Annotated in this window: 55 protein-coding genes, 1 tRNA gene, 1 other RNA gene and 1 riboswitch (1 of these 58 only partly in view); of the genes, 34 read left to right on the forward strand and 23 right to left on the reverse strand. The window is 68.6% G+C overall.

From position 1 onward, the window contains the following. The 5 genes from KBY65_RS04315 to KBY65_RS04335 form a co-directional block, all read left to right on the forward strand. Window positions 1-284: sigma factor-like helix-turn-helix DNA-binding protein (locus KBY65_RS04315; RefSeq protein WP_315860034.1), on the forward strand; the 284-nt coding region annotated here is incomplete at its 5' end. Between the two features lie 86 nt (window positions 285-370). After that, window positions 371-736 (forward strand): nucleotidyltransferase domain-containing protein, encoded by a 366-nt coding sequence (locus KBY65_RS04320; protein WP_143592819.1) that lies wholly within the window; start codon window positions 371-373, stop codon window positions 734-736. Further along, window positions 729-1112, forward strand: coding sequence for a HEPN domain-containing protein (locus KBY65_RS04325; protein WP_158217013.1), 384 nt, complete (start codon window positions 729-731; stop codon window positions 1110-1112). Before KBY65_RS04320 ends, KBY65_RS04325 begins: the two co-directional genes overlap by 8 nt. Then, window positions 1093-2199, forward strand: coding sequence for an A/G-specific adenine glycosylase (gene mutY, locus KBY65_RS04330; RefSeq protein WP_255000643.1), 1107 nt, complete (start codon window positions 1093-1095; stop codon window positions 2197-2199). The genes KBY65_RS04325 and mutY overlap by 20 nt, the downstream gene beginning before the upstream one ends. 101 nt (window positions 2200-2300) lie before the next feature. Continuing rightward, window positions 2301-3296: a carbohydrate kinase family protein gene (locus KBY65_RS04335; protein ID WP_255000644.1), complete on the forward strand. Its 996-nt coding sequence runs from the start codon at window positions 2301-2303 to the stop codon at window positions 3294-3296. A 12-nt stretch (window positions 3297-3308) separates the two neighbouring features. Here KBY65_RS04335 and tsaE read toward each other — a convergent pair whose 3' ends face one another. After that, window positions 3309-3791: a tRNA (adenosine(37)-N6)-threonylcarbamoyltransferase complex ATPase subunit type 1 TsaE gene (gene tsaE, locus KBY65_RS04340; RefSeq protein ID WP_094559034.1), complete on the reverse strand. Its 483-nt coding sequence runs from the start codon at window positions 3789-3791 to the stop codon at window positions 3309-3311. Between the two features lie 139 nt (window positions 3792-3930). On the opposite strand from tsaE, the gene ahcY reads away from it, so the two are divergent. Further along, complete coding sequence (gene ahcY, locus KBY65_RS04345) at window positions 3931-5358, forward strand: adenosylhomocysteinase (RefSeq protein WP_255000645.1); 1428 nt, start codon at window positions 3931-3933, stop codon at window positions 5356-5358. 199 nt (window positions 5359-5557) lie between these two features. Here ahcY and KBY65_RS04350 read toward each other — a convergent pair whose 3' ends face one another. Next, on the reverse strand, window positions 5558-5956 hold the full coding sequence (locus tag KBY65_RS04350) for a single-stranded DNA-binding protein (RefSeq protein WP_255000646.1): 399 nt from the start codon (window positions 5954-5956) through the stop codon (window positions 5558-5560). Between the two features lie 128 nt (window positions 5957-6084). Between KBY65_RS04350 and KBY65_RS04355 the strand changes: the two genes are divergently transcribed. The 7 genes from KBY65_RS04355 to KBY65_RS04385 all read left to right on the forward strand — a co-directional run bounded on the left by KBY65_RS04355 (window position 6085) and on the right by KBY65_RS04385 (window position 12667). Beyond that, window positions 6085-7131, forward strand: coding sequence for a rod shape-determining protein (locus KBY65_RS04355; RefSeq protein ID WP_094559037.1), 1047 nt, complete (start codon window positions 6085-6087; stop codon window positions 7129-7131). Between the two features lie 5 nt (window positions 7132-7136). Then, window positions 7137-7877: a rod shape-determining protein MreC gene (gene mreC, locus KBY65_RS04360; protein WP_255000647.1), complete on the forward strand. Its 741-nt coding sequence runs from the start codon at window positions 7137-7139 to the stop codon at window positions 7875-7877. Continuing rightward, window positions 7874-8386, forward strand: coding sequence for a rod shape-determining protein MreD (locus KBY65_RS04365; RefSeq protein ID WP_255000648.1), 513 nt, complete (start codon window positions 7874-7876; stop codon window positions 8384-8386). The genes mreC and KBY65_RS04365 overlap by 4 nt, the downstream gene beginning before the upstream one ends. Window positions 8387-8390: 4 nt before the next feature. Then, entirely contained in the window at window positions 8391-9755 is a 1365-nt protein-coding gene (locus KBY65_RS04370) for an ABC transporter substrate-binding protein (RefSeq protein ID WP_255000649.1), read from the forward strand. Between the two features lie 238 nt (window positions 9756-9993). After that, complete coding sequence (gene rpaB / locus KBY65_RS04375) at window positions 9994-10761, forward strand: response regulator transcription factor RpaB (protein ID WP_255000753.1); 768 nt, start codon at window positions 9994-9996, stop codon at window positions 10759-10761. A 90-nt stretch (window positions 10762-10851) separates the two neighbouring features. Then, window positions 10852-12360: a lysine--tRNA ligase gene (gene lysS, locus KBY65_RS04380; RefSeq protein WP_255000754.1), complete on the forward strand. Its 1509-nt coding sequence runs from the start codon at window positions 10852-10854 to the stop codon at window positions 12358-12360. Between the two features lie 43 nt (window positions 12361-12403). Next, window positions 12404-12667: a hypothetical protein gene (locus KBY65_RS04385; protein ID WP_255000651.1), complete on the forward strand. Its 264-nt coding sequence runs from the start codon at window positions 12404-12406 to the stop codon at window positions 12665-12667. Here the strand turns inward: KBY65_RS04385 and KBY65_RS04390 are convergent. The 5 genes from KBY65_RS04390 to egtB all read right to left on the reverse strand — a co-directional run bounded on the left by KBY65_RS04390 (window position 12636) and on the right by egtB (window position 16537). Further along, window positions 12636-13484: a YdcF family protein gene (locus KBY65_RS04390; RefSeq protein ID WP_255000652.1), complete on the reverse strand. Its 849-nt coding sequence runs from the start codon at window positions 13482-13484 to the stop codon at window positions 12636-12638. The two genes, KBY65_RS04385 and KBY65_RS04390, sit on opposite strands and share 32 nt — an antisense overlap. Window positions 13485-13600: 116 nt before the next feature. Further along, on the reverse strand, window positions 13601-14074 hold the full coding sequence (locus KBY65_RS04395) for a hercynine metabolism protein (protein WP_255000654.1): 474 nt from the start codon (window positions 14072-14074) through the stop codon (window positions 13601-13603). After that, window positions 14071-14331, reverse strand: a complete 261-nt coding sequence (locus KBY65_RS04400; protein ID WP_255000655.1) for a hercynine metabolism small protein — start codon at window positions 14329-14331, stop codon at window positions 14071-14073. The genes KBY65_RS04395 and KBY65_RS04400 overlap by 4 nt, the downstream gene beginning before the upstream one ends. Window positions 14332-14348: 17 nt before the next feature. Next, a complete protein-coding gene (gene egtD / locus KBY65_RS04405; protein WP_255000656.1) occupies window positions 14349-15320 on the reverse strand; it encodes an L-histidine N(alpha)-methyltransferase in 972 nt (323 codons plus the stop codon). Then, a complete protein-coding gene (gene egtB, locus KBY65_RS04410) occupies window positions 15317-16537 on the reverse strand; it encodes an ergothioneine biosynthesis protein EgtB (protein WP_255000657.1) in 1221 nt (406 codons plus the stop codon). Before egtB ends, egtD begins: the two co-directional genes overlap by 4 nt. An 81-nt stretch (window positions 16538-16618) precedes the next feature. On the opposite strand from egtB, the gene KBY65_RS04415 reads away from it, so the two are divergent. Continuing rightward, complete coding sequence (locus KBY65_RS04415) at window positions 16619-17623, forward strand: cysteine synthase A (RefSeq protein WP_255000658.1); 1005 nt, start codon at window positions 16619-16621, stop codon at window positions 17621-17623. Next, entirely contained in the window at window positions 17623-19626 is a 2004-nt protein-coding gene (locus KBY65_RS04420; protein ID WP_255000660.1) for a serine/threonine protein kinase, read from the forward strand. Before KBY65_RS04415 ends, KBY65_RS04420 begins: the two co-directional genes overlap by 1 nt. 121 nt (window positions 19627-19747) lie before the next feature. Here the strand turns inward: KBY65_RS04420 and smpB are convergent, their stop codons facing one another. Further along, complete coding sequence (smpB, locus tag KBY65_RS04425) at window positions 19748-20245, reverse strand: SsrA-binding protein SmpB (protein WP_254987852.1); 498 nt, start codon at window positions 20243-20245, stop codon at window positions 19748-19750. 62 nt (window positions 20246-20307) lie between these two features. Here smpB and ruvB point away from each other — a divergent pair, with 62 nt between their 5' ends. From ruvB to thiC, 6 genes are all read left to right on the forward strand, one after another. After that, on the forward strand, window positions 20308-21387 hold the full coding sequence (gene ruvB, locus KBY65_RS04430) for a Holliday junction branch migration DNA helicase RuvB (RefSeq protein ID WP_254987853.1): 1080 nt from the start codon (window positions 20308-20310) through the stop codon (window positions 21385-21387). Between the two features lie 30 nt (window positions 21388-21417). After that, window positions 21418-22173 carry a tetratricopeptide repeat protein gene (locus KBY65_RS04435; RefSeq protein WP_094559049.1) on the forward strand — a complete coding sequence of 252 codons (756 nt, stop codon included), beginning with the start codon at window positions 21418-21420 and terminating at the stop codon, window positions 22171-22173. A 45-nt stretch (window positions 22174-22218) separates the two neighbouring features. Further along, window positions 22219-23451, forward strand: coding sequence for an amidohydrolase (locus tag KBY65_RS04440; protein ID WP_255000661.1), 1233 nt, complete (start codon window positions 22219-22221; stop codon window positions 23449-23451). Continuing rightward, entirely contained in the window at window positions 23448-23666 is a 219-nt protein-coding gene (locus tag KBY65_RS04445; protein ID WP_094559222.1) for a DUF3188 domain-containing protein, read from the forward strand. Before KBY65_RS04440 ends, KBY65_RS04445 begins: the two co-directional genes overlap by 4 nt. Further along, a complete protein-coding gene (locus KBY65_RS04450; RefSeq protein ID WP_094559051.1) occupies window positions 23663-24253 on the forward strand; it encodes a HEAT repeat domain-containing protein in 591 nt (196 codons plus the stop codon). Before KBY65_RS04445 ends, KBY65_RS04450 begins: the two co-directional genes overlap by 4 nt. A gap of 91 nt (window positions 24254-24344) precedes the next feature. Continuing rightward, window positions 24345-24499: riboswitch (TPP riboswitch) on the forward strand. A gap of 62 nt (window positions 24500-24561) precedes the next feature. Beyond that, complete coding sequence (gene thiC, locus KBY65_RS04455; RefSeq protein ID WP_255000662.1) at window positions 24562-25962, forward strand: phosphomethylpyrimidine synthase ThiC; 1401 nt, start codon at window positions 24562-24564, stop codon at window positions 25960-25962. 30 nt (window positions 25963-25992) lie between these two features. Here thiC and KBY65_RS04460 read toward each other — a convergent pair whose 3' ends face one another. From KBY65_RS04460 to acpP, 4 genes are all read right to left on the reverse strand, one after another. Then, entirely contained in the window at window positions 25993-26373 is a 381-nt protein-coding gene (locus KBY65_RS04460; RefSeq protein WP_254987859.1) for a clan AA aspartic protease, read from the reverse strand. A gap of 120 nt (window positions 26374-26493) precedes the next feature. Further along, window positions 26494-28500 (reverse strand): transketolase, encoded by a 2007-nt coding sequence (gene tkt / locus KBY65_RS04465; protein WP_255000663.1) that lies wholly within the window; start codon window positions 28498-28500, stop codon window positions 26494-26496. A 29-nt stretch (window positions 28501-28529) separates the two neighbouring features. Then, entirely contained in the window at window positions 28530-29777 is a 1248-nt protein-coding gene (gene fabF / locus KBY65_RS04470; protein ID WP_255000664.1) for a beta-ketoacyl-ACP synthase II, read from the reverse strand. An 8-nt stretch (window positions 29778-29785) separates the two neighbouring features. Further along, the gene (gene acpP / locus KBY65_RS04475; protein WP_094559056.1) at window positions 29786-30028 is read right to left on the reverse strand and encodes an acyl carrier protein; all 243 of its coding nucleotides are present in this window, start codon (window positions 30026-30028) and stop codon (window positions 29786-29788) included. A 162-nt stretch (window positions 30029-30190) separates the two neighbouring features. Here acpP and psaC point away from each other — a divergent pair, with 162 nt between their 5' ends. Then, window positions 30191-30436 (forward strand): photosystem I iron-sulfur center protein PsaC, encoded by a 246-nt coding sequence (psaC, locus tag KBY65_RS04480; protein ID WP_006042515.1) that lies wholly within the window; start codon window positions 30191-30193, stop codon window positions 30434-30436. Window positions 30437-30534: 98 nt separating this feature from the next. Next, window positions 30535-32487 (forward strand): glutamine--fructose-6-phosphate transaminase (isomerizing), encoded by a 1953-nt coding sequence (glmS, locus tag KBY65_RS04485; protein WP_255000665.1) that lies wholly within the window; start codon window positions 30535-30537, stop codon window positions 32485-32487. Here glmS and KBY65_RS04490 read toward each other — a convergent pair. Both KBY65_RS04490 and rimM read right to left on the reverse strand, forming a co-directional pair. Continuing rightward, window positions 32474-33928, reverse strand: coding sequence for a mannose-1-phosphate guanylyltransferase/mannose-6-phosphate isomerase (locus KBY65_RS04490; protein ID WP_255000666.1), 1455 nt, complete (start codon window positions 33926-33928; stop codon window positions 32474-32476). The two genes, glmS and KBY65_RS04490, sit on opposite strands and share 14 nt — an antisense overlap. Window positions 33929-34060: 132 nt before the next feature. Then, window positions 34061-34669 (reverse strand): ribosome maturation factor RimM, encoded by a 609-nt coding sequence (rimM, locus tag KBY65_RS04495; protein WP_094559059.1) that lies wholly within the window; start codon window positions 34667-34669, stop codon window positions 34061-34063. 62 nt (window positions 34670-34731) lie between these two features. Between rimM and KBY65_RS04500 the strand changes: the two genes are divergently transcribed. After that, the gene (locus KBY65_RS04500) at window positions 34732-34914 is read left to right on the forward strand and encodes an NAD(P)H dehydrogenase subunit NdhS (RefSeq protein WP_094559060.1); all 183 of its coding nucleotides are present in this window, start codon (window positions 34732-34734) and stop codon (window positions 34912-34914) included. On the opposite strand, the gene KBY65_RS04505 is transcribed toward KBY65_RS04500, so the two are convergent. Then, window positions 34892-35626 (reverse strand): ribonuclease III family protein, encoded by a 735-nt coding sequence (locus KBY65_RS04505; RefSeq protein WP_255000668.1) that lies wholly within the window; start codon window positions 35624-35626, stop codon window positions 34892-34894. The two genes, KBY65_RS04500 and KBY65_RS04505, sit on opposite strands and share 23 nt — an antisense overlap. Before the next feature lie 29 nt (window positions 35627-35655). Continuing rightward, window positions 35656-36075: RNase P RNA component class A (rnpB, locus tag KBY65_RS04510), an RNA gene on the reverse strand. Between the two features lie 44 nt (window positions 36076-36119). On the opposite strand from rnpB, the gene KBY65_RS04515 reads away from it, so the two are divergent. From KBY65_RS04515 to KBY65_RS04525, 3 genes are all read left to right on the forward strand, one after another. Then, window positions 36120-36193 (forward strand) — tRNA-Arg (locus KBY65_RS04515). A gap of 110 nt (window positions 36194-36303) precedes the next feature. Beyond that, complete coding sequence (locus KBY65_RS04520; RefSeq protein WP_094559062.1) at window positions 36304-36636, forward strand: hypothetical protein; 333 nt, start codon at window positions 36304-36306, stop codon at window positions 36634-36636. 36 nt (window positions 36637-36672) lie between these two features. Beyond that, window positions 36673-37149 carry a hypothetical protein gene (locus KBY65_RS04525; RefSeq protein ID WP_094559063.1) on the forward strand — a complete coding sequence of 159 codons (477 nt, stop codon included), beginning with the start codon at window positions 36673-36675 and terminating at the stop codon, window positions 37147-37149. Here the strand turns inward: KBY65_RS04525 and KBY65_RS04530 are convergent. Both KBY65_RS04530 and KBY65_RS04535 read right to left on the reverse strand, forming a co-directional pair. Then, on the reverse strand, window positions 37138-39681 hold the full coding sequence (locus tag KBY65_RS04530; RefSeq protein WP_255000669.1) for a glycogen/starch/alpha-glucan phosphorylase: 2544 nt from the start codon (window positions 39679-39681) through the stop codon (window positions 37138-37140). The genes KBY65_RS04525 and KBY65_RS04530 overlap by 12 nt on opposite strands. Next, a complete protein-coding gene (locus KBY65_RS04535; protein WP_255000670.1) occupies window positions 39678-42116 on the reverse strand; it encodes a phosphoketolase in 2439 nt (812 codons plus the stop codon). Before KBY65_RS04535 ends, KBY65_RS04530 begins: the two co-directional genes overlap by 4 nt. A 148-nt stretch (window positions 42117-42264) precedes the next feature. On the opposite strand from KBY65_RS04535, the gene KBY65_RS04540 reads away from it, so the two are divergent. Then, window positions 42265-43620, forward strand: coding sequence for a cation:proton antiporter (locus tag KBY65_RS04540; protein WP_255000671.1), 1356 nt, complete (start codon window positions 42265-42267; stop codon window positions 43618-43620). Window positions 43621-43627: 7 nt separating this feature from the next. Continuing rightward, on the forward strand, window positions 43628-44167 hold the full coding sequence (locus KBY65_RS04545) for a methyltransferase family protein (RefSeq protein WP_255000672.1): 540 nt from the start codon (window positions 43628-43630) through the stop codon (window positions 44165-44167). Here KBY65_RS04545 and KBY65_RS04550 read toward each other — a convergent pair. Next, window positions 44127-44474: a hypothetical protein gene (locus KBY65_RS04550; protein WP_409996622.1), complete on the reverse strand. Its 348-nt coding sequence runs from the start codon at window positions 44472-44474 to the stop codon at window positions 44127-44129. The genes KBY65_RS04545 and KBY65_RS04550 overlap by 41 nt on opposite strands. Before the next feature lie 13 nt (window positions 44475-44487). Here KBY65_RS04550 and KBY65_RS04555 point away from each other — a divergent pair, with 13 nt between their 5' ends. Then, the gene (locus tag KBY65_RS04555; RefSeq protein ID WP_255000673.1) at window positions 44488-45435 is read left to right on the forward strand and encodes an alpha/beta fold hydrolase; all 948 of its coding nucleotides are present in this window, start codon (window positions 44488-44490) and stop codon (window positions 45433-45435) included. On the opposite strand, the gene KBY65_RS04560 is transcribed toward KBY65_RS04555, so the two are convergent. Continuing rightward, window positions 45362-46540: an FAD-binding oxidoreductase gene (locus KBY65_RS04560; protein ID WP_255000674.1), complete on the reverse strand. Its 1179-nt coding sequence runs from the start codon at window positions 46538-46540 to the stop codon at window positions 45362-45364. The two genes, KBY65_RS04555 and KBY65_RS04560, sit on opposite strands and share 74 nt — an antisense overlap. Before the next feature lie 14 nt (window positions 46541-46554). Between KBY65_RS04560 and KBY65_RS04565 the strand changes: the two genes are divergently transcribed. After that, window positions 46555-47934, forward strand: coding sequence for a four-carbon acid sugar kinase family protein (locus tag KBY65_RS04565; protein WP_255000676.1), 1380 nt, complete (start codon window positions 46555-46557; stop codon window positions 47932-47934). Here the strand turns inward: KBY65_RS04565 and KBY65_RS04570 are convergent. From KBY65_RS04570 to KBY65_RS04580, 3 genes are read right to left on the reverse strand one after another with little or no spacing between them, the layout of a single operon-like run. Then, on the reverse strand, window positions 47905-49269 hold the full coding sequence (locus tag KBY65_RS04570) for an APC family permease (RefSeq protein ID WP_255000678.1): 1365 nt from the start codon (window positions 49267-49269) through the stop codon (window positions 47905-47907). The two genes, KBY65_RS04565 and KBY65_RS04570, sit on opposite strands and share 30 nt — an antisense overlap. A 10-nt stretch (window positions 49270-49279) precedes the next feature. Beyond that, complete coding sequence (locus KBY65_RS04575; protein WP_255000679.1) at window positions 49280-50572, reverse strand: (Fe-S)-binding protein; 1293 nt, start codon at window positions 50570-50572, stop codon at window positions 49280-49282. Further along, complete coding sequence (locus KBY65_RS04580; RefSeq protein WP_255000680.1) at window positions 50569-52014, reverse strand: NADP-dependent isocitrate dehydrogenase; 1446 nt, start codon at window positions 52012-52014, stop codon at window positions 50569-50571. The genes KBY65_RS04575 and KBY65_RS04580 overlap by 4 nt, the downstream gene beginning before the upstream one ends. 84 nt (window positions 52015-52098) lie before the next feature. Between KBY65_RS04580 and KBY65_RS04585 the strand changes: the two genes are divergently transcribed. From KBY65_RS04585 to KBY65_RS04595, 3 genes are all read left to right on the forward strand, one after another. Continuing rightward, window positions 52099-52587, forward strand: coding sequence for a hypothetical protein (locus KBY65_RS04585; RefSeq protein WP_254987874.1), 489 nt, complete (start codon window positions 52099-52101; stop codon window positions 52585-52587). A gap of 216 nt (window positions 52588-52803) precedes the next feature. Further along, the gene (locus KBY65_RS04590; protein WP_255000681.1) at window positions 52804-53517 is read left to right on the forward strand and encodes a heme oxygenase (biliverdin-producing); all 714 of its coding nucleotides are present in this window, start codon (window positions 52804-52806) and stop codon (window positions 53515-53517) included. Window positions 53518-53524: 7 nt separating this feature from the next. Next, window positions 53525-54072, forward strand: partial view of a glycosyltransferase family 1 protein gene (locus tag KBY65_RS04595; protein ID WP_255000682.1) — the 5' portion only. It continues 523 nt past the right edge of the window; only the first 548 of its 1071 coding nucleotides appear in the window; the start codon lies at window positions 53525-53527; its stop codon lies beyond the right edge, outside the window.

A 54072-nucleotide genomic window follows, 5' to 3' on the forward strand; every position in this document is an offset into this window, starting at 1 on the left:
TGGCGGGTGACGCGGAACTGCCGGAGGACCGGGTGGATGGAGAGTGCCTGAAGGGCGACCTGCGGGCGTTGTTGGAGCAGCTGCCGGAGCTGCAGGGTCGGGTGCTGAAGATGCGCTACGGCATCCCCTGCGCCGACAACCCCGAGGGGGGCGAGCCGATGAGCCTCACCGGCATCGGCCGCATCCTGGGCATCAGCCGCGACCGGGTGCGCAACCTCGAGCGCGACGGCCTGGCCGGCCTGCGCCGCATCAGCGATGCCGTGGAGGCTTACGTCGCCGGTTGATCTAGGCGCGGCGGTTGATCCGTCAGGCTTCACCAGGCTTGTGCGTTCACGGCCATCCGGGCGATGCTGAGGGCAGAGGTGCCCCGATGACTCCAGCCACCACGGCCGCGACCGCTCGCGATCCCGCCGCCATCGGGGAGGAGCAGCTGCGCGACATGGCCGCTGAGATTCGTGCCGAGATTCCTGGAGCGGAGGTGCGTCTGTTTGGCTCCCGGGCCCGTGGCGAGGCGAGGCCCGACTCCGATATTGATCTGTTGATCACTGTGCCGGATGCCTGGCTGGCTGAACACGATCGCTGGGCCGTGCTGAATCGCCTGCGTTGGCGACTCAGCAGTGCTGATTGGCCAGTGGATCTGTTGCTGTTTTCCCAGAGTCAGGCGAGGCAACGCCTCCCTCTCACCAGCAGCGTGGTGCGCCAAGCCTATGAAGAGGGCTTGTGCCTGGATGGCTGAGGCCGATGCGCGATCGATGCTCACGCTTGCGCGGCGCGACCTGAAGGCCGCTCAGGCGCTGCAGGATGCCTCCATCAGCGAGGCCAGCTGGGGATTTCAAGTTCAACAAGTGGTGGAAAAGGCGCTCAAGGCCTGGCTCTATCAGCTGGGTGATGCCCCTCCGTTCACTCACGATTTGGTGGTTCTGTTCAAACGGCTGCTGCGAGCTGACGCGGAGGTGGAGACCCATCGGGATCTCGCTCAGTTCACGGATTTCGCGGTGCAGTTTCGCTATGACGCGGACCTCGAGCCCATGGATCTCGATCGCTCCCACTGGCTTCAGCGGGCTGAGGCCTTGGTGGAGCACGTTGAAGGGCTTGTCGGTCGCAGTGCCTGAGGTTGCCGCACTGCGCAAACGGTTGCTGAGCTGGTGGGAGGCGCACGGCCGCCACACCATCCCCTGGAAGCTGCGCGCCGATGGCCATCCGCCGGTGCCGGGCGAGGCGCTGGATCCCTACGGCGTGTGGGTGGCGGAGGTGATGCTGCAGCAAACCCAGCTGCAGGTGGCGCTGCCCTACTGGCGGCGCTGGATGGAGCGCTTCCCCAGCCTGGAGGCCCTGGCGGCCGCTGAGGAGCACGACGTGCTGCTGCTCTGGCAGAGCCTGGGCTACTACGTGCGGGCCCGGCGGCTGCAGCAGGGGGCGCGCTTGTTGCAGGGCCACCCCTGGCCCCGCACGCTCGAGGGCTGGCTGGCCCTGCCGGGCATCGGCCGCAGCACCGCCGGCAGCATCCTCTCCTCGGCGTTTGATCTGCCCTTTGCGATCCTCGACGGCAACGTCAAGCGGGTGCTGGCGCGCTTGATCGCGAGCCCCCGGCCACCGGCGCGGGAGCTCAACGGGCTGTGGCAACTGAGTGAGCTGCTGCTCGACCCGCAGCGGCCCCGAGCGTTCAACCAGGCTCTGATGGACCTGGGCGCCACCGTTTGCACGCCCCGCAACCCCAGCTGCGGCGTGTGTCCATGGCAGGCGCATTGCGCTGCCTACGCTGCCGGCGACCCTGCCGCCTACCCGGTGAAAGAAGCGCCCCGCGAGCTGCCGTTTCAGGTGATCGGCGTGGGGGTGGTGCGCAATGCGGCTGGTGAGGTGCTGATCGACCAGCGGCTCAACGAGGGCCTGCTGGGCGGGCTGTGGGAGTTTCCGGGCGGCAAGCAGGAGCCGGGCGAGGCGATCGCGGCCACCATCGCCCGCGAACTGCGCGAGGAGTTGGCGATCGAGGTGGCAGTGGGCGAGGAGCTGATCACGGTCGAGCACGCCTACAGCCACAAGAAGCTGCGCTTCGTGGTGCACCTGTGCACCTGGCGGAGCGGCGAGCCCCAGCCGCTGGCGTCCCAGCAGGTGCGCTGGGTGCGGCCCGAGCAGCTGGGCGACTTTCCCTTCCCCGCCGCCAACGCCCGCATCATTGCGGCGCTACTGGAGCGCCTCTAATCGGGAGCGCATCCAAAAAAGAACCACACTTGTGGTCTCTTTTTTAAGCCTGTTTGTCCCGCTTGTTGTCACCCTCGTTGTCCCGATCGGAGTCCCGGCCCATGCCTTTGCCCCAGCCCCCCGCCGCGCCGCTGGTGCTCTGTCTGGGCGAGGCCCTGGTGGACCGGCTGGCGCCCCCCGATGGCGACCGCCTCGGCGGCGCCCCCGCCAATGTGGCCTGCGCCCTGGCCCGACTCGGCACCCCCAGCGCCTTTCTGGGGCGGCTGGGGCGCGATGCCATCGGCGAGGCGTTTCGCGAGCTGTTTGCCGCGCGCGGCGTGAACACCTCGGCCCTGCAATGGGATGCCCAGCGCCCCAGCCGCGTCGTGCTGGTGCTGCGCGATGCCGGTGGTGATCGGCAGTTTGGCGGTTTTGCCGGCGCTGTGGGTGGGGCTGGCGAAGGCGGTGGCGAAGGCGCGGCGGGCTTTGCGGATCAGGCGCTCGATGCCGCCGAGTTGTCTGCCGCACTCGGGCCCCTGCTGGCGACGGCGCGCTGGTTGCTGGTGGGCACGATCCCCCTCGCCTCACCCGCCGCGGCGTCAGCCCTTCAGCTCGCCTGCCGTCAGGCCGCGGCGGCCGGCGTGGCCCTCGCCCTCGATGTGAATTGGCGCCCCACCTTCTGGGATCCGGCCGCCGATCCCGCCAGCGGCCCCACCCCCGCCCAGATCTCCGCGATCGTCCCCCTGCTGCAGCAGGCCGCCCTGCTCAAGTGCGCGGCCGAGGAAGCCCGTTGGCTGTTTGGCAGCGACGACCCGGCCGTGGTGTGCGCCGCCCTGCCGCAGCACCCGGATTTGGTGGTCACCGACGGTGGGGCGCCGCTGCGGTGGTGCTTCGCGGGCCGCAGCGGCGAGTTGCCCGCCTTTCGGGTGCCGGTGGTCGACACCACTGGTGCTGGTGATGCCTTCACGGCGGGCCTGTTGCACGGGCTGTTGCACAACCAGCCGGAGCCGCTGCTGCGCTTTGCCAGTGCCTGCGGGGCCCTGGTGTGCCAGGGGGCCGGCGCCATTGATCCCCAGCCCAGCGCCGACGCTGTGTGCGCTTTTCTGGCGGCAAACTAAGCCAAGACTTAGCTAAGCAGGCGCGAAGACAGGCTCCCCGCCCGGAGCGACCAGGCCAAGCTGGCGCCCGGCATCGGGGTTGTGGGGGTCGGCCAGGCGCAGCTGGATCCGCCAGCAGCCCGCCGGCAGCACGCTGAGCCGCTCGGGCCATTCCACCGCCAGCAGGGCGCCCAGAGCCCGGGCTTCCTCCTCTTCCTGGGCAAACAGTTCATCGGCCGCGGCGGGCAGCTCCAGCCGGTAGAGGTCGAGGTGCACCAGGCCACCACCACCACCACCATCACCTCCTCGGGGCAGTGGATAGTGCTGGGCCAGGGCGAAGGTGGGGCTGGTGATCGGTTCGGTGATGCCCAGGCCAGCGGCCAGGCCCTGCACCAGGCAGGTTTTGCCGGCGCCCAGATCGCCTTGCAGCAGCAGGGTGCTGCCGGGGCTGAGGCGGGCCGCTAGCTGCCGTCCAAAGGCGTGGGTGGCGGTGGCATCGGCGAGGAGGTGGGTCATGGGGGGCGTTCACGCGGGCTCAAGACCTGCTTGTAGATTGCCCTTAGAGCGAGCCCGAAGCCTCGGCGTCTCCGCAGAACTTTCCAAACCACGCCCTCCCAGCCGGGAGCGAGCTGTACCCCAAGCGAGAACACAACCCATGGTGGCTACCCCCGCCGCTCCTGCACTGCAGAGCACCAACACCTATGTAATTGCCGATCTCGGCCTGGCCGAGTTCGGCCGAAAGGAGATCGCGATCGCCGAAACCGAGATGCCCGGCCTGATGGCCCTGCGGGCCAAGTACGGCGCGGAGCAACCCCTCAAGGGCGCTCGCATCGCGGGCTCACTGCACATGACGATTCAGACCGCCGTTCTGATCGAAACCCTGGTGGCCCTCGGCGCCGAGGTGCGCTGGGCCAGCTGCAACATCTTCTCCACCCAGGACCACGCCGCCGCCGCGATTGCCGCTGCCAACGTCCCCGTGTTCGCCTACAAGGGCGAAACCCTCGATGAGTACTGGGCCTTCACCCACCGCATCCTCGAGTGGAGCGATGGCGGCACGCCCAACATGATCCTCGACGACGGCGGCGATGCCACCGGCCTGGTGGTGCTGGGCACCAAGGCCGAACGGGATCTCTCCGTTCTCGACAACCCCTCCAACGAAGAGGAAACGGCCCTCTTCAACAGCATCCGCCAGAAGCTGGCGGCCCAGCCTGGCTTCTACTCCCGCATCTACGCCAACATCCAGGGCGTCACCGAGGAGACCACCACCGGCGTGGCCCGCCTCTACCAGATGCAGAAGGCTGGCGAGCTGCCCTTCCCCGCGATCAACGTCAACGACTCGGTCACCAAGAGCAAGTTCGACAACCTCTACGGCTGCCGCGAATCGCTGGTGGACAGCATCAAGCGTGCCACCGATGTGATGGTGGCCGGCAAGGTGGCCCTGGTGCTCGGCTATGGCGATGTGGGCAAGGGTTCGGCCCAGTCGCTGCGTGGCCTCGGCGCCACCGTGATGCTCGCCGAGATCGACCCAATCTGCGCCCTGCAGGCCGCCATGGAGGGCTACCGCGTGGTGCGTCTCGACGACGTGGTGGGCGATGTGGACATTTTCGTGACCGCCACCGGCAACTTCAAGGTGATCCGCCACGAGCACCTGATCCAGATGAAGGATCAGGCAATCGTGTGCAACATCGGCCATTTCGACAACGAGATCGATGTCGCCTCGCTCAAGCAGTACACCTGGGACAACATCAAACCCCAGGTGGATCACATCGTGCTGCCCTCCGGCAACAAGATCATCCTGCTGGCCGAGGGCCGCTTGGTGAACCTGGGCTGCGCCACCGGTCACCCCAGCTTCGTGATGAGCAATTCCTTCACCAACCAGGTGCTGGCCCAGATCGAGCTGTTCACCAAAGGCGCGCAGTACGAAAAGCAGGTGTATGTGCTGCCCAAGCACCTCGATGAAATGGTGGCGCGCCTCCACCTCGACAAGATCGGCGCCAAGCTCACCGAGCTCAGCGCTGAGCAGGCCGATTACATCAACGTGCCGGTGGAGGGCCCTTACAAGCTCGAGCACTACCGGTACTGAGGCAGTCCCCCTGAGCTGGTGTGATACGCCCACCCGCACATGCGTGCGAACGGCGGGCTTTGATCACACCAGCTCAGGCGGATCAGGGGCCATGACTGAAGGGCACCCTGCACCTGAAGACTGATTCGTAGCCCTCGCTGGAGTTCCGGCGGGGGCTTTTGGTTGGCTTGGGGGCCTCAGGTGCCCCCGAGGCGCCTGATCAGAAGGGCACTTCCTCTTCGCTGGGGGCGCCGCCACCGAAGGCGCTGCCGCCCATGCCGCCACCCATGCCGGCTTCGGCGTCGCGCTTGGAGCCGAGGAGCTCGAGCCGGTCGACCCGGATCACGGGTTTGGTGCGCTCCTCGCCGCTGGCCCGGTCGGTCCAGCGGTCGAGCTTGAAGCTGCCGATGATGCCCACCAGGGCTCCCTTGCGGACGTAGTCAGCCGCCACCTGGGCTTGTTTGCCCCAGATTTCCAGGTTGAACCAGTCGGGTTCGTCGTCGCGACTGCGGCGATTGACGGCGAGGGTGAGGTTGGCCACCACACTCCCCGATTCGAAATAACGGACTTCTGGGTCGCGGCCGGCCCGGCCGACGAGGGTGATGGAATTCACGCCCATGGTGATGTCTCCTGTTGCTGATGGATCAATGATGCGGCACCCGGTTGGGCTGCCACCTTTCATCAGTTCCACCGTTCAAGCCGTCTGTAACACCCTCGTATGATTCGGCTCTTGCAGGCCGGGCGTCCGTGTTTTTTCGTCGTTTCCAGTTTTCGCGGGATATCGGGATCGATCTGGGCACCGCCAACACGCTGATTTTCGTGTCGGGCAAGGGCATCGTGCTGCAGGAGCCCTCCGTGGTGGCGATGGATCTCGAGAGGGGTGTGCCCCTTGCCGTGGGCGATGAGGCCAAGATGATGCTGGGCCGCACCCCCGGCAACATCCGCGCCGTGCGGCCGCTGCGCGATGGGGTGATCGCCGATTTCGACGCGGCAGAGCAGATGATCAAGACCTTCATCCAGAAGGCCAATGAGGGCCGCGGCATCGTCGCCCCGCGGCTGGTGATCGGCATTCCCAGCGGCGTCACTGGCGTCGAGCGCCGCGCCGTGCGCGAGGCCGGTCTGGCCGGGGCCCGCGAAGTGCACCTGATTGATGAGCCCGTGGCGGCGGCCATCGGCGCTGGCCTGCCCGTCACCGAGCCGGTGGGCACCATGATCGTCGACATCGGCGGCGGCACCACGGAAGTGGCGGTGTTGAGCCTGGGGGGCACCGTGATCAGTGAGTCGGTGCGGGTGGCTGGCGATGAGCTCAGCGACGCCATCGGCGTGTATCTGAAGAAGGTGCACAACCTGGTGGTGGGCGAGCGCACCGCTGAGGACATCAAGATCCGCATCGGCTCCGCCTTCCCCGACGACACCCACGACAACACCTCGATGGACGTGCGCGGTCTGCACCTGCTTTCCGGCCTGCCCCGCACCATCAACGTGCGCGCCGGCGACATCCGCGAGGCCATGGCCGAACCCCTCAACGTGATCGTCGAGGCGGTGAAGCGCACCCTCGAGCGCACCCCGCCTGAGCTGGCGGCCGACATCGTCGATCGCGGCATCATGCTGGCCGGCGGCGGTGCCCAGGTGCGCGGCATCACCGACCTGATCAGCCACGAAACCGGCATCCTCACTCACGTGGCCGAGGATCCCCTGCTCTGTGTGGTGAACGGTTGCGGCATGGTGCTGGAGGACTACAAGCGTCTGCAGCGCGTGCTCGACACCCCTGACTTCGCACGTCAGATCGCCTGAGCCCGATGCAGGCCGGCCGCAGGCTTCGCCTCCCCGCCCTGCGGGTGATCCTTCAGGCCTGGCCCTGCGCCCTGCTGCTGCTGGCCCTGGTGGCGGTGCGGCTCAGCAAGGGGGCGGGTGTCAGCGATGTCTACGCCCTGCTCAGCCGGCCCTTCTGGCCCGGCAGCGCCCAGGGTGAGTGGATCCGCAGCGCCCAGAGCCTCAGCGACCAAACCCGGCTGCGCCAGCTGGACGCTGACAACCGCCGGCTGCGGGCGCTGCTGGAGTTGCAGGGGCGGGGCGGCCGGGAGGTGTCGGCACCGGTGATCTCGCGGCAGGCCGGGGGCTGGTGGCAGCAACTGGTGATCGGCCGCGGCGAGCTGCAAGGCCTCCGGCCCGGCCTGCCGGTGACGGCGCCCGGGGGGCTGATCGGCCGGATCGCCAGCGTCACCCCCACCACTGCCACCGTTGCCCTGCTCACCGATCCCGGCAGTCGCGTGGGCGTGTGGGTGGGCCGCACCCAGCGCCATGGCCTCCTCACGGGGATCGGCACCAGCCGGCCCGTGCTGCGCTTTCTGGAGAAAGATCCTGGCGTGCGAGCCGGCGATGTGGTGGCAACGTCGCCGGCCAGCACCCTGGTGCCTCCCAACCTCACCGTGGGGGTGATCCAGTCGGTTGACGACCGCGCCGTGCCAGCCACTGAGGCCGTGGTGCAGCTCAGCGCTCCGGTGGATGCGGTCGATTGGGTGCAGGTGCGGCTGCCGTGAGTCGTCTGGCCCGTCACGGCTGGTGTGTGGCCACGGCCCTGCTGGTGCCGTGGCTGGTGCTGGCCGCCCCGGCGCCGTTGACGCTGGTGGGGGTGCCGCCGGCCTGGCCGGTGCTGTGGCTGCTGCCCTGGGCGCTGGTGGATGGTCCGCTCTCCGGGGCCCTGGCCGGTGTAGGGCTCGGTTTGGTGCTGGACGGGCTCCAGCTCGGCCCGATCACCCAGATTCCAGCTCTTGGGTTGCTCGGCTGGTGGTGGGGCCGGCTGGGTCGCAAGGTCCCGCCGATCGAGCGCAGTTTCAATCTTGGGCTGCTGGCCCTGTTGGGCACGGCCCTGCTGGGGGGCAGCCTGATCCTTCAACGCCTGCTGCTGGGGTCGTGGTTGCCGGCGATGTGGCCGCCGGCCCTGCACACCTGGCTGGCCCAGACCCTGCTCACGGCCCTGCTGGCCCCGTTGCTGTGCTCCCTGCAGCTGCTGTTGTGGCGCCAGCAGGCCCAGGGCGGGCGAAGCTGAGCCGATGGCACGCGAGCAGGGCCGGCGTCGCTTTCTCGAACTCCTCGGCGGGGGTTCGGCCGCGGCCTTGCTGGCGGCCGGGCTGGGCAGTTGCGGCCCATCCGGTGGGGGAGAGGGCTGGCGCGGCGGAGCTTCCGGCGCGCGGGTGCTGAATTTTTGGACCCTTGATCTGGCTCCCAAATTCAACGGCTATCTGCAGGGGCTGATCGCCAGCTGGGAACGCCAGAACCCCGGCCTCCGGGTGCGCTGGACCGACGTGCCCTGGAGCTCGGTGGAGCGCAAGTTGCTGGCGGCGGTGTTCGCTCGCACCGCCCCCGATCTGGTCAACCTCAACCCCCCTTTTGCCGCCAACCTGGCCAGCAAGGGCGGGCTGCGGGATCTCACCACGGTGCTGCCCGCCGGGGCGGCTGACGCCTACCTGCCGGCGATCTGGGACGCGGGGCGTCAAGAGTCGGGGCAGCAGGGTTCGGCGCAGCAGTTCGCCATTCCCTGGTATCTGACGGCCCGGATCACCATGGCCAACCGCCGGCTGCTGGAGCGGGCTGGCTACGGGGCGCCGCCGCGCTCCTGGGAGGAGGTGCCCGCCTTTGCCGAAGCGGTGCGCCGCCGCACCGGCCGCTACGGCCTGTTTGTCACCGTGGTGCCCGACGACTCGGCCGAGCTGCTGGAAACCCTCGTGCAGATGGGGGTGCAGCTGCTCGATCCCGACCACCGCGCCGCGTTCAACAGCCCGGCCGGCCGCCGCGCCTTCGCCTTCTGGAGCGACCTCTACCGCCGCGGGCTGCTGCCGCGGGAGGTGGTGAGCCAGGGCTACCGGCGGGCGATCGAGCTCTACCAGTCGGGCGATCTGGCCCAGGTGGCCACCGGCCCCGATTTCCTGCGCAACCTGCAGACCAATGCCCCCGGCATTGCCGCCGTGACGGCACCCTTTGCGCCCCTCACCGGCGCCGGTGGCGAGGCCAATGTGGCCGTGATGAACCTGGTGGTGCCGAAGCAGAGCCGCCTGGTGGCCGAGGCGGCCCAGTTCGCGCTGTTTCTCACCAACGGCCCCAACCAGTTGGCCTTCGCTGAGCAGGCGCGGGTGCTGCCCTCCAACCGCGAGGCCCTGCAGCAGTTGGAGGTGTCCCTGGGGGTGCCCGGTGGCGCGCAGACGCAGCAAGAGGCGCTGGTGCAGCGGGCCCGGCTGCTTTCCGCCCAGACCCTGCGGCGGGCGCGGGTGCTGGTGCCGGCCAGCCCGGGGGTGAAGCGGCTCCAGGCGATCGTGTACACCCAGCTGCAGCGCGCCATGCTCGGCCAGGTGGGCAGCGATGCTGCTTTGGCCGCGGCAGCCGACGAATGGAACCGCTACGCCAGCGCCCGCTGGGGCTGATATCAGCACTGCCGCAATCTGTCTGTTTCTGTAGAAATCCTTAAAAGTGGTCAGATCGGCTCCGGCATTGGCGATCTGGGGGATGACCGCAGGGCGCTTAGAGAGGTATGGTTGCGATTCTTTATCTGGCTTCCCGCACATGCCCTCGGAGGACAGGCCCAGTTCGGGGGATCGGGCGTTTCGTCCAGCGTCTGCTGAGCCCTTTGCCGCTGAGCCCTTCGCCGGCGCCTCCTCCGACATGTTTGGGACTGGCCCGGTAGAGCCGAAGGCCACCGTGATGGTGGTGGACGATGAGGCGGCGGTGCGCCGGGTGCTGGTGATGCGCCTGCAGCTGGCCGGCTACCGGGTGATCTGTGCCGAGGACGGCGAAGAGGCCCTCAGCCTGTTCCACCAGGAGCAGCCCGATCTCGTCGTGCTCGACGTGATGCTGCCCAAGCTCGATGGCTTTGCGGTCTGCCGGCGCTTGCGGGCCGAATCCTGCGTGCCGATTATTTTCCTCTCGGCCCTCGATGCCATTGCGGAGCGGGTGTCGGGTCTGGATCTCGGTGCCGACGACTACCTGCCCAAGCCCTTCAGCCCCAAGGAGCTCGAGGCCCGCATCGCCACGATCCTGCGCCGGGTGGGCCGGGGTTCGGCCTCCACGGAGCCGCGCGAGGTGCAGAGCGGCAGCGGCGTGTTGCGGGTGGGCGATCTGGTGGTCGACACCAACCGCCGTCAGGTGACCCGCGATGGTGAGCGCATCGGCCTCACCTACACCGAATTCAGCCTGCTGGAGCTGCTGTTCCGCGAGCCGGGCCGGGTGGTGCCGCGGGCTGAGATTCTTGAACAGCTCTGGGGCTACCCGCCCCGCCGCGCAGCCGACCTGCGGGTGGTGGACGTGTATGTCGCCCGCCTGCGCGGCAAGCTCGAGCCCGATCCGCGCAACCCGGAGCTGATCCTCACCGTGCGCGGCACCGGTTATGCCTCCCAGCGCATGGCCGAGTCGGGCCTTGCGGCTAATGCCTGACGCACAACAGCCTGCCTGAGGCACAACAGCCCGCCTGATCCCGCCGTCGGGCGTTCCTGCAGGATGGGCCGGTTGAGCCCCCTGTCTGCCTTGTCGGAGCTGCGCGAGACCCGTCTGGAGAAAGCCGCAGCCCTGGCGGCCTTGGGCCAGGGACCCTATGCCCTGCGCTTCGAGCCCACGCACCGCAACGGTGCCTTGCAGCAGGCCCACGTCGACCTGGCCAACGGCGAGGAGCGCGACGTGGCGGTGGCCGTGGCCGGCCGGGTCATGACCCGTCGGGTGATGGGCAAGCTCGCCTTCTTCACCCTGGCCGATGAGACCGGTCCGATCCAGTTGTTTATCGAGAAGGCCACCCTGGCGGCCTCCATGCCGGAGGATCCCGAGGCCTTCGCCCACCTCACCGCGCTGGTGGATGCCGGCGACCTGATCGGCGTGCAGGGCAGCCTGCGCCGCACCGACCGCGGCGAGCTGTCGGTGAAGGTGAAGGGCTGGACCATGCTCACCAAATCGCTGCAGCCCCTGCCCGACAAGTGGCACGGCCTGGCCGATGTGGAGAAGCGCTACCGCCAGCGCTATCTCGATCTGATCGTGTCTCCCGACACCCGCGAAACCTTCCGGCGCCGGGCCCTGGCGGTGAGCGCCATGCGCCGCTGGCTCGATGAGCGCGACTTCCTGGAGATCGAAACGCCGGTGCTGCAGAGCGTGCCGGGCGGTGCCGATGCCCGGCCATTTGAAACCCACCACAACGCCCTTGATCTGCCCCTCACCCTGCGCATCGCCACCGAGCTGCACCTCAAGCGGCTGGTGGTGGGCGGCTTCGAGCGGGTCTACGAGCTGGGCCGGATCTTCCGCAACGAGGGGATCAGCACCCGCCACAACCCCGAGTTCACCTCGGTGGAGATCTACCAGGCCTACGCCGACTACACCGACATGATGGCGCTCACCGAGCAGCTGATTGCCCACGTGTGCCAGCAGGTGTGCGGCACCACCCAGATCAGCTACCAGGGCACCGCCATTGATCTGGCGCCCCCCTGGCGCCGGGCCACGATGCACGAGTTGGTGCAGCACGCCACGGGCCTGGATTTCACCAGCTTTGGCAGCCGCGATGACGCTGCTGCGGCGATGGCGGCCCAGGGGCTGGAGGTGCCGGCCCTGGCGGATTCGGTGGGCCGGCTGCTGGTGGAGGCCTTTGAGCAGCGGGTGGAGGCCGACTTGATCCAGCCCACCTTCGTGCTCGATTATCCCGTGGAAAATTCGCCCCTGGCCCGGGCCCACCGCAGCAAGCCGGGGATGGTGGAGCGCTTCGAGCTGTTCATCGTGGGCCGCGAAACGGCCAATGCCTTCAGCGAGCTGATCGATCCGGTGGACCAGCGCCAGCGCCTGGAGGCCCAGCAGGCCCGCAAGGCCGCTGGCGACGACGAAGCCCAGCAGGTGGACGAGGACTTCCTCCAGGCGCTGGAGGTGGGCATGCCCCCCACGGGCGGCCTGGGCATCGGCATCGACCGGCTGGTGATGCTGCTCACCGACAGCCCCTCGATCCGCGATGTGATCGCCTTCCCGCTGTTGCGTCCCGAGGCGCGGCCGAGCGCAATGGGATAATGACTTCAGTAGGCAATATCCCCCATTAGGGGCCAGCGATTCCATGAGTGGCGAGCGCGTCGGTTTTCGCTTCAAACACGCGGATGCTGTGGTGAAGCGCAACCCCCAGGGCCGCTCGCGCCGGGGCTGGGTGATGGAGCCGGTGGAGCAGACCACCAGCCGCGGCACCAAGATGCCCGCCTACCGGATCCGCTGGCGCGACAGTGAACGTCCCGAGATCGTGCTGCAGCACATGCTGATCGCCGATCCCGACCCCACGCCGCCGCCCGATGGCGTCAGCCTGGTGCCCCCGGCTCCCAAGCTCTGAACGAAAGCCGATACACCGCCAGCCCCAGGTGTTCCTTCAGGGCCACGGTGCTGAGATAGAGCGCTTCGGCGTCGGGCAGGAGACTCTTGATCGTGTTGCCCACGGTTGGTTGGCCGTAGTGGGCCCGATCCGGCAGCTGGTAGTCGCAGGCCACTGGCACCACCGTTAAGCCGCTGCGCTGCTGGAAGGTGGCCAGCGAGCGGGGCATGTGAAAGGCGCTGGTCACCAGCAGCACACGGGTCCAGCCCCGCTGCCGGCCCAGGGCGCCAATGTCGCGGGCCTCCTCCGCCGTGGTGCGGGACCCTGGATTGATCAGGATCCGATTGGCCGGCAGCCCCAGCTCCTGGGCCAGATCCCGGGCCCAGAGCGCCTCAGGTGGTGCGGGATCGTTGCCCGTGAAGCTCACCCGTCCGCCGCTGGTCACCAGCAGGGGCGCCAGACCCCGGCGCACCAGTTGCACGCCGCGCAGGAGCCGGTCTCCCCCTTCCGCCACCTCCACCCCCTGACGGGGTGGCAGTGCTGGCCGCAATCCGCCGCCCAGCACCACCACCGCATCGGCCCGGGGTAGCTGCTGTGGGGTGAGTGCCGCCGCCTGCTCCTCCAGGCCCCAAATCAGCTGGCGGCTGGTGAGTGGCATCGCACCCAGCCAGATCAGCCCCACCCCCGTGCCACTGAGCCAGAGACTGGCTAGACGGCGCCTGCTACTGCGTTGGTCGCTGCCTTTGGCTGCCGCGGCGAGGCCCAGCAGTTGCAGTAGGAGGCCCAGGCCCAGCGGGTAGAGCAGCAGCGGCAGCAGTTTGGACAGCAGAAAACCCATGGCGGCCGTTGCAGTGGTGACTCGGTTCCCTCAAAGAGTTTGTACAGCTGTACAAACTCTTTGAGGGCTGCAAAAGGGGTTTCAGAACGCCTTCTCTCCGCAATCCTTCGGAAGAATCAGTCTTGTTGTCGCTGTCGCAGCGCTTCCAGGGCCTGCTCGGCTTCAAAGGCGGCCCAGTCCTGCTCGAGGCCGGAGGCCCGTGGCGGGCGCGGCCGGCTCTCCAGCTCGCGCAGGTCGCGCTCCACCGCCGTGAAGCTCACCCCCAGCTCGCTCAGGTGTTGCCAGCGCTGGCGGCCCTGCTCCATCAGGCCTTGCTGGTGGGCTTCGGCCCGCTCGGCCAGGGCGGTGGCACCGGCGGCCCGGGCCTTGACCACCCGCTCCTGCCAGCGCCGGATCTCGTTGGCCAGTTGCAGCAGGGCTTGGCGCTCCTGCTCCGCCTGCCGCTGCAACTGGCGCCGCTGCCCCACCAGCTTGGCCTGGCGATCACGCGCCTCCTGCTCTTCCAGCAGGGCTTCCTGGGCGGGGTTGGCCCGCAAAAAGCTCTCCAGCTGCTGCTCCAGCCGCGCCTCCAGTTCGTCGAGCCAGCTCACGGGGCGGCCTGGGGATCGGGTTCGGGGGCTGGGCTGCCGGCGGGGCTGGTGATCAACGGCGCTTCGATCTCCTGTTGCAGCGGCGTGATCGCCGCCTCGCGCGAGCGCAGCAGCAGTTGGGTGAGCCGGGCGATCGCCCCCTCGCCCAGGTCGTGGTCGCTGATGCGGTCGAAGGCGCCCCGATACAGCTCCTCGAGCTCGGCGATCAGACCCTCGCGCACCTGGCGCATGGTGGCCCGTTGCTCCTCACGACCCATGGCGCTCTTGCCTCTGGCTAGGAGTCTGCCGTTACCAGCAGGTGCAGCGAGAGATCGCCGGCTGGATCGCTCCAGCGGCCGGCGCCCCGCCAGCCGGCACTCGCGGCGAGGGCGAGGAAGGCCTCCGGGTCGTATTTGACGCTGTATTCGGTGATCAGCGGCTCGCCCGCGGCGAAGCTCCAGGCCTCCCCCGCCAGCTGCACGGTCTGCGCCTGGCGGCTCACCAGGGCCATGGCGATGCGGCTGTGTTCGGGCTGCCACCAGGCGGTGTAGGCGAAGGCCTCGGGGTTGAAGCTGCCCGCCAGGTCGCGGTTAAGCCGCACCAGCAGGTTGCGGGCAAAGGCGGCCGACACGCCGGCGGCATCGTTGTAGGCGGCCTCCAGCCTTGCCACGGCCTTGGGCTGGTCGATGCCGATCAGCAGCCGGGCACCTTGCCCCAGCAGCTGCCGCAGCTGCACCAGCAGCACCCGCGCCTCCTCGGGGCTGAAGTTGCCGATTGAGCTGCCGGGGTAGAAGCCCAGCCGCCGCTGGCCCTGCAGCAGCGGGTGTTCGGGCAGGTCCTGCAGCTGGCTGTAGTCGCAGCAGATGCCGAGCACCGGCACCGCCGGGTAACGGACCTGCAGGGCCACGCAGCTCTGCTGCAGATGCTCGGCGCTGATGTCGAGCGCGACGTAGGCCGGCGGCCGCAGCGCTTCCAGCAGGGGCCCCACCTTGCGCGCATTGCCAGCGCCGAATTCCACCAGCACCCCCGCCCCCAGGGCCGCCGCCAGCTCCGGGGCCCGCTCCTCCAGCAGGGCCGTTTCGGTGCGGGTGAGGCCGTATTCCGGCTGTTCGCAGATCGCCTCAAACAGCCGCGAGCCCTCGGCGTCGTAGAGCAACCAAGCCGGCAGCTGGCGGGGCCGCTGGGCCATGCCCTCGCGCACCAGCCGGGCCATGTCGGCCGGTTCCGGGTGGAGGTCGATCAGGTCGTGGTGGCTCTGCACCGTCATGGCAGCTCTTGGGCCAGGCGCAGGCCGGCGGCCATCCAGCGGCTCGCCGGGGGATAGAAGTTGCGATAGGTGCGCCGCGCGTGGCCGGCGGGGGTGAGGAAGCAGCTGCCGCGGAGCACCATCTGGGAACTCATGAACTTGCCGTTGTATTCCCCCACCGCTCCTGCGGCCGGCGCAAAGCCCGGATAGGGCCGGTAGGGGCTGGCGGTCCATTGCCACAGCACCCCGAAGGCTTGCTCCAGCTGGGGCGCCAGCAACTCCCATTCCGCCTCGCTGGGCAGCCGGGCGCCGGCCCAGCGGGCGTAGGCGTCGGCTTCAAACCAGCTCAGGTGTCGCACCGGCAGCTCGGCCCGCCGCGGCTGCCGCCCCGCCAGCGAAAACTCCTCGCCGTCGCGCCAGTAGCGCGGCCCCTGCCAGCCCCGCGCCTGCACCTCCGCCCAGCCCTCGCTCATCCACAGCTCCGGTCGCCGGTAGCCGCCATCGGCGATGAAGGCCTCAAAGTCGCCGTTGCTCACCAGGCGGGAGCTGAGCGCAAAGGGTTCGAGCCACTGGCGGTGCCGGGGCGCTTCGTTGTCGAAATGGAAGGAGCCTGCCGGGCTCTCGGGGCCGCCGGCTCCCTCCGGATGGCCGATCTCCACCAGCCCACCCCCGTGCTGCAGCCAGACGGGCGCCTTGGCCTCCGCCCCATCTGGCACTGCGCGGCGGTAGGCGTCTTCCGGCTGGGGTGAGTAGGCCGGCTCGAGCGGGTTGCGCGAGAAGCCATCGAGCAGGTCCATCAGCAGCAGCTCCTGGTGCTGCTGCTCGTGCTGCAGACCCAGCTCCACCAGCTCCAGCCGGGGATCGCCGGGCTCCAGCTGCGCCAGCAGGGCCAGCACGGCCCCATCCACCCGCTGCCGCCAGGCCAGCACCTCCGCCAGCGCCGGCCGGCTGAGCAAGCCCCGCTGGGGCCGGGGGTGGCGGGCGCCGACGGCGTCGTAATAGCTGTTGAACAGAAAATTCCAGGCCGCTGGCGCCGGTGTGTAGCCCAAGGCCCCAGCGTCTTGTTGGGGGCGCAGCAGAAATTGCTCAAAAAACCAGGTGGTGTGGCCCAGGTGCCACTTGGGCGGGCTGGCGTCTGCCATCCCTTGCAGGCACAGGTCTTCTGGCTCCAGGGGCGCCACCAGGGCGAGGCTGTGCTGGCGCACCTGTGTGTACTGCGCCCCCAGCTCCTGCCCCATTCCGCCGCCGCCTATCCCGGCTGAATTCAGGCCCGACCCTAGAGGCCTTGCCTACGATCCCGCCACGCACAGCACGCGGGTATGGCCGGCATCACTTCAGGGTTCGTGGGCGCCGTTGGCAACACGCCCCTGATTCGGCTCCATGCCCTCAGCGAAGCCACCGGCTGCCAGATTCTCGGCAAGGCCGAGTTCATGAACCCCGGCGGCTCGGTCAAGGATCGCGCGGCCCTCGGCATCCTGCTGGAGGCTGAAGAGCAGGGGCTGCTGCAGCCCGGCGGCACCGTGGTGGAGGGCACCGCCGGCAACACTGGCATCGGCCTCACCCACCTCTGCAATGCCCGCGGTTACAAGGCGCTGATCGTCATTCCCGACACCCAGTCGGCCGAGAAGATCGGTTTGCTGCGCAGCCTCGGCGCTGAGGTGCGCACGGTGCCGGCGGTGCCTTACCGCGATCCCAACAACTACGTGAAGCTCTCGGGCCGCATCGCCGCCGAGACGCCCGGCGCCGTGTGGGCCAACCAGTTCGACAACCTGGCCAACCGCCGCGCCCACTACAACTCCACCGGCCCGGAGATCTGGCAGCAGACCGAGGGCCAGGTGGATGCCTGGGTGGCGGCCACCGGCACCGGCGGCACCTACGCCGGTGTTGCCCTCTACCTCAAGGAGCAGAACCCAGCGGTGCATTGCGTGCTGGCCGATCCCCATGGCAGTGCCTTGCACGCCTGGGTCACCCGGGGTGAGCTCAGCAGCGAGGGCAGTTCGATCACCGAGGGGATTGGCAACAGCCGCATCACCGCCAACCTGGAGGGTGCCCCCATCGACGATGCCGTGCGTATCGACGACCAAACCGCCCTCGAGACGATCTACCGGCTGCTGTGGCAGGAGGGCCTATTCCTGGGGGGCTCGGTGGGCATCAACGCGGCCGCGGCGGTGGAAACGGCTCGGCGCCTGGGCCCGGGCCACACGATCGTCACAGTGCTCTGCGACAGCGGCGATCGCTACCGCTCACGCCTCTACGACGCTGCGTGGCTGGCCGCCAAGGGGCTGCACCAGCCCCAGCGGGCTCTCGCCGCCGGAGCAGCCTGATGGCAGCGCAGGTGGGCCAGCTGATCGGCGATCGCTACCGGCTTGAGCAGCGCCTCAGCGCCGCCCCCCCGGGTGAGGCTCCCCAGGGTGAGCTCTGGCGGGCCAGCGACCAGCTGGCGTCCGAGGCGCCCATGGCCCTGCGGCTGCTAGGACCCGGCATCGATCCGGAGCGGGCCCGCCAGCGCTGGGGCCGGTTGCAGGGGGTGCTCCATCCCCAGGTGCCCCGGTTGGGGGCGGTGATCCCGGCGGCCGAGGGGTTGTGGCTAGTGCGCGAGTGGCAGGCCGGCCGTACCTATCAGCAGCTGTTGGCGGCCCGGGCCGAGCGCCAGCTGGTGTTTGGTGCCGGCGAGGTGCTGTTGCTGCTGCGTCAGCTGCTGCCGGTGCTGGCGGTGTTGCACAGCCAGGAGCTGGTGCACGGCGATCTCAGCCCCGCCAACCTGCTGCGCCGCGACAGCGATGGCCTGCCGGTGCTGCTGGATTTCGGCCTGGTGGCCGGCACCCCGGCCGCCACACCGGGCTATGCACCGCCGGAGCGGGCCCGCGCGGCTGAGCTCGAGCCCTGGATGGATCTCCATGCCCTGGGGGCGGTGGCCCTGGTGCTGCTGAGCGGCGACGAGCCGGCCCGGCTGCTCGATCCGGTCACCCTCGCCTGGCGCTGGCCGGCCAGCCTCAGCGCCGAGCCGGCCCTTCAGGCCCAGATCGCTCGCCTGCTGGAGCGCGAGAGCGGCGAGCGCTTTGCCTCGGCCTCCCAGGCCCTGGCGGCGTTCCAGACCCTGCCCATGCCCGAGAGCACCGGCCCAGTGGCCCGCGCCGATCGCACCGTGGCTCTGGTGCCCCCGCCCGTGGCTGCCCCCCCGCCCCAGGCCCCCGAGCCACCGCCAGCCCCGGAGCCGCCACCTCCTCCCCCTGAGCCGGAGCTGCCACCGCTCACCCCTCCCTCACCGCCCGCAGCCCTGTGCACGCGTTTGGAGGAGCGGGAGGAGGCCGCCGAGGGCGGCATTTGGCCGGTGGTGATCGCCCTGGTGCTCTCGGCCGTGGTGGGCACCGCCCTGGGCTGGTGGTGGCTGAGCCGCGGCCGCTTGGCCCTGCCCACCCCCGACGCGGCCCTGCAGCTGCCCAGCAGCCTGCCGCCCGCTGAGGTGGATCAGCGCCAGCAGCTGCTCAACCGGCTGCGGGCGATGCAGGTGGATCGGGGTTGGTTTTTGAAGTTGGTGGACGCCAGCCTGCTGGCCCAGTTTCCGGAGCGGGGCGGCCGCCTGCCCAGCGACTCCCTCGAAGATGCGCCCTTACGCAAGGTGTGGAACGAACTCGCCGAGGAGTGGCTGGCCCGGGTGGAGCAGCTGCCCCTTGAGATCCGCCGTCGCCTGGGCAGTTACACCAATGCCGACTGGGAGCGGCGCCAGCAGGCCCTGGTGAGCCAGGGGCTCAGCCCCGCGGTGCTGCGCCAGCTGGTGTCGGGCAGTGCCCAGAGCCTGCTGCCGGGCCGCCCCGGCGCCGACATTCCTGCTGAACCCTTCCGTCAGCTTTGGTTTGCTGCGGCCGAGCAGAGCCTGGCCAATGTTCAGATCGAGGCGATTCAGGCCCAGCCCCAGGAAACCCGGGTGCTCTCGGCCCAGGTAGAGGCCGGTGGGGCGCGGCTGTTCCCGGTGCGGCTGCCGCCCGGCTACCGGCTGGTGCTGGGGGTAAACGGCTCGCCCCTGATGCAGATGAGCGTGTTCGGCCCCGATGGCGACCTGCTGGAGGCCAAGGGCCCCCTGCGGGTGGTGAGCCTGGGGGTGCAGAAGCGCTCGCCGGTGCAGCTGCTGGTCACCAACGAGGGCGTCGCGCCGGCCCTGATCACCTTGTCGCTGCGGGCGGATCCGCCGGCACCGGTGGCCGCCCCTGAGCCCTCAGCGCCGGCGCCGGCGGACCAGTTGGAGACGCCGCAGGTCCCGACCACCGTGCCGGTGCCCGCACAGCCTGTCGCTGCTCCGCCACCGCCGGTGCCACCGGCAGTGAATTGAGCCCAGCCGGGGTGGTTGCTGGGTTGCGCGTCTCCCGAGTTCCGTCTCCGGGATTCTGTACAGCCTGTACAGAATCCTGGAGAGGCATCCGCACACAGGCTGCGCCCCCGGCCCCCTGGATTCAGAGCCGGGCGATGGCGACCTTGGCGTCCTTGATGTCCTGCTTGCGCCGTTCCTCGTGGCGCTTGTCGTGCAGCTTGCGGCCCTTGGCCAGGCCGATGGTCAGCTTGATCCAGGAGCCCTTGAGATGCAGGTTGAGCGGGATCAGGGTGAGGCCCTTCTGCTCGAGCCCCACCCGCAGTTTGTCGATCTCGCGGCGGTGGGCCAGCAGTTTGCGCACCCGCAGGGGCTCGTGGTTGAAGTAGGCCCCGGCATGGCTGTGGGGCGAGATGTGCACGTTGTGCAGCTGCAGCTCCCCCTTGCGGATCAGGCAGAAGCCGTCGCGCAGGTTGCACTGGCCGGCCCGGATCGACTTCACCTCCGTGCCGAACAGCTCAATGCCGCACTCCAGCGTTTCGAGGATCTCGTACTGGTGGCGAGCAAAGCGGTTGTCGGCCAGCAGCTTGTTGGCGGCATCGCGCTGGGCCTTGGCGCTCTTCTTGCCCCCGCCCTTGGCCATCGCTGCTCCGCAACCGTCCCTTCGATCTCCCGACCCTAGGGAGCCCCCGGTACCCTCGCTTCATGGCGATTGTTTCCTCGGGATCCCCGGCGCCCCGCGGCCGCCCCAGCCACGAGCCCAGGCGCCCGGACGCGCCGCCGCGCCTGGTGGATCCCACCCCCGTGCCGGAGGAGGTGGCGCCCGCCCGGGAAGACGGCCTGCGGCCCCGGCGCCTGGCCGACTACATCGGTCAGAGCGAGCTCAAGCAGGTGCTGGCCATCGCCGTGGAGGCCACCCGCGCCCGCCAGGAGGCGCTCGACCACGTGCTGCTCTACGGCCCGCCGGGCCTGGGCAAAACCACCATGGCCCTGGTGCTGGCTGAGGAGCTGGGGGTGCGCTGCCGCATCACCAGTGCGCCGGCCCTGGAGCGCCCCCGCGACATCGTCGGCCTGCTGGTCAACCTGCAGCCCCACGAGCTGCTGTTCATCGACGAGATTCACCGGCTCAATCGGGTGGCTGAGGAGATCCTCTATCCGGCTATGGAGGACTTCCGCCTCGACCTCACCGTGGGCAAGGGCACCACAGCCCGCACCCGCAGCCTGGAGCTGCCGCCCTTCACCCTGGTGGGGGCCACCACCAGGGCCGGCTCCCTGAGTTCGCCGCTGCGGGATCGCTTCGGCCTGATCCAGCGGCTGGAGTTTTACGGCCTGGACGATCTGCAGGCGATCGTGGAGCGGGCCGCGGGCCTGCTGCAGATCGCGCTCGAGGCCGACGCCGCACTGGAGGTGGCCCGCCGTTGCCGCGGCACCCCCCGTATCGCCAACCGCCTGCTGCGGCGGGTGCGCGATGTGGCCTCGGTGCGGGGTCATGGCCGCATTGGCGCTTCGCTGGTGGCCGAGGCCCTCAGCCTGCACCGCGTTGACGACCGCGGCCTCGATGCCAGCGACCGGCGCCTGCTCACCTTGATGCTGGAGGGCTACGGCGGCGGCCCGGTGGGCCTCGACACCCTCGCGGCGGGCCTGGGGGAAGATTCCGCCACCCTGGAAGCGGTGGTGGAGCCCTACCTGCTGCAGCTGGGTTTTCTGCAGCGCACCCCCCGGGGCCGGATCGTCACCCCGGCGGGCCGCCGCCACCTGGGCTGGCCCGCTGGAGCGGCGGCATGAGCGGGCCCCTTTCATGAGCAGCTCTCTGTGATGTCCACCCTGCTGGCCCTGCTGCTGGGGGTGCAGTTGCTGCTGCCCCAGCTGTTTGATCAGGCCCTCAGTGCCAGCCGCGAGGGGCGTTTCAGCGAGGCCCTACCGCTCTGGAATCAGGTGCTGGAGGTGGCGCCGAATGATGCAGCGGCCTGGAGCAACCGCGGCAATGTGCAGCTGGCCCTCGGCGACCCCCGGGCCGCCATCGCCGATCAAACCAAGGCGATGGCCCTCGATGGCGACAGTCCCGACCCCCATCTCAACCGCGGCACCGCCGAGGAGGCCCTGGGCGAGTGGGCCGCCGCCGAGGCCGACTACCGCTGGATCCTGGAGCGGGCCCCGAGCGATGCGGGCGAACCGCGGGCTTCGGCCCTCTACAACCTCGGCAATGTGCAGGGTTCGCTGGGCGACTGGGAGGCAGCGCGCCGCTGCTTTGAGGCGGCGTCCCTGGCCCGGCCCGGTTTTGCCATGGCCCGCTCCAGTGCCGCCCTGGCCGCCTTCCAGCTGGGGGACAGGGCTGAGGCGGAGCGGGAGCTGCGCAACCTGATCCGCCGCTACCCCCTGTTTGCCGACGCCCGTGCCGCGCTCACGGCCCTGCTCTGGCAGAAGGGGGCCAGTGGCGAGGCCGAGAGCAACTGGGCCGCCGCTTCGGGTCTCGATCCGCGCTACCGGCAGCAAGAATGGTTGCGATCGACGCGGCGCTGGCCCCCCGAGCCGGTGGAAGCGCTGGCGCAATTCCTGGCCCTTGTTTCCTGAATGACGGCCTCCTGAATGACGGCCTGCTCGATGACTGCCTCCTGAATGACGGCTCCACCCTGCACCCTGACTTGGCAAGCGCTTGGGCTCGAGGAAGCTCTGGCTGGGGTGTTGCCGGAGCTGATCCAGCTGCGGCGCCACATTCACCGCCATCCCGAGCTCAGCGGCCACGAGCAGCAGACCGCCGCCTTGGTGGCCGGTGAACTGCGCCGCTGGGGCTGGCAGGTGCGCGAGGGCGTTGGACGCACCGGGGTGGTGGCCGAGCTGGGGCCCCAGCAGCTGGCCGATCGCAGCCCCACGCCCCTGGTGGCCCTGCGGGTGGACATGGATGCCCTGCCAGTGGAGGAGCGCACCGGCCTCGACTACGCCTCCACCCAGCAGGGGCTGATGCATGCCTGCGGCCACGACCTGCACACCGCGGTCGGGCTTGGGGTGGCCTGCTTGCTTGGAGGGCTGGCCGAGCGCCATCCCGAGCGGCTCACGGCCCGGGTGCGGCTGCTGTTTCAACCCGCCGAGGAAACGGCCCAGGGGGCAGCCTGGATGAAGGCTGATGGCGCCATGGAGGACGTGGACGCTTTGTTTGGCGTGCACGTATTTCCCACCCTGCCGGCGGGCACGATCGGGGTGCGCAGCGGCAGCCTCACGGCCGCGGCGGGGGAGCTGGAGGTGGAGGTGCTGGGCGAGGGCGGCCACGGCGCCCGGCCCCACCAGAGCACCGATGCCATCTGGATTGCGGCGCGGGTGGTGAGCGGGCTGCAGGAGGCGATCAGCCGCCGGCTCGATGCCCTGCACCCGGTGGTGGTGAGCTTCGGGCGCATTGAGGGCGGCAAGGCCTTCAACGTGATTGCCGACCATGTGCGCCTGCTGGGCACCGTGCGCTGCCTCGACACCGACGTGCACGCCCAGCTGCCGGGCTGGATTGAAGACACCGTGCACGCCCTCTGCCAGGGCCATGGCGGCGAGGCGCGGGTGCGTTACCGGGTGATCTCGCCGCCGGTGCACAACGATCCGGCCCTCACCGAACTGGTGGCCGAGGCGGCGGTGGAGCTGCTGGGCCGGCCCCAGGTGCAATGGCTGGAGCAGCCCTCCCTCGGCGCTGAGGATTTTGCCCAGCTGCTCGAGGGCACCCGCGGCACGATGTTTCGGCTCGGGGTGGCGGGGCCTGATGGGTGCACGCCTTTGCACAGCAACACCTTTGCCCCCAATGAGGCGTCGTTGCCGGTGGGCATCCGGGTGCTCACCTGGAGCCTGCTGCGTTGGATGGAGCGGCGGCCATGAGGCGCCGGCCCTGGTTGCGGGGGTTGCTGGCCCTCTCCTCGCCCCTGTTGATCCTGTTGGCCTTGTTGGTGCTGCTGCAGCGCCGCGGCGTTGATCGCTTGCCAGCCTTGCCGGCGCTGCTGATTGGCACGGGCCTGCTCGTGACCAGCGCCCTGGGCCAGCGGCGGCGGTGGCGGGAGTTGCTGGCGGCCCTGCGCCACGATGGAGAGGTATGACCCTTCCCTCTCCCGATCTGTCCGCCCTGCGGGACGCCATCGTGTCCGGTGATCCCAGCCGGGCCATGCCGGCCCTGGTGGGCCTGCGGGAGGTGCCGGTTGAACAGGCCGTGCCCCTGCTGCTGCTGGGCCTGGAGCAGGGCATGTTCATGGTGCGCTCGCTGAGCTGCGCCGGCCTGGGGGTGAAGCAGAGCGAGGCGGGTTGGCAGGCGCTGGTGAACGCCATGCAGCACGACGAGGACGCCAACGTGCGCGCCGAAGCGGCCAACTCCCTGGTGAGCCATTCGCTGGAGCGATCCTGGCCCCTGCTGCGGGATGTGTTTGCCGCCGATCAGCAGTGGCTGGTGCGCTGCAGCATCCTCTCGGCCCTGGCCGAGCAGCCAGCCATTGATCCGGCCTGGCTGCTGGAGCTCGCGGCGATGGCCATCACCGACGCCGATGGCACCGTGCGGGTGGGCGGGGCCGAGATCCTCGGCCGTCTGGTGCGCGACCGCGGCGATGCCGAAGCCCGCAGCCTGCTGCAACAGCTTCAGGGCGACACCGACCACCGGGTGGTGGCCGCGGCGCTGAACGGGTTGCAGCGCTGAGGCCCTAGTGGGTGAGGCTGTTTCGGGTGTGTCCAGATTCTGTACAGTGTACAAAATCCTGACAGCTCTGAATCCCGACGACCCTGACACGCGTCTCCTTTAGAGGCCCCAGCCTCTTGCGGGCTTGCTAGGTTTTACCTGACACCCCCGCTGCCGGCCCAATCAGCCTCGCAGCTTCGGGCTGAGATCACACCCTCCGAACCTGATCCGGGTCATGCCGGCGCAGGGAAGTGGAAACGAACTCGGCATCGGCACAGGACCCCCCTCACCGCTCTTTTGCGGTCCCCTGTTCTTCGCCACCGCCCATCATGCGCAGCGCCTGGATTGAGAAGCGTCGCGGCACCGCGAACTATTCCCAGATGCATTACGCCCGCCAGGGCGTGGTGACCGAAGAGATGGCCTTTGTGGCCAAGCGGGAGAACCTGCCCGAATCGCTGGTGACGGAGGAGGTGGCGCGGGGCCGGATGATCATCCCGGCCAACATCAACCACACCAACCTGGAGCCGATGGCGATCGGCATCGCCAGCCGCTGCAAGGTGAACGCCAACATCGGCGCTTCCCCCAACGCGTCCGATCTTGAGGAGGAGGTGGCCAAACTGCGCCTGGCGGTGAAATACGGCGCCGACACGGTGATGGATCTCTCCACCGGCGGCGTCAACCTCGATGAGGTGCGCACAGCAATCATCAACGCCTCGCCGGTGCCGATCGGCACGGTGCCCGTGTATCAGGCGCTCGAGAGCGTGCATGGCTCGATCGAGAAGCTCGACGCCGACGACTTCCTGCACATCATTGAGAAGCACTGTCAGCAGGGGGTCGATTACCAGACGATCCACGCCGGTCTGCTGATTGAGCACCTGCCCTTGGTGAAGGGTCGCCTCACCGGCATCGTCAGCCGTGGCGGCGGGATCCTGGCCCAGTGGATGCTGTATCATCACAAACAGAACCCCCTGTTCACCCATTTCGATGACATCATCGAAATCTTCAAGCGCTACGACTGCAGCTTCTCCCTGGGCGATTCGCTGCGGCCGGGTTGCCAGCACGACGCCTCCGACGCTGCCCAGCTGGCGGAGCTGAAAACCCTGGGCCAGCTCACCCGCCGCGCCTGGGAGCACGACATCCAGGTGATGGTGGAGGGTCCGGGCCACGTGCCGATGGATCAGATCGAGTTCAACGTCAAAAAGCAGATGGAGGAGTGCAGCGAAGCCCCCTTCTATGTGCTGGGCCCGCTGGTGACCGACATCGCCCCCGGCTACGACCACATCACCAGCGCCATCGGCGCCGCGATGGCCGGCTGGTATGGCACGGCGATGCTCTGCTATGTGACCCCGAAGGAGCACCTCGGCCTGCCCAACGCCGAAGACGTGCGCGAGGGCCTGATCGCCTACAAGATCGCCGCCCACGCCGCCGACATCGCCCGCCACCGCCCGGGGGCCCGCGACCGCGACGACGAACTCAGCCGCGCTCGCTACGCCTTCGACTGGAACAAGCAGTTCGATCTCTCGCTGGATCCCGAGCGGGCCCGTGAATATCACGACGAAACCCTGCCGGCCGACATCTACAAACAGGCCGAGTTCTGCTCGATGTGCGGCCCCAAGCACTGCCCGATGCAGACCAAGATCACCGACGCGGATCTGGAAGGGCTGGAGCAGGTGCTGGCGGAGCAGAAAGCCAAAGCCGCGCAGCCAACAGGTGAGCCAGCGCCGGTTTGATCCGCTTCGGCACAGTCATGCAGCCTGGCCTTACTTCGCCAGGCTTAGCGGGATATTGGGGCTTTCAGGGTTCACATCCAGGCTCTGCAGCTGGGGCCGCAGTACTAGGTCCATGTCCTCCATGGGGATGGCGCCCAACAGCACTTCATTGCCTAGCACCATGGCACCGGTGAAACAACGGCGGTTGCGGAAGCGCACCTCTACCGGACCCACATAGGGCACCGTGCGGCGATGGCCGTCGGCCAACACCACCTCGCGGCGCTCCAACTCGCCCAGGCTGAGCTGGAGCGCTAGATGTTCGGGGATGCATAGATGCACCGCTCCACTGTCTGCCAGCGCTGAAACTTCGAGGGCAGCCAGCTCCGGCTTGGTGGGGTTGCTGATGGAAACGGTGCCGCGGATCAGTCCCATGGGTTCAGTTTAGGGTCCATTCCCATTGACACTGGCTTCTCCCGAGAGAGGCCAAAAAAAGCCCCACCTTGCGGCGGGGCTTGAAACGGATGCGCAGCAGGAGCAGGCCAGCCTGGCGGATCAGCCCAGGGCCTTGGCCTTGGCCACCACGTTGTCGACGGTGAAGCCGAACTTCTCCAGGCACACCGGGCCGGGGGCGGAGGCGCCAAAGCGGTCGATCGAGACGGTGTCACCGTCGAAGCCCACGTACTTGTGCCAGCCGAAGGAGCTGGAGGCTTCCACCACCAGGCGCTTGCGGCAGGCGGCGGGCAGCACGCTCTCGCGGTAGGCGGCGTCCTGCTCTTCAAACAGGTCGACGCAGGGCATCGACACCACGCGGACGTTCTTGCCTTCGGCGCGCAGCTGGGCGGCGGCCTTGGTGCAGAGCTCCAGCTCAGTGCCGGTGCCGATCAGGATCAGATCGGGGCTGCCGTTGCTGTCTTCCAGGATGTAGCCGCCCTTGGCCACATGGGCTGCTGCCGAACCGGGTTGGTTGGCCATCGCCTGGCGGCTGAGGGCCAGCACCGTGGGGCGCTTGCGGTTGGTCACGGCCACCTGGTAGGCGCCCATGGTTTCGTTGCCGTCGCCGGGGCGCATCACCAGAAGATTGGGGATGGCGCGCAGGTTGGCGAGGGTTTCCACCGGCTGGTGGGTGGGGCCGTCTTCGCCCAGGCCGATCGAGTCGTGCGTCAGCACATAGATCACACCCAGCTCGCTCAGGGCCGAGAGGCGCATGGCACCGATCATGTAGCCAGCGAACACCAGGAAGGTGCCGCCGTAGGGGATCAGGCCGCTGCCGTGGTAAGCGATGCCGTTCATGATCGCCGCCATGGCGTGCTCGCGCACACCGAAGTGCAGGTAGCGGTTGGCCTCACCACCTTTCTGGAAGCTGGCCTCGCCCTTGATGTCGGTGAGGTTGGAGTGGGTGAGATCGGCGGAGCCGCCGATCAGCTCGGGCAGGTTGGGGCCGAAGGCGTTCAGCGCGTTGTAGGAGTGCTGGCGGGTGGCGAGGCCCTTGTCCTCGGGGCTGAAGCTGGGCAGGGAGGCATCCCAGCCCTGGGGCAGTTCACCGCGCAGCTGGCGCTCAAATTCAGCCGCTTCGGCGGGGTATTGGCTGCGGTAGGAGGCCAGGGTGGCGTTCCAGGCGGCTTCGAGGGCTTCACCGCGGCTGATGGCCTGGCGCCAGTGGTCGTAAGCGTCTTGCGGCACCTCAAATGCGCCGTAGCTCCAGTCGAGGGCCTTGCGGGTGAGTTCGGCTTCATCGGCGCCGAGGGCGGCACCGTGCACCCCGGCGGTGTTGGCCTTGTTGGGGGAGCCATAGCCGATGGTGGTGGTCACCTTGATCAGGCTGGGCTTGTCGGTCACGGCCTTGGCGGCCTCGATCGCCCGGGCGATGCCGGCCACGTCGGTGTTGCCATCCGCCACGTGCTGGACGTGCCAGCCGTAGGCCTCGTAGCGCTTCAGCACATCCTCGGTGAACGACACCGCGGTGTTGCCATCGATGGTGATGTGGTTGTCGTCGTAGAGGGCGATCAGCTTGCCCAGGCCCAGGTGGCCGGCCAGGGAAGCAGCCTCACCGCTCACGCCCTCCTGATGGCAGCCGTCACCCATGATCACGTAGGTGTAGTGATCGACGAGTTCGCAGCCGGGTTTGTTGAACTTGGCGGCCAGGTGGGCTTCGGCGATCGCCAGACCCACGGCATTGGAGATGCCCTGGCCGAGGGGGCCGGTGGTGACCTCAACGCCGGCTGTCTCGAAGGTTTCGGGGTGCCCAGGGGTGCGGCTGCCCCACTGGCGGAACTGCTTGATGTCGTCCAGGGTCACCGAGTCGTAGCCGGTGAGGTGCAGCAGCGCGTACAGCAGCATGCAGCCATGGCCGGCCGACAGCACGAAGCGGTCGCGGTTGAACCACTTGGGGTTCTTGGGGTTGTGCTTGAGCACCTTGTCCCACAGCGCGAAGGCCATGGGTGCGCAGCCCATCGGCAGTCCAGGGTGGCCGGAGTTCGACTTGTTGATCGCGTCGATCGCCAGGAAGCGGATGCTGTTGACGCAGAGCGACTCGACGGACGTGGAGGGGGCGACGACCATGGCTTTGAGGGTTTAGGGAGGGAGGAGGGTCACGCCATGCGGCGGAACGCCAGGCAGACGTTGTGACCGCCAAACCCGAAGGAATTGGAGAGCACCACGTTGAGGGTGTGTTCCCGGGCCTGGTTGGGAACCACATCCAGATCACAGGCTGGATCCGGATTTTGGTAGTTGATGGTAGGCGGCACCAGGTTGTGCTCCATCGCCAGCACAGCCGCCACCGCTTCGATGCCACCGCTGCCTCCGAGGAGGTGGCCGGTCATCGACTTGGTGGAGCTCACCGGAATCTGATAGGCGTGCGCGCCGAGGGCGCTCTTGATGGCCGAGGTCTCGTTGCTGTCGTTGGCCTGGGTGCTGGTGCCATGGGCGTTGACGTAGTCGACCGCTTCGGGCTCCAGTTGGGCATCCCGCAGGGCCAGGCGCATCGCCTCGGCACCACCAACGCCGCCAGGGGAGGGTGACGTGATGTGGTGGGCGTCGCAGGTCATGCCGTAGCCCACCACTTCGGCCAGGATCGTGGCGCCGCGGGCCTGGGCGTGTTCGAGGCTCTCGAGCACCAGCACCCCGGCTCCTTCGCCGATCACGAAACCGTTGCGCTCGGCATCAAAGGGGCGGCTGGCTGTGGCGGGGTCGTCGTTGCGGAACGACAGGGCCTTGGCGCTGGCAAATCCAGCCACACCCAAGGGAGTGATGGCCGACTCAGCCCCGCCGGCAATCATCACATCGGCCAGGCCCAGCTGGATCAGGCGGTAGGCATCGCCGATGGCATTGGAGCCGGCGGCGCAGGCGGTGGCCACGGCGGTGCTCGGTCCCTTCGCCCCCAGGGCGATGGCCGTCAGACCTGTGGCCATGTTCGGAATCATCATCGGCACGCAGAACGGGCTGACCCGATCCGGACCGCGATCGTTGAGCACCTGGGCCTGGGTTTCCATCATCAGCAGTCCGCCGACGCCGGAGCCGATGGCCGTGCCAACCCGATGTTGGTTGGAGGCGTCGATGGTGAGGCCCGCATGGGCGACGGCCTGCTTGGCCGCCACCACCCCGAACTGGCAGAAGCGATCCCAGCGCTTGGATTCCTTGGGTTCCAGCCAGCCGGAGGGGTCGAAGTTTTTCACCTCGGCCGCAAACCGGCAGGCATGGCGACTGGCGTCAAACAGGGTGATCCCCGCTACGCCATTGCGCGCCGAACGCAACCCCTCCCAGTAACTGGGAACGTCGTTGCCGATCGGTGTGATCGCGCCGAGACCGGTGACGACGACGCGCTGGAGACCCTGCACCATGGGGTGGCTCAGGCCTGCTTGTCCTGGATGAACTTGACGGCGTCACCCACGGTGGTGATGCCTTCGGCGGCTTCGTCTGGGATTTCGATGTCGAAGGCCTCTTCGAGGGCCATCACCAGCTCGACGGTGTCGAGGGAGTCAGCGCCGAGATCGTTTTGGAAGTTGGATTCGGGCTTGACGTCACCGGCATCCACGCTGAGCTGCTCGGCAACGATCGAGCGCACTTTCTCGAAGATCGCTTCCTGGGACATGGCCGCTGTGAGAGTCGACGCACTCTACGGGTCGCCCTGCGGGTCGCTCCGCGGCGTATGAACAAGGGTGACGGGCTGTCGCGGGCTCTGCTGCGGGCTCGAAAGCTTTGGGTACGTTGGCCTCACGCCGTTTGTTATCGGCCACCTCCCCATCGAGGCCCAATGTCCCACGCCGTCAAGATCTACGACACCTGCATCGGCTGCACCCAGTGCGTGCGTGCCTGCCCGCTCGACGTGCTCGAGATGGTGCCCTGGGACGGTTGCAAGGCCGGTCAGATCGCTTCGTCGCCCCGCACCGAAGACTGCGTGGGTTGCAAGCGCTGCGAAACCGCCTGTCCCACCGACTTCCTCAGCATCCGGGTGTACCTGGGCGACGAAACCAGCCGCTCGATGGGCCTCTCGTACTGAGTCCTGTCCCTCGGCGCCACTGCCAATAAGCTCAAGCCCGGCCCCTCGCCGGGCTTTTTTGTTGCGCCCCCTCTTGCGCCCCTCGCTGGCCCAGCCCTATGTGCGGCATCGTTGCCCTGATCGGATCGCGGGAGGCGGCTCCCCAGCTGCTGGAGGGTCTGCGCCAGCTGGAATACCGGGGCTACGACTCGGCCGGGATCGCCACGGTGGATGCCCAGGCGGATGCGGGGCCGGGCCGGCTGCACTGCCTCAAGGCCGAGGGCAAACTTGTGAACCTGACGGCGCGATTCGAGGCCCAGGGAGCTCCCGGGCACTGCGGCATCGGCCACACCCGCTGGGCCACCCACGGCAAGCCAGAGGAGCGCAACGCCCATCCCCATCTCGATGGCAGCGGCCAGCTGGCGGTGGTGCAGAACGGCATCATTGAGAACTACCGCACCCTCCGCGAGGAGCTGCAGGCGGAAGGGGTGGTGTTCCGCTCCGAGACGGACACCGAGGTGATCCCCCACCTGCTGGCCCGTCAATTGGCGCGGCTGCAGGCGGGCGTGCAAGGCGGGCGAGCCCGGGTGGCCAGCGGCAGCCTGCTGCTGCAGGCGGTGCAGGAGGTGCTGCCCCTGCTGCACGGCGCCTACGCCCTGGCGGTGGTGTGGGCCGAAGCGCCTGGGGCCCTGGTGGTGGCCCGCAAGGCGGCGCCGTTGTTGATCGGCCTGGGGGAAGGGGAATTTCTCTGCGCCAGCGACACCCCGGCGCTGGCGGGTTTCACCCGCACGATCCTGCCGATGGAGGACGGCGAGGTGGCCCTGCTCACCCCCTTGGGCATCGAGCTTTACGACGCCGACGGGGAGCGGGTGCAGCGCAGCCCCAGCCTGCTGAGCGGCACCGAACACGTGGTGGACAAGCGCAGCTTCCGCCACTTCATGCTCAAAGAGATCCACGAGCAGCCCGAAACCGCGGCCCTGTGGGTGGCCCACCACCTGCCGGAGGCTGTGGTCGGGCAAGCAACACCTTTGGTGGCGCTGCCGCTGGCGGCGGAGGTGTTGGAGGGGGTGGAGCGGATCCAGATCCTGGCCTGCGGCACCAGTCGCCATGCCGCTCAGGTGGGGGCCTACCTGCTCGAGCAGCTGGCCGGCATTCCCACCAGCGTCTTCTACGCCAGTGAATTCCGCTATGCGCCGCCGCCGCTGACGCCCCACACCCTCACGATCGGCGTCACCCAATCCGGCGAAACGGCCGACACGTTGGCGGCTCTGGCGATGGAGCAGGAGCGGCGCCAGCTGGTGGCCGATCCGGCTTTTGCGCCGCGGTTGCTGGGAATCACCAACCGGCCGGAAAGCTCCTTGGCGCGGATGGTGGACCACATCCTCGACATCGGCGCCGGCATTGAGGTGGGCGTGGCGGCCACCAAGACGTTTCTGGGGCAGCTGCTGGCCTTCTACGGCCTGGCCCTGGCCTTTGCCGAGCGGCGGGTGGGCCAGCGCCAGGGGGGTGGCACGTCGGGCCGCAGCCGCGAGGAGCTCAAGGCCCTGGCGGCGGCGTTGCGGCAGCTACCCCAGCAGCTCGAAGCCTTGGTGGCCGATCACGACCAGCGCTGCGCCGCCCTGGCCCACCGCTTTGAGGGCACCCAGGATGTGATCTTCCTGGGGCGGGGGATCAACTACCCGATCGCCCTGGAGGGTGCGCTGAAGCTCAAGGAGATCAGCTACATCCACGCCGAGGGCTATCCGGCCGGCGAGATGAAGCATGGCCCGATCGCCCTGCTCGACGCGAAGGTGCCGGTGGTGTCGATCGCGGTGCCCGGGCTTGTGTTCGAGAAGGTGCTGAGCAACGCCCAGGAGGCCAAGGCCCGCGATGCCCAGTTGATTGGCGTGGCCCCCGATTGCCCCGATGCCGAGCTATTTGATGTGCTGCTGCCGGTGCCGGTGGTCGATGAGCTGCTCAGCCCGCTTCTGACGGTGATTCCGATGCAGTTGCTCAGCTATCACATCGCCGCCCACCGGGGTCTGGATGTGGATCAGCCCCGCAACCTGGCCAAGAGCGTCACGGTTGAGTAGCGGCGACGGTGTCGCTGCGGCCATAGCGGTCTTCAAAGCGCACGATGTCGTCTTCGCCCAGGTAGGGGCCGCTCTGCACCTCGATCAGTTCCACCGGGATCTTGCCGGGGTTGGAGAGGCGGTGGCGGCAGCCCAGGGGGATGTAGGTGCTCTGGTTTTCGCCCACCAGCTCCTGGCGGCCGTCCTTCTCCACGACCGCCGTTCCCTTCACCACGATCCAGTGCTCGGTGCGGTGGTGGTGCATCTGCAGCGACAGGCTCGCCCCCGGATTAACCACGATCGTTTTCACCTGCCAGCGCTCACCTTCGGTGATCCCGTCGTACGACCCCCATGGCCGGTAGATCTTGCGGTGGGCCTTGCTTTCCGGCGCGCCCTCCCGCTCCAGCAGCCCCACGATGCTTTTGATGTCCTGGGCCCGGTCGCGGTGGGCCACCAGCACCACATCATCCGTTTCCACCACCACCAGGTCTTCCACCCCGAGGCCCACCACCAGCCGGTGCTCGCTGCGCAGGTAGCAATTGCGGGCGTCTTCGTGGATCACCCGGCCCCGCAGCACGTTGCCTTGCGCGTCGCGCTCCGCGGCCGTTTCCCACAGGGCGCTCCAGCTGCCCACATCGCTCCAGCCCGCCTCCAGCGGCAGCACAGCGCCGCGGTCGGTGCGCTCCATCACGGCCACGTCGAGGGCCACGTTCGGGCAGCCGGCAAAGGCTTCCCGCTCCAGCCGCAGGAAATCGAGATCGGCGCTGTCCTGCTCCAGCGCGGCGCGGCAGGCATTCACCACCTCAGGGGCCAGCCGCTCCAGCTCCGCCAGGATGGCGCTGGCCTTGAACAGGAACATGCCGCTGTTCCAGGTGAAGCGGCCCGTGGCCAGAAACGCCTCGGCGGTGGCCCGATCCGGCTTCTCCACAAAGCGGGCGATCGGCACCGGCGCGCTGGCATCCGTCAACGCGTGGGCAGCTTCGATGTAGCCGTAGCCCGTCTCCGGGGCGGTGGGCACGATCCCAAAGGTCACCAGTTGCCCCGCCTCGGCCGCCGCCGCTCCGGCGACAACCGCCGCGCGGAAGGCGGCCGCATCCCGGATCACATGGTCGGCCGCCAGCACCAGCAGCAGCGGATCGTCGCCCTGGGCCGTGGCCTGTAGGGCCGCCACCGCCACGGCCGGAGCGGTGTTGCGGCCGATCGGCTCCAGCAGAATGCCGGCGGGCTCGACGCCGATCTGGCGCATCTGCTCGGCCACGATGAAGCGGTGGTCCTCGTTGCAGATCAGCAGTGGTGGCGCCAGCCCTGGCAGACCCTCCAGACGCTGCTGGGTTTGCTGCAGCAGGGTGTCTTCGCCGCTGCCGGCCAGGGGCCAGTACTGCTTGGGATAGCTGGCCCGCGAGAGCGGCCACAGCCGCGTGCCGGTGCCGCCGCACAGGATCACCGGTACAAGACTTGTCATCGCGCGGGGGTGGAAGCCAGGCCTACGGCTATTTCAGCAGCCCAGGCGGCGCTTCGCCTGCAGAGGTGTTGCGCAAGGCCTCCTGAATTCTGTACAGCCTGTACAGAATTCAGGAGGAAGGGGGAAGAGGGTTCAGGCCGGCTCTCCTCGGCTTTTCTCCTGGGCCATCCCCAGCTCCAGCAGCCCCGGTGGCGGGGTAATGCCAACCCAGCCTTCGCTCAGGTGCACTTCGGGCACAATCGCCTTCACGAAGGGGATCAGCAAACGCCGCGGACCACTCGGGCTGGCCTGCTCCACCTCCAGCAGGTCATTGCCGGCGTGGATCAGGTCGCAGACCCGGCCAATCACCTGACCGGTCTCCAGCAGCCGCACTTCGGTGCCCACCAGATCGAGCAGGTGGAATTCTCCTCGGGCCAGCTTGGGCCGGTCGTTGGCGCGCACCAACAACTGCTCGCCCACCAGGGCTTCGGCCGCCTCGCGGCTTTCGACATCGGCCAGCCGCACCACAAACAGCCCCTTGCCCGGCAGCTGGCGCCCGCCCCGCAGCTCTACCAGCCGCGGATCCTCGTCGCGCCGCTGCAGCCAGCGTTGTCCGGCCCGGGTGAAGCGTTCGGGGAAATCGCTGAGGGGCAGGATCCGCAGTTCCCCCATTAGTCCCTGGGCGGCCACGATCTTGCCCACCACCATGAGCTCGTCTTGGGGGGAGTCGCCGGGACGATCGGTGTCGCTCAGATCAGCCATGCCCGTCTGATTCCCTCACCGGTCCTTCTCCCCCGATAATGACCCCACGCCTCGCCTGAACCATGGCCGACCTGTTGCCGATCCTGCCGGGCTCCACCGTGGTGGTGCGCGACGGCCGCTCGATTTACAACGGCTATCGGGGCTTCGTGCAGCGCATCAGCGGCCAGCAGGCTGCCGTGCTGTTTGAGGGGGGCAACTGGGACAAGCTGGTCACCATGCCGCTCAAGATTCTCGAGCAGGCTTGAGCACCGCCAGGGCGGCGCGAGCCGCTTCCTGTTCGGCGCTACGCCGCGAGCGGCCCCAACCTTCGTGACCCCCGTTCACCGCGACGCCAGGGCCGCAAACCGTCACCGTGCAGCGAAAGCGGCATGGGTCGGCGTGGATCTGGCTGCATTCCTCGCAGCTGTAGTGGGGCAGGCCCAGCCCAGCGGCCTGGGTCCATTCCTGCAGGGCTGACTTCCAGTTGTGGCGGTCTGGATCGGCCAGCAGTTCGGCGCTGCTGCGCTGCCAGTGGGGGGTGAGCCAGCGGTGCACTGGCTCCAGGCCGCCCTGGCCGGCACCCCAGGCCTCATAGAGGCCGCCCAGCAGGGCTTCGCAGCACTCCGCCCGCACGGTGGCCTGTCCGGCCCGGTCGCCGCTGGCCATCGGGCCCAGGTGCAGCATGGCTTCGATGCCGCAGCGCTCGCCCAGTTCGGCCAGCCAGCGGTCGCTCACCAGCTGGGCCCGTAGGGCTGAGCAGCGCCCCACACTCAAGCTCGGATAGTGCTGCTGTAGGAATTCGGAGGCCGCCAGCCGCAGCACGGCGTCGCCCAGAAACTCCAGCCGCTCGTGGTTGACGGCCCGGCCCGCGGACGTGTGGGTGAGGGCCTCCTCAATGGGAGCAAGATTGCGGTTGCCGGGTTCCAGGTCTAAGGACCGCAGGAAGGCAACCAACTGCTGGTGGCGTTCGGGTCCCATGGCTGGAGGGGATCGCGGGCTGGAGCAAAGGGTGAAAGCAGGACGTAAGCCGGGTTCTGTTCTCCCGCCGCAAGCCCGGAGGCCAGGGGCGGGGGGTGATCATCTGTCTGGGACCGCCGTTACCGGCGGCCTCGAGCGGCGCACTTGAAGCGGGACGGGTGTCATGGCCAACCGTTGTCCCTTGGCCTTGCTCCCAGCCGGGGTTTACCGAGCCAGCACCTCTCGATGCTGCTGGTGCGCTCTTACCGCACCCTTGCACCCTTGCCTGATCAGGGGGCGAGCCCCCTGCCATCGGCGGTGTGTTTCTGTGGCACTGTCCTCACGGTCACCCGCACTGGGCGTTACCCAGCAAGCCTGGCCATTGGGGAGCCCGGACTTTCCTCAACCAGGCGCTGGGGCTCCTCCGCAGAAGGACCCCAGCCCTGATCGCGATCACCTCGCCTGCTTTCACATCCCATAATGCCCCTGCGGACGTCTTGCGGGATGGTCGCGGGGGGCTGTAGCTCAGCCGGATAGAGCGACGGTTTCCTAAACCGTAGGTCGTGGGTTCGAGTCCCGCCAGCCCCGCTTCTGGTCCCAGCCGCTGCGCTTTCTGCGTTGCTGGTAGTGAGCGCTACGGGTGGTGGTCTACCCATTTCGGCCACCGGGGCTAGCGTGGTTCCAGTCGTCTGACCGCGATGACCCAGCTTCACGATCTGCGTCTGCGGCTGCTGGTGCAGCAGGAGAGCGAGCGCATCGCTGACAGCCAGCCCGATGAGCTCGACCTTTCGGTGGTGCAGGCCCGCTGCCTCTGCTGGCTGGCCCTGCTGGCGGAAGCCCATGAAGAGCAGGCCACCGACGCCGAGCGTCGCGGCGACACCGAGCAGGCCATGGGCTGGTTTGCCGATTCCATGCGCCTGCGCGATGTGATCCATGTGGTCACCTCGATCGAGATCCCCCTGCCGGCCGCCAGCGGCGAGATCGACGAATTGGGCGACGACCAACGCGACCCAGGCCCCCTGGCGGCGTGAGTGTCATGATGGAATTTGACAACCCAAGGGAGTGCGGTGCCCGAAGAGCCCTGCCAATGCCCTGATTGCCAGCGTTTCTATCGGGAACACGACCGATTGATCCGTGAAAACCCCACCCTGCGCCAGCAGCAGGAGCTGAATTGGGCTGCGCTGCAGTCGTTTCGCACCCTGGCTGGACGGGTGATGGAGGAACTGCAGAAGCAACAGGAGGCGGCCGAGTCCGCCGCCCAGTCCGCTCCTGCCGCCCAGGCAGCCGGAGCTGGGGCCGATCAGGCCGGAGATCAGGCTGGCGAGCCCGATGCGTTCCAGCAGGCCATGGCCGATCTGGAGAACATCAACGCCCACCTGTTCTCGATTGAGGCGCTGATGGAGCGCATCTTCGATGTGCGCGTGCCCGAGGAGGTGGAGCAGAAGTTCCGAGAGGTGGCCGGCGAGCTGGCCCCCGACCCCCTCAATGCCGACCGCCTGCGGCTCAATCGCCTGCTGCACCAAACCCCGGACCTACCGGGTTAGGCCTTCGGGTTCGTCCATCTCACAGGTGATGGTCACAGGGAAGCTCTCGGCCCGCCAGATCCGTTCGGCGTAGTCGCGGATCGAGCGGTCGGAGGAGAAGAAGCCGCTGCGGGCTGAATTGAGCAGCGACATCCGGTTCCAGCGGCCTCGGTCGGCCCAGGCACGATCCACGTCGGCCTGGGCCTGCAGATAGGCGTTGAAATCGGCCAGCACGAAGAAGGGATCCCGGCCGGTGAGGTTCTGCAGCAGGGGCCGGAACAGGTCGCCGTCGCCATTGCTGAAGTGGCCCTGCTCCACCAGCCGCAGGATCTCAGCGAGCTCCGGCATGCTGCCGATCAGCTCCCAGGGGCGGTAGCCACTGTTGTGCAGGCTGGAGATCTCCTCTGCGGTTTTGCCGAACAGGAAGAAGTTGTCGGCGCCCACCTGCTCGCGGATCTCCACATTGGCGCCATCCAGGGTGCCGATGGTGAGGGCGCCATTCATGGCGAACTTCATGTTGCCGGTGCCGGAGGCTTCCTTGCCGGCGGTGGAGATCTGCTCGGAGAGATCGGAGGCGGGGTAGACCCGCTCGCCCAGCTTGACGTTGTAGTCGGCCAGGAAGATCACCCGCAGGCGGCCCTCCATGTCGGGATCGGCGTTGATCGTTTCGGCGATGCCGTTGATGAAGCGAATGATCAGCTTGGCCATGTAATAGCCGGGCGCTGCCTTGCCGCCGAAGATGACGGTGCGGGGTGCCATGCCGTCGGCCTGGCCGTTCTTGATCCGCAGGTATTGGGCGATCACCTGCAGGGCGTTGAGGTGCTGGCGCTTGTATTCGTGGATGCGCTTCACCTGCACGTCAAACAGCGACGCCGGATCCACTAGCACGCCGGTGTGGCGGTGGATGTAATGGCTCAGCTGGCCCTTCACGGCCAGCTTGGTGGCCTGCCAGCGCTCCAGGAAGCTGCTGTCGTCCACAAACTGCTCCAGCTTGCGCAGTTCATCGAGGTGATTGACCCAGCCCTCGCCGATCGATTCGTTCAGCAGGGCTGAGAGCTGGGGATTGGCCAGGGCCACCCAGCGCCGGGGGGTCACGCCGTTGGTGACGTTGGTGAACTTCTCCGGCCACAGGGCGGCGAACTCAGGGAACAGCTCGGTTTTGACCAGTTCGCTGTGCAGGGCCGCCACACCATTGACGTGGTGCGACGCCACGGTGGCCAAGTGGGCCATGCGCACCGCCTTGCCGCCCTCCTCGTCGATGATCGACATCTTGCGCAGGATCTGCTCGTTGCCCGGGTACTTGAGACGCACCTGCTGCAGGAAGCGGCGGTTGATCTCGTAGATCAGCTCCAAGTGCCGCGGCAGCAGGGAGCCGAACAGCCCCAGCCCCCACTTCTCCAGGGCCTCGGGCAACAGGGTGTGGTTGGTGTAGGCCACCGAACGGCTGGTGATGCTCCAGGCAACCTCCCAGTCGAGGTTTTTGTCGTCGAGCAGCAGGCGCATCAGCTCCGCCACGGCGATCGCCGGGTGGGTGTCGTTGAGCTGCACGGCCCAGTGGTCGGGGAATTCGGTGATCGGGATGCCGCGGGCATCAAGATTGCGGATCATGTCCTGCAGGGAGCAGCTCACGAAGAAGTGCTGCTGCTTGAGGCGCAGGCGGCGGCCCTCGTCGGTGCCGTCGTTGGGATAGAGCACCTTGGAGAGGGTCTCCGAACCCACTTTTTCCTCCACGGCGCCGTAGTAATCGCCGATGTTGAAGGCGTAGAAGTCGAAGGATTCGGTGGCGTCCGCGCGCCAGAGGCGCAGCCGGTCGCAGGTGTTGACCCGGTAGCCCAGCACCGGCACGTCGTGGGGGATGCCGATGGCGTGCTCCTCAGGAATCCAGCGCACCCGGTAGGTGCCGTGCTCATCGCGGTAGCTCTCGGTGCGGCCACCGAAGCCCACGAAGCAGGCCTGGTCGGGGTGGGGCAGCTCCCAGGGCCAGCCGCTCTTGAGCCACTTGTCGGTGATTTCCACCTGCCAGCCGTCGCGGATCAGCTGGTCGAAGATGCCGAACTCGTAGCGGATGCCGTAGCCGGTGGCGGGGATCTCCAGCGAGGCCAGCGATTCGAGGAAACAGGCCGCCAGCCGCCCCAGTCCGCCGTTGCCCAGGCCCGGCTCCTCCTCCACGTCGAGGATCTCGTTGATGTCGTTGATGCCGAAGCGGCGCAGCGCCTCCGCCGCCTCCTGCTGGATGCCCAGCATCAGCAGGTTGTTGCCCAGTTGCGGCCCGATCAGGAATTCGGCCGAGAGGTAGGCCACCACCCGCGTGGGTGTGGCGCTCAGGGCTTCAATGCCGGCCAGGTAACGGGTCATCAGCCGATCGCGCACGGCGTAGCTGAGGGCCATGTAGAGGTCGTGGAGGCTGGCCGTGGGGGCGAGTTTGCCGAGCGTGTAGAAGAGGTGCTCGGTCATGCCGTCGAACACGTCGTCAGCGGCGAGCCCGCTGCGATCGGAGTCCGCGTAGCAGCCTGGGGTGGGCAGGTGCAGGTTGCTGGGTTGAAGGTCGCTCATACGAGCAATCCTCCGTCATGGGCCGGGGCACGGCCTGCAGACCACCGCCAGTTCGTCACGTCGTCGGCATCCATGCCGTGCAGGTGGGCGTAGGCACGGTTGGCCAGGATCGCCTCCTTCATCCGCTCCTTGACGTGGGCGGCTCGCGATCCCAATCGTGGCACCCGGTCGATCACATCGATCACCAGGTTGAAGCGGTCGATCTGGTTGTTCATCGCCAGTTCAAGCGGGGTGTTGATATTCCCCTTCTCCTTGTAGCCGCGCACGTGGAAGTTGGGGTGGTTGGTGCGGTGGTAGGTGAGCCGGTGAATCAGCCACGGGTAACCGTGGAAATTGAAGATCACCGGCCGATCGGTGGTGAACAGGCTGTCGAAGTCGCGGTCGCTCAGCCCGTGGGGGTGTTCGTTGGGGGTGGTGAGGGAAAACAGCTTCACCACGTTGAGCACGCGGATCTTGAGCGAGGGGATTTCGCGGCGCAGGATCTCCACGGCCGCCAGCGTTTCCTTGGTGGGGACGTCCCCGGCGCAGGCCATCACCAGATCGGGCTCATCCGGTTCGGTGCCGCAGTCGTCGTTGCTGGCCCAGCTCCACAGGCCGATGCCCTTGGCCACATGGGCGCGCGCCTGGGCGAGGTTGAGGTACTGGAGGTGGCTCTGCTTGTCGGAAACGATGATGTTGCACACGTTGGTTTCCAGCAGCGCTTCTTCGGCCACCGCCAGCAGGCAATTGGCATCGGCGGGTAGGTAGACGCGCACCACCTCTCCGCTCTTGTTGCCAGCCAGGTCGATGAAGCCCGGGTCCTGGTGGGTGAAGCCGTTGTGGTCCTGGCGCCACACGGTTGAGCTGATCAGGCAGTTCCAGGCGGAGATCGGGGCCCGCCAGGGGGCGTGATGGATGCAGCTCTCCAGCCACTTGGCGTGCTGGTTGAACATCGAGGCGATCACATGGGCGAAGGCCTCGTAGGTGTGGAAAAAGCCGTGCCTACCGGTGAGGACGTACCCCTCCATCATTCCCACCAGGGTGTGCTCGGAGAGCATCTCCACCACCCGACCGCTGCGGCTCAGCTCACTGCCGCCCGCGCCATTGACGCCGGCGTCTTCAGGCAGCAGCTCTTCCATCCACACTTTTTTGCTGCGCTCGTAGATCGCCTGCAGGCGATTGGAGGCGGTTTCATCCGGCCCGAACACCCGCACTGAATCAGGGTTGAGCTCAATGGCATCGCGCAGGAGCTCCCCCAGTGGGGCAGTGTTCTCATGCTCCACCTGACCTGGAGCATTGAGGGCGACGGCGTAGCGCTCGATCGCCGGCAGGCGCAGCTTGCGGCGCAGCAGCCCGCCATTGGCATGGGGGTTGGAGCCCATGCGGCGGCGGCCCGTGGGGGAGAGGGCCTGAAGCTCCGGCCGCAGCCGCCCCTGGTCGTCAAAGAGCTCCCAGGGGCGGTAGCTCTTAAGCCAGGCTTCCAGCATGTGCAGCTGCTCAGGATCGCCCTTGGGGTTGGGCAGGGGCACCTGGTGGGCGCGCCAGAAGTTCTCGAGCTTCTTGTCGCCCAGGGCCGCTGGGCCGGTCCAGCCCTTGGGCGAGCGCAGCACAATCATCGGCCAGACGGGCCGGCTGACGCGGGTGGGATCACCGCTGCGGCGTGCCTTCGCCTGGATGGCGGCGATGCGGTCCGCGGCGCCGTCCATCGCGGCGGCCATGGCAGCGTGCATGGCCATCGGCTCGCTGCCTTCCACAAACAACGGCTCCCAGCCGTAGCCCCGCATCAGGCTGGCGAGCTCCTCTTTGGGGATGCGCGCCAGCAGGGTGGGGTTGGCGATTTTGTAGCCATTGAGATGCAGCACCGGCAGCACCGCCCCGTCGCTCATCGGGTTGAGAAACTTGTTGATGTGCCAGCTGGTGGCCAGCGGACCGGTTTCCGCCTCGCCATCGCCGACGCAGGCCAGGGCAATCAGTGAGGGGTTGTCGAACACGGCCCCACAGGCGTGGGAGAGCACATAGCCGAGCTCGCCGCCCTCATGGATCGAGCCGGGTGTTTCCGGGGTGCAATGGCTGCCGATTTGGCCAGGGAAGGAGAACTGCTTGAGGAACCGCCCCATCCCGGCGGCATCCTGGGATTTGTTGGGATAAATCTCGCTGTAGGAGCCGTCCAGGTAGGTCGGTGCCAGCACGCCCGGGGCCCCGTGGCCTGGGCCAGACAGGTAGATCATGTCGAGATCGCGCTCGCGGATCAGCCGGTTGGCATGGGCCCAGATGAACGCCTGACCCGGGGAGGATCCCCAGTGACCTAGCAGGCGGTTCTTGATGTGCTCGGGCCGCAGCGGTTCGGCCAGCAGCGGGTTGTCCTGCAGGTAGATCATCCCCACCGCCAGGAAGTTGGCGGCTCGCCACCAGGCATCCAGGTGTTGCAGCTGCTCCGAGGTCAGGTCTTCAGCCATGGCGTTTGCATGAATCCTGGATTCAGACCGTAGCGATGGCTGCCATAGCCGAACCGCCCGCCCGGATAGAGATCTGCTTGCGAACACGTTGAGCCTGGCCGCTTTAAGGTCGGCGCCTCAACGGCCCTGCCAAGCGCTCTCAGCCTCCATGGTGTTGCCAGCCCTGTTGCTTGAAATCGGTAGTCATCAGGCGGAGGTGGCCAAAACCCTGATTTCGGTTGGGGAATTCCTGGTGATCTTTGTGGCGGCTCGCTTCCTGGCCGAGCTGATGGTGCGGGTTCAGCTGCCCACGATCCTGGGTGAGCTGGTGGCGGGTGTCCTGATCGGGGTGTCCGGTCTGCACCTGATCGTGCCGCCCGACACCCAGGTTCAGCTCAGCAGCTGGGGGCTGGGGTTGCTCAGCTCCCTAGCCGATATTTCGCCAGAAACGGTGCAGGCGATCTACGCCGAAACCTTCCCCAACCTGGAGGCGGTTTCCCAGATCGGCCTGTTTGCCCTGCTGTTTCTCACAGGCCTGGAGAGCGAGCTCGACGAGCTGGTGGCGGTGGGTGCCCAGGCCACCACCGTGGCGGTGACCGGCGTGGTGCTTCCCTTTGCCCTCGGCACCGGCGGCCTCTATTACCTCTTCCATGTGCCGCTGATTCCGTCGATCTTTGCCGGGGCGGCGATGACCGCCACCAGCATCGGCATCACAGCGAGTGTGTTCGGCGAGCTGAAGTTTCTGCGCACCCGCGAAGGCCAGACCGTGATCGGTGCCGCCGTGCTCGACGACATCCTCGGCATCGTGATCCTGGCGGTGGTGGTGAGCCTGGCTGGAGGCGAGGGCTTCAGCCTGGGGCCGATTCTCAAGTTGGTGGCGGCGGCTGGCGTGTTTGTGGCGGCGGCCCTGTTCCTGAGCCGCACCGCCGCGCCTGCTTTCGACTGGGTGCTCGACCAGCTCAAGGCCCCCGGCGAGGTGGTGGTGGCGGCCTTTGTGGTGTTGTCGTTGTGCTGCTTTGTGGCCCAGGCCATTGGCCTGGAGGCGGCCCTGGGGGCCTTCGCGGCGGGATTGATCCTGAGTGGCTCGAAGCACACCCATGCCATCCAGGACACGGTCAAACCGCTGGTAGCGCTGTTTGCCACGATTTTCTTCGTGCTGATCGGCACGGGGATGGACCTGTCGGTGCTCAATCCGCTGGACCCTGCCAACCGTGAGGGCCTCGTGGTGGCGGCGTTCCTGCTCACCGTTGCCATCGTCGGCAAGGTGGCCGCCGGTTGGAGCTACGTCAGCAAGGAGAAGACCAACCGGCTGGTGGTGGGTCTGGGGATGATGCCCCGCGGTGAGGTGGGCCTGATTTTCCTGGGGCTCGGCACCCAGGCCGGTTTGCTGACCAAACCGCTGGAGGCCGCCATCCTGCTGATGGTGATTGGCACCACCTTCCTGGCGCCAATCCTGCTCAGAGTGGTGCTGGGTGGCAGTGCTGGAGGCCCCGATCTTGACCCGCTTGCCGAAATCCCCACCTGAGTTGCCCTTGAGGCCCCCCGCCAACCCGCTGCGGCGCTGGGGGCTGAGCTGGGGCGGCTGGCTCGACAACCGCCATGGCGAATGGTGGCTGCTGGCTCAGTTGGTGCTGATCGCCGCGCATCTGCTGCCCCCCTGGCCGGCCCCGGGCGCCTGGGGCTATGCCTGGCCCCTGCCGCTGGCGCTCGGCGGAGCCGTGCTGTTTGTGGTGGGGTTGGTGTTGGCGGCCCAGGCGTTCTGGGGGCTCGGAGCCAGCCTCACCCCCCTGCCTGATCCGATCCTGGGCGCCCCTCTGGTGAGCAGCGGCGCCTATGGCCGCTGCCGTCATCCCCTGTATCAAGCCGTGCTGCTGTGCTCGCTGGGCGTGACCCTGGCCCTCGGCAGCCTGTTGCATCTGGCCTTGCTGCTGGGCCTGGCGGCCGTGTTGGGCGGCAAGGCGCGCCGGGAGGAGCGGGCACTGGCGGCGGTTCACCCCGAGTACGCCGCCTACCGGGCCGCGACGCCCGCCATCATTCCCCGCCTTCCCTGGCTCGACTGGCGAGTGCTGTGAACAGCCCCCAGCCGGCGGCGATCAGGCCGAGGCTGCTGGCCCAGTCGGGGCCGAGAGCCCAGCTCAGGGCCAGGTCGGCCAGCACCCCGATGGCCAGGGCCAGCAGCAGGCTGCTGACCACCAGCGCTATTTGCTGAGCTGCTGCGGGCAGGGGGCCTGCCGCCAGCGCCTCCTCCAGGCGTGTCAGGGGCCCGCTCAAGGGCAGATAGAGCGCCAGGGCCCAGAGGGCGATCCCCGGCAGGAAGGGAGTCCAGTCGGGGCTGGTGAGGGGCAATGGCGCGCCGCGGTTCTCCCTAGCATCAACCACCCTGGCGCCGTGCATGGTGGCTTCTGTGTCGAATCCGCAGCCCTGGAGCTACGCCGGCCATCCCGTGTATGCCGTGACGGCGGCGCCGGCCCAGCCCGAAGGGCCGGCGATCCTGCTGGTGCACGGCTTCGGCGCCTCCACCGACCACTGGCGCTACAACATTCCCGTGCTGGCCGAGCGCCACGAGGTGCACGCCATCGACCTGCTGGGCTTCGGCCGCAGCGCCAAGCCCGCCGCGCTGGCCTATGGCGGCGCCCTCTGGCGCGACCAGCTGGCCGCCTACGTGAGCGAGCGCATCGGCCGGCCCACGGTGCTGGTGGGCAATTCGCTCGGGGGTTTCTCGGCGTTGGCCGCCGGGGTGGCCCTCGGCAGGCAGGCTGCCGGGGTGGCGTTGCTCAACGCTGCCGGCCCGTTCAGCGATGAGCAGGCGCCGCCCAAGGGCTGGGGCGCGATCGCCCGCCAGACGATCGGGGGCGCCTTGCTGAAGAGCCCGGTGCTGCAGCGGCTGCTGTTTGAAAACCTGCGCCGGCCCGCCACGATCCGCCGCACCCTCAATCAGGTGTACATCGACAAGACCAACGTCGATGACGCGCTGGTGGAGGCGATCCGCCGGCCCTCTCTGGATCCGGGCGCCTTTGGCGTGTTCCGCACCGTGTTCGACATTCCCCGCGGCCAGCCCCTCGATGAGCTGTTCGCCCAGCTGGGTTGCCCGCTGCTGCTGCTCTGGGGCATCCGCGATCCCTGGATCAACGCCGTAGGCCGCCGCGCCGCCTTCCAACGCCATGCACCGGCTGCCACCAGCGAGGTGGTGCTGGACGCGGGCCACTGCCCCCACGATGAGGTGCCTGGGCTGGTGAATGCGGCCCTGCTGGAGTGGATGGACGGCCTCAGTGCGGCGGCGGCTGCACCCCCGGCAGCCGACCTCGCGCCAGTAGCTGCTTCGGGTCGAACTGGCGCTTGATCGCCTCGATCATCGGCCGGGATGGGGCATCCAGCCAGGCTGGGAGCTGGGCCCCAGCCGGTTGACGCAGCACGGTGAGATAGCCGCCCCAGCCCAGGCAGCTCCGCCGCAGCGCCTCCACTCGGTAGGCCGGCAGTTGGTCTGCCGCTGCCCAGGCGAAGCCGATCCCGCTGCCGGCACTGAGGCACACCGGCAGGCCGGTCAGAGCGGCTTCAGCCAGCAGGGCGGGCGCCTCGCTGGGGCGCACGGCCAGGCGCAGCAACCAGTCGCAGGCCTCGGGCCCCGGGCCACGGCTTTCGGCCACGCGGGCATCGAGGTCGGCCGGCTCCAGCGGCAGGGCGGCGATGCCAAAGGGGGTGGCTTTGGCGGCGATGCAGGTGATCTGCTCGTCGAGGGTGCGGGCGTTGATGCTGGCGAGGCTGATCAGCAGTCCGGTGTCGCCCCCTTGGGCGGGGCCGGCGCGCCACCAGTCGATTCGCTCCGGGCTGAGGCTTGAGCTCAGCAGCCAGCCACTCAGCTGCCCCAGGGCCTCCAGCGGGCCACTGAGCCACAGGCCCCGCCGCTGGGGCGGCAGCGGCAGGGTGCGCAGGGTGACGCTGGTGATCAGGCCCAGGGCGCCCCAGCTGCCGGTGAACAGGCGCATCAGGTCGTAGCCGGCCACGTTTTTCACCACCTTGCCGCCGGCCCGGGCGCGGGTGCCGTCGGCGCGGATCAGCTCGATGCCGATCAGCTGGTCGCGCACGCCCAGGTAACGCTGACGCAGGCCACCGGCCAAGCCTCGCGCCACCAGGCCGCCGAGGCTGCCGCTGGCTTCACCGGCGGGCCCGCTGCCCCAGGGCCAGTCGAGGGCCAGCCACTGCCCGTGGTGGGCCAGCTCCGCCTGCACCTCCACCAGTGGTGTGCCGGCCTGGGCCGTCACGGTGAAATCGCCAGGGCTGTGCTCGACGATGCCGCGCAAGCGGCCGCAGCTCACGGTTGTGCTGCCAGCAGCCACCGGCGGCCCCCAGCTGAGGCGGCTGCCCAGGCCGGCGGGTTGCCAGGGGGTGGCCTGCCGGTGCAGCGCTCGCACCAGCTCCTGCAGCTCGCTGGGCTCCGGAGTGATCACGGCACGATGGTGCCATGGCCGCTCCCACCAAAATCATCGTCATCGACGATGACCCCACCGGCTCCCAGACCGTGCACAGCTGTCCGCTGCTGCTGCGCTGGGACCCAGCCACCCTGGCGGCGGGGCTGAGGCACCCGTCGCCGCTGCTGTTTCTGCTGGCCAACACCCGGGGCCTGGCGCCCCAGCCGGCCGCCGATCGGGTGCGCGAAATCTGCCGGGCCCTGGCGGTGGCCCTGCCCGCTGCCGGCATCGCGCATTGGTGGCTGGTGAGCCGCGGCGATTCCACCCTGCGGGGCCATTTCCCCCTGGAGGTGGACGTGATCGCTGCTGAGCTGGGTCCGTTCGCCGCCACCCTGCTGATCCCGGCATTTCTGGATGGGGGGCGCACCACGGTGGGCGGGGTGCACCTCCTGAATGGCCAGCCCGTGCATGAAACGCCCTTCGCCAGGGATGGCTTGTTCGGCTATGGCAGCAGCGACCTGCCGGCCTGGGTGGAGGAGAAGAGCGGCGGCCGCATCCCCGCTGCGGACGTGCTCCGCCTCGAAGGCGCCGAGCTGGATCGGGCTGCTCAGGATGGGGGCCACGACCTGGCCCAGTGGCTGGACGGGCTGGAGAACCAGCCCGTGGTGGCCGTGGATGGGGAGCGGCCTGGGCAGCTGGCGGCCCTGGCCGGGGCCGTGCGCGCCGCGTCCAGGGCCGTGCTGTCCCAGTCGGCGGCGAGCTGGATCCAGGCTTTGGCGGCCCTGCCGCCTCAGCCCCGCGATGCGGCTGGTTTGGCGGGGTTGCGGCGCCGCGATCGCGATGGTGCGCCGCTGCCGGGTTTGGTGCTGGTGGGCTCCCACGTGCCCCTGGCTGATGCCCAGCTGGCTGCCCTGCTGGTGGAGCCGGTTTGCGGGCTGGTGGAGCTGGATGTGGCCAAAGTCCAGCGGGTGCTCGAGGGGCCGGCACCCGCGGAGCTGCTGGCTTCGCTGGAGCGGAGCTGGCTGGCGCAGCTGCAGGCCGTGCTGGCGGCGGGGCAGACGCCGGTGCTGGCCACCAGTCGCGGGGAGCTCGTGTGTGCTTCGCCTCAGGAGCGGCGCCGGCTTGGGGAGGCCCTGGCGGGGCTGATGGCGCGGTTGGCGGCGGCCCTCGCCCCCCGGCTTGGCTACGTGATCAGCAAGGGCGGCATCACCAGCCACACCCTGCTGGCCGATGGCCTTGCCTTAGCGGCGGTGGAGTTGCAGGGCCAGCTGCTGCCGGGGCTGTCGCTGGTGCTGACGCCCGCGGATGGGCCGGTGCCGGGGCAACCCGTGCTCACCTTTCCCGGCAACCTGGGCGAAGCGGACACCCTGCGGCAGGCCTGGTGCTGGATGGAGGGGCAGGGCTCAACTTCCTGCTTGGGAGACGCGGATTAGCCGGGAGGCTGCGTAGCCCAGGGCCACCAGCACCAGGGCAGCCAGGCTGTCGACCCAGTCGCCCAGGGCCGTGCCGACCAGATAGGCCAGCGACACCGCGGCGACCAGCAGGGGGGTGAGGGGGTAACCCCAGGTGCGGAAGGGGCGGGGCAGGTTGGGCTCCTGGCGGCGCAGGGCCAGCAGCGCGGCGATGCCCGCCAGCGGCAGGCTCACGTAGAGCACGGCACCCATGGCCAGGAGCCGCTCGAACGAGCCGGCCAGCACCAGGGCCGCCGCCGCCGTGCTGGTGATCAGCAGGGCAACGGCCGGGGTGCCGCCCCCGTTCACCGCCGCCACAGCGCTGGGCAGCAGGCCATCACGGCTGAGGCCAAACAAAATCCGTGGCGCGGCCATCACCACGGTGTTGATCAGGCCCAGCAGCGACACAAGCGCGATGGCTGTGATCAGCACTGCCCCCAGCGGGCCGGCCAGGGCCAGGGCCGCGGCTGCGGCCGGCAGGCTGGAGTTGGCCAGCTGGGCGATCGGCAGCACGTGCAGCAGGGCCAGGTTGATCAGCAGGTACAGCACGAGCACCGCCAGCACCCCGCCGATCAGGGAGCGGGGCAGATCACGCCCCGGTTCGCTGAATTCCTCGGCGAAATAGACCGGGCTGGCCCAGCCGTCGTAGGTGGTGATCACCGCCTGCAGGGCCAGCACCACGGCCAGGCTGAGGTTTCGCCAGCCCAGCGTCGTCATGGGTTCAGGGGTTGGGGGCGCGATGGGGGCCGCGGTGGGGATGGGCAGCAGAAAGCAGGCCGCCACCAGGGCCAGGAAGGCCACCGCCTTGGCCAGGCTGAGCAGCTCCTGGCTGGTGCTGCCGGCCCGCAGGCCCCGCAGCTGGATCAGGCTGAACAGGCCGATCGCCAGCAGGGCCAGGCCCTTGCTGATGCTGCCCTCCAGTGGCATCCCTGCCGGCAGCAGATCCGCCGGTAGGAGGGCCAGGCCGTAGTCGCCCACGGTGGTGGCCACCCAGGCCAGGCCGATGCAGTGGGCCAGCCAGTCGGTCCAGCCCACCAGGAAGCCCACCTGCCGGCCGAAGGCCCGCTCCGCGTACACATACCAACCGCCGGCCTGAGGGAGCGCTGCCGCCAGCTCGGCGATGCACACCGCCCCCAGCAGGGCATAGACCCCTCCGGCCAGCCACACCGCCAGCACCAGGGCCGGGCTGGGCAGCTGGGCCGCCACCAGGCCAGGGGTGCGCAGGATGCCTGCCCCGATCGTGCCGCCCACGGCGCCGGCCAAGCCGAAGCCCAGGCCCAGGATGTCCAGCAGCCGGCCTGGGGCTGGCTGGCTCATCGGTGTTGGCTCAGGCACGCCCCGCCCGCCAGCTGCGCTGCAGCAGCTCGATCGGGTGCAGCACAGGCTGCGGGAAGTCGCCCTCGCCCAGGTGGCGGCGCAGTTGCAGGCTGCAGCCGATGTTGGCGCTGGCCACGAGCTCGGCGCCGGTGCCGGCCAGGTCGGCCGCCTTGATCCGGCCCAGCTCAGCGGCTTCCTCGGGCTGCACCAGGTTGTAGATGCCGGCACTGCCGCAGCACACCCCGGCCTCCATCGCCTCCCGCAGCTGGATGTGGGGGATGGCGGCCAGCAGCTGCCGTGGCTGCTCGCGGATGCCCTGGCCGTGCAGCATGTGGCAGGCGTCGTGGAATGCGACCTGCAGGGGGCGCTCCGCGCTGGCGGGGGTGCCGTCGGGGTGGTTCAGGGGTGCCAGGTGTGCCCGGAACGTCTCGCTTAGCCCCAGCTCAGCCAGGAATTGCTGGATGTCGGCCACCTGGCCGGCGAAGCCCGCCGCCGAGGGGCTCTCCAGGATCGAGCCGTAGGCCTTGAGGGTGTGGCCGCAGCCGGAGGCCGCCACCAGCACCGCATCCAGAGGGCCCACGCCGGCGAAGCTCGCCATCAGGTCGGTGGCCAGCTCGCGTGTTTGCGCCAGTTCTCCCTGGTGGTGGGTGGCGGCGCCGCAGCAGCCCTGGCTTGGCGGGATCACAACCTCGATGCCGTTGGCGCTGAGCACTTCCACCGCCGCCTCGTTCACAGCTGGATCAAACAGGCGCTGGACGCAGCCCAGCACCAGCCCCACCCGGGCGCGGCGTTCGCCCTGGGCCGGCACCACCTGGGGGAACGCCTCGCGGAAGGCCTCCGGCGCCAGCGGTGGCAGCAGTTGTTCCATCGCCTCCAGCTGGGGCCCGAGCAGCCGCAGAAGGCCACTGCGGCGCGCCAGGGCTTGCAACGGCGTGCCGGCGTAGGCCCGCAAAGGCGTTAGGGCTGCCCGCAGCCGGTTGGGGTAGGGCAGCAGGGCAAACAGCAGTTTGCGGAAGGCGCGCTCAACCGGCGTGCGCAGCTCCGGCGCATTGAGCTTGGGGCGGGTGGCTTCGATCAGCTGGTCGTAGCGCACCCCCGAGGGGCAAGCCGTGACACAGGCCAGGCAGCCCAGGCAGCTGTCGAAGTGCTTGGCCACGGTGGCATCGAGCTGCAGCTCTCCGGCTTCGATGGCCTTGAGGGCATGGATGCGCCCGCGGGGCGAATCCATTTCCGTGCCCAGCACCCGGTAGCTGGCGCATGTGGGCAGGCAGAAGCCGCAGTGCACGCAGGGGTCGGTGTTCATCCCCCGAAGTGCTGGATCACGGCCTCGGCGAAGCCGCTGCAGCTCACCGGCTCCACGGGGGGCTCCATCAGCCGGGCCAGGTCGTAGGTGACCTCCTGGTTGGCGATGGCGGCGCTGAGGCCGGCGGTGATCAGGTCGGCTGCTTCCTGCCAGCCCATGAACTCCAGCATCATCACGCCGCTGAGGATCACCGAGCCGGGGTTGATGCGGTCAAGGCCGGCGTGCTTGGGGGCGGTGCCGTGGGTGGCTTCGAAAATGGCTGCGTTGTCGCCGATGTTGGCGCCGGGGGCCATGCCCAGGCCGCCCACCACGGCGGCGGCGGCGTCGGAGATGTAGTCGCCGTTGAGGTTGAGGGTGGCCAGGATCGAGTAGTCGGCCGGGCGGGTCTGGATCTGCTGGAAGATGCTGTCGGCGATGCGGTCGTCGACCAGCACCATCGCCTTCCACTGGCCATTGCCGTGGCTGGCGCCGATGGCGTCGATCACGCCCTGCACTTCGGCATCAATGGCGGCCTTCTTCTCGGGGGTGAGGCTGTCGTAGCCGGGCTCGACCATCCGAGCGTTGGCTTCGATGCTCAGGCCGGGGTTGCGGTCGGCGTTGTCGAGGATCCAGCTCTCCCGCTCGGTCACGCACACGCTTCGGAACTCCGTGGTAGCCAGCTCGTAGCCCCAGTCCCGGAAGGCGCCTTCGGTGAATTTCATGATGTTGCCCTTGTGCACCAGGGTGACGTGGCGCTTGTTGCCCTCGAGGCGCAGGGCGTGCTGGATCGCCTTGCGGATGTGGCGCTGGCTGCCGTGCTTGCTCACCGGCTTGATGCCGATGCCTGAGCCGGCGGGGATCTGGCGCTGGCCGAGCTTGCCGTTGGCCGGGATCACCACCTCATTGAGGTGGCGGATCAGATCGAGGCACACCGGGTCGCTGGCTTCCCATTCGATCCCCATGTAGATGTCCTCGGTGTTCTCGCGATACACGATCACGTCGAGGTCCTGGGGCCGTTTGTGGGGGCTGGGGGTGCCTTCGTAGTAGCGGCAGGGGCGCACGCAGCAATACAGATCGAAGATCTGGCGCAGGGCCACGTTCAGCGAACGGATGCCGCCGCCGATCGGCGTGGTGAGCGGGCCCTTGATCGCCACGCCGTAGGTGCGGATCGCCTCGAGGGTGTCCTCGGGCAGGTATTGATAGGTGCCGTAGAGGTCGCAGGCCTCATCACCGGCGTACACCTTGAACCACTCGATCCGGCGCTCACCGCCGTAGGCCTTGGCCACGGCCGCATCCAACACCTTCTGGGTGGCGGGCCAGATGTCCACGCCGGTGCCATCGCCGCGGATGAAAGGGATGATCGGGTCGTTGGGCACCACCGGCTGGCCGTTCTCGAAGCGGATGGCCGTTCCCTGGGCCGGGGCTGTGAGCTTTTCGAAGCTGGCGGCGGGGCTGGTGGCCATGGGCTTGTGCTGACCGGGGGCGGCGCGATCGGTGTGGCGAGCCTAGGTTTTGGGCATGCAGCGGTTCTGCTCAGGGGAAACGGCATGAATGCCGCCGACCAGGTTCGATCGTTGGCCCAGGCCCAGGCGATCGCCTCGGTGGCGGCCCTGTTCCGGGCTCACTTCCCTGATGCCCGAGCCAATCTCACCCCCTGGCGCGACGACCCCCTCACCCGTGCCTTCGCCGAGCAGGACAGCCTGGATCTCTCCTTTCACCTGCCCGGTTGGAGCCCCCGCAGCCAGTGCCGCTCGTTTCTGGTGCAGTTGCGGCTCCAGCAGCCCCCGGGCTTGGTGGGGGGCTCAAGCTCGCTGGCGGGCTCAACCAGTGGCGAGCGGCCGCGGCTGCTGGGGGTGACGGTGCGGGGGCTCACTTATGAGAGTGAGCGCTGGCGTCTGGCCACCGTGGGTGACTGGCAGCCCACCGGCAGCCATCTGCCCCAGGCCGCGGTGGCGCAGAAATTGCAACAGTTCTGCCGGGAGTTGTTCGACCTGTTTGCCGACTCCACCGCTGCCGGGCACTCCGAGGCGGCTTGAGCGCGCTTGCAGGCACGGGTGGCCCCATCGCTGTCGCTCTGGTCGTGCCGTTGTGAAACGCCGTGTTGAACAGGTGTCGAACGGCTCGCGAACGAACCTCCCCCCTGGGCAGCACGCGCCCGGCGAGCTGGCGGCGTAACCCTTCGCAACCTTGTTGCTCGCCTGGGCAAAGGCCCCGCCTAACCTGACTCCTCGCCCGTGCAGCGCCCCCGACTGATGGCTGTCGCCCTTGCTTCCCAACTGCGTGAAGGCACCAAAAAAGCCCACACGATGGCGGAGAACACCGGCTTCGTGAGCTGCTTCCTCAAGGGGGTGGTGGACAAGGCCAGCTACCGCACCTTGGTGGCCGACCTTTATTTCGTGTATTCGGCGATGGAGGAGGAGTTCGGCAAGCTCAAGGACCACCCGGTGGTGGGTCCGGTGGCTTTTGTCGAGCTCAACCGTCGCGAGAGCCTTGAGCAGGATCTGGCCTTCTATTTCGGCCCGGATTGGCGGAGTGCAGTCAAGCCCACCCCCGGGGCTCAGCAGTACGTCGAGCGCCTGCACCAGGTGGCGCGGGAGTGTCCGGAGCTGCTGGTGGGCCACCACTACACCCGCTACATCGGCGATCTCTCCGGCGGCCAGATCCTCAAGAACATCGCCCAGAAGGCGATGAACCTGGGTGAACACGACGGCCTGCGCTTCTACGAATTCGACGCGATCCCCGACGAGAAGGCCTTCAAGACCAACTACCGCGCCACCCTGGATGCCCTGCCGATCGATCAGGCCATGGCCGATCGCATTGTTGAGGAGGCGAACCACGCCTTCCACCTCAACATGACGATGTTCCAGGAGCTGGAGGGCAACCTGATCGCCGCCATCGGCAAGGTGTTGTTCGGCTTCCTCACCCGCCGCCAGCGCGCTGGCAGCACCGAGGCTGTCGCCGCCTGATCGCCCGTTGAGGCCCCTCCGCTTCCTGGTGCCCGGCACCACCGGCCGGTTCCGCTGCGGGGGGTTGCTGGTGGAGCAGCAGACAGCCCGGCTGTTGGCCGACCTGGTGCCGACCGAGCTCGTCACCTACCGGCAGCGAGAGGAGGGTCTGCCTTTCCTCAACGACTTGTTGCGGGCGGAGCCCCTGGGTGCCGCCGCCGCTAACCAGGCGCTTTGGATCGTCAGCTGGGGCTTCGATGTGCCCCGGCAGCTGCGGGCGTTGCGGGGCCGGCCGGCGGCCTATCACGCCCACAGCAGCGGCTATGGCTTTCGGCTGCCGCCCGGGGTGCCGGTGCTGGCGGTGAGCCGCAACACCTTGGGCTACTGGGGCCAGTGGGCCAGCCGCAATCCCCTGTTTCTGGTGCCCAATGCCCTGGGGGCCAGCTGGATCGCCAATGGCAATCGCCCCCACAACCGCCCCCCCCACAACCCCGGTGGCCGCACGATCGACGTGCTGGTGCAACGGCGCAAGTGCAGCGCCTACGTGCTGGAGCGGCTGGTGCCGGCCCTGCGGGC

Origin of the sequence: Cyanobium sp. Alchichica 3B3-8F6 (assembly GCF_024346435.1) — a bacterium.
Taxonomy (GTDB): Bacteria; Cyanobacteriota; Cyanobacteriia; order PCC-6307; family Cyanobiaceae; genus Cyanobium_A.

What these genes read in the sequence shown, in the direction of transcription:
- KBY65_RS04320 (WP_143592819.1), top strand. Translation starts at nt 371, where the DNA reads ATGACTCCAGCCACCACGGCCGCGACCGCTCGCGATCCCGCCGCCATC.
- KBY65_RS04325 (WP_158217013.1), top strand. Translation starts at nt 729, where the DNA reads ATGGCTGAGGCCGATGCGCGATCGATGCTCACGCTTGCGCGGCGCGAC.
- KBY65_RS04335 (WP_255000644.1), top strand. Translation starts at nt 2,301, where the DNA reads ATGCCTTTGCCCCAGCCCCCCGCCGCGCCGCTGGTGCTCTGTCTGGGC.
- tsaE (WP_094559034.1), bottom strand. Translation starts at nt 3,791, where the DNA reads ATGACCCACCTCCTCGCCGATGCCACCGCCACCCACGCCTTTGGACGG.
- ahcY (WP_255000645.1), top strand. Translation starts at nt 3,931, where the DNA reads ATGGTGGCTACCCCCGCCGCTCCTGCACTGCAGAGCACCAACACCTAT.
- KBY65_RS04350 (WP_255000646.1), bottom strand. Translation starts at nt 5,956, where the DNA reads ATGGGCGTGAATTCCATCACCCTCGTCGGCCGGGCCGGCCGCGACCCA.
- mreC (WP_255000647.1), top strand. Translation starts at nt 7,137, where the DNA reads ATGCAGGCCGGCCGCAGGCTTCGCCTCCCCGCCCTGCGGGTGATCCTT.
- KBY65_RS04370 (WP_255000649.1), top strand. Translation starts at nt 8,391, where the DNA reads ATGGCACGCGAGCAGGGCCGGCGTCGCTTTCTCGAACTCCTCGGCGGG.
- rpaB (WP_255000753.1), top strand. Translation starts at nt 9,994, where the DNA reads ATGTTTGGGACTGGCCCGGTAGAGCCGAAGGCCACCGTGATGGTGGTG.
- KBY65_RS04385 (WP_255000651.1), top strand. Translation starts at nt 12,404, where the DNA reads ATGAGTGGCGAGCGCGTCGGTTTTCGCTTCAAACACGCGGATGCTGTG.
- KBY65_RS04390 (WP_255000652.1), bottom strand. Translation starts at nt 13,484, where the DNA reads ATGGGTTTTCTGCTGTCCAAACTGCTGCCGCTGCTGCTCTACCCGCTG.
- KBY65_RS04400 (WP_255000655.1), bottom strand. Translation starts at nt 14,331, where the DNA reads ATGGGTCGTGAGGAGCAACGGGCCACCATGCGCCAGGTGCGCGAGGGT.
- egtD (WP_255000656.1), bottom strand. Translation starts at nt 15,320, where the DNA reads ATGACGGTGCAGAGCCACCACGACCTGATCGACCTCCACCCGGAACCG.
- egtB (WP_255000657.1), bottom strand. Translation starts at nt 16,537, where the DNA reads ATGGGGCAGGAGCTGGGGGCGCAGTACACACAGGTGCGCCAGCACAGC.
- KBY65_RS04415 (WP_255000658.1), top strand. Translation starts at nt 16,619, where the DNA reads ATGGCCGGCATCACTTCAGGGTTCGTGGGCGCCGTTGGCAACACGCCC.
- KBY65_RS04420 (WP_255000660.1), top strand. Translation starts at nt 17,623, where the DNA reads ATGGCAGCGCAGGTGGGCCAGCTGATCGGCGATCGCTACCGGCTTGAG.
- smpB (WP_254987852.1), bottom strand. Translation starts at nt 20,245, where the DNA reads ATGGCCAAGGGCGGGGGCAAGAAGAGCGCCAAGGCCCAGCGCGATGCC.
- ruvB (WP_254987853.1), top strand. Translation starts at nt 20,308, where the DNA reads ATGGCGATTGTTTCCTCGGGATCCCCGGCGCCCCGCGGCCGCCCCAGC.
- KBY65_RS04435 (WP_094559049.1), top strand. Translation starts at nt 21,418, where the DNA reads ATGTCCACCCTGCTGGCCCTGCTGCTGGGGGTGCAGTTGCTGCTGCCC.
- KBY65_RS04440 (WP_255000661.1), top strand. Translation starts at nt 22,219, where the DNA reads ATGACGGCTCCACCCTGCACCCTGACTTGGCAAGCGCTTGGGCTCGAG.
- KBY65_RS04445 (WP_094559222.1), top strand. Translation starts at nt 23,448, where the DNA reads ATGAGGCGCCGGCCCTGGTTGCGGGGGTTGCTGGCCCTCTCCTCGCCC.
- KBY65_RS04450 (WP_094559051.1), top strand. Translation starts at nt 23,663, where the DNA reads ATGACCCTTCCCTCTCCCGATCTGTCCGCCCTGCGGGACGCCATCGTG.
- thiC (WP_255000662.1), top strand. Translation starts at nt 24,562, where the DNA reads ATGCGCAGCGCCTGGATTGAGAAGCGTCGCGGCACCGCGAACTATTCC.
- KBY65_RS04460 (WP_254987859.1), bottom strand. Translation starts at nt 26,373, where the DNA reads ATGGGACTGATCCGCGGCACCGTTTCCATCAGCAACCCCACCAAGCCG.
- tkt (WP_255000663.1), bottom strand. Translation starts at nt 28,500, where the DNA reads ATGGTCGTCGCCCCCTCCACGTCCGTCGAGTCGCTCTGCGTCAACAGC.
- fabF (WP_255000664.1), bottom strand. Translation starts at nt 29,777, where the DNA reads ATGGTGCAGGGTCTCCAGCGCGTCGTCGTCACCGGTCTCGGCGCGATC.
- acpP (WP_094559056.1), bottom strand. Translation starts at nt 30,028, where the DNA reads ATGTCCCAGGAAGCGATCTTCGAGAAAGTGCGCTCGATCGTTGCCGAG.
- psaC (WP_006042515.1), top strand. Translation starts at nt 30,191, where the DNA reads ATGTCCCACGCCGTCAAGATCTACGACACCTGCATCGGCTGCACCCAG.
- glmS (WP_255000665.1), top strand. Translation starts at nt 30,535, where the DNA reads ATGTGCGGCATCGTTGCCCTGATCGGATCGCGGGAGGCGGCTCCCCAG.
- KBY65_RS04490 (WP_255000666.1), bottom strand. Translation starts at nt 33,928, where the DNA reads ATGACAAGTCTTGTACCGGTGATCCTGTGCGGCGGCACCGGCACGCGG.
- rimM (WP_094559059.1), bottom strand. Translation starts at nt 34,669, where the DNA reads ATGGCTGATCTGAGCGACACCGATCGTCCCGGCGACTCCCCCCAAGAC.
- KBY65_RS04500 (WP_094559060.1), top strand. Translation starts at nt 34,732, where the DNA reads ATGGCCGACCTGTTGCCGATCCTGCCGGGCTCCACCGTGGTGGTGCGC.
- KBY65_RS04505 (WP_255000668.1), bottom strand. Translation starts at nt 35,626, where the DNA reads ATGGGACCCGAACGCCACCAGCAGTTGGTTGCCTTCCTGCGGTCCTTA.
- KBY65_RS04520 (WP_094559062.1), top strand. Translation starts at nt 36,304, where the DNA reads ATGACCCAGCTTCACGATCTGCGTCTGCGGCTGCTGGTGCAGCAGGAG.
- KBY65_RS04530 (WP_255000669.1), bottom strand. Translation starts at nt 39,681, where the DNA reads ATGAGCGACCTTCAACCCAGCAACCTGCACCTGCCCACCCCAGGCTGC.
- KBY65_RS04535 (WP_255000670.1), bottom strand. Translation starts at nt 42,116, where the DNA reads ATGGCTGAAGACCTGACCTCGGAGCAGCTGCAACACCTGGATGCCTGG.
- KBY65_RS04540 (WP_255000671.1), top strand. Translation starts at nt 42,265, where the DNA reads ATGGTGTTGCCAGCCCTGTTGCTTGAAATCGGTAGTCATCAGGCGGAG.
- KBY65_RS04555 (WP_255000673.1), top strand. Translation starts at nt 44,488, where the DNA reads ATGGTGGCTTCTGTGTCGAATCCGCAGCCCTGGAGCTACGCCGGCCAT.
- KBY65_RS04565 (WP_255000676.1), top strand. Translation starts at nt 46,555, where the DNA reads ATGGCCGCTCCCACCAAAATCATCGTCATCGACGATGACCCCACCGGC.
- KBY65_RS04570 (WP_255000678.1), bottom strand. Translation starts at nt 49,269, where the DNA reads ATGAGCCAGCCAGCCCCAGGCCGGCTGCTGGACATCCTGGGCCTGGGC.
- KBY65_RS04575 (WP_255000679.1), bottom strand. Translation starts at nt 50,572, where the DNA reads ATGAACACCGACCCCTGCGTGCACTGCGGCTTCTGCCTGCCCACATGC.
- KBY65_RS04580 (WP_255000680.1), bottom strand. Translation starts at nt 52,014, where the DNA reads ATGGCCACCAGCCCCGCCGCCAGCTTCGAAAAGCTCACAGCCCCGGCC.
- KBY65_RS04585 (WP_254987874.1), top strand. Translation starts at nt 52,099, where the DNA reads ATGAATGCCGCCGACCAGGTTCGATCGTTGGCCCAGGCCCAGGCGATC.
- KBY65_RS04590 (WP_255000681.1), top strand. Translation starts at nt 52,804, where the DNA reads ATGGCTGTCGCCCTTGCTTCCCAACTGCGTGAAGGCACCAAAAAAGCC.